A 57,671-nucleotide genomic window follows, 5' to 3' on the forward strand; every position below is an offset into this window, starting at 1 on the left:
ATATTTTCCGTAAACCAGTCAACCCGGTAAGCGTAGCGTCACCGGGCAGATCAAACGGTTAGTGAATCACCTGTGACAAAAATGCCCGGGTACGTTCGGACTTCGGATGCGCAAAGAATTCATCCGGTGGTGCCTGCTCAACAATCTCTCCACGATCCATAAAGATCACCCGGTCGGCCACAGTTCTGGCAAACCCCATTTCATGTGTTACACACAACATGGTCATCCCGGATTGGGCCAACCCAATCATGGTATCCAGCACCTCTTTCACCATTTCTGGATCCAGCGCGGATGTTGGTTCATCGAACAGCATAATTTTGGGTTTCATGCACAGTGAACGGGCGATAGCCACACGCTGTTGTTGACCACCTGATATCTGCCCAGGGAATTTATTGGCGTGCTCTGCAATACGCACGCGTTCCAGATAGTGCATCGCCAGCGCCTCGGCTTCCTTTTTCGGCATCTTTTGCACCCAAATCGGTGCCAGCGTGCAGTTCTGCAAAACGGTCAGGTGGGGGAACAGATTAAAGTGCTGAAACACCATCCCCACTTCCTGACGCACGCGTTCGATGTTGCGGATGTCTTCATTCAGCTCAATGCCATCAACAACAATGCGACCCTGCTGATGTTCCTCAAGGTGATTAATACAGCGAATGGTCGTTGATTTCCCTGAACCTGAAGGGCCGCAAAGTACGATTCGTTCACCCTGCTTTACCTTAAGATTAATGTCTTTCAGGACGTGAAACTGTCCGTACCATTTATTGACGTTTTCCAGCGTAATCATCGCGTCGGCGGGTGTCATAGTAATCTGGCTCATAATTTCCTCAGTGCGGTGTACGCCCGGTGTTAAAGCGCTTTTCCAGATGCTGGCTATAGCGCGACATGCTAAAACAGAAGATCCAGTAGATCAGAGCAGCAAAGACATATCCCTCGGTGGACATGCCCAGCCAGACAGGGTCAACGGTGGCTTGTTGCACACTGCTGAAGAGATCGAAAAGTCCGATGATGATCACCAGACTGGTATCTTTAAAGAGCGCAATGATCGTGTTGACCAGACCAGGAATAACCAGCTTGAGTGCCTGCGGGAGTATCACCAGCCCCTGCGTTTTCCAGTAACCCAATGCCAGTGATTCCGCTGCTTCGTACTGACCCTTAGGTAATGCCTGCAGACCACCGCGTACTACCTCAGCGACATAGGCCGACTGGAACAGAATTACCCCGACGAGAGCCCGGATCAGTTTGTCGATCGTCGTGCCTTCTGCCATAAACAACGGCAACATCACCGAAGACATAAACAGAACGGTGATAAGCGGCACACCACGCCAGAACTCAATGAAAATGACGGAGAGCACACGTACGACCGGCATTTTTGAACGCCGTCCAAGTGCGAGTAAAATTCCCCACGGCAGTGCGCCGGCTATCCCGACGGAGGCGATGATCAACGTTAGCGTCAGGCCGCCCCACTGGCGAGTTTCAACACGATCCAGCCCCAGAACGCTGCCATACAACAGCACCCATACAATAATGGGATAGGCAACTGCCCAGCAGGCAATGTAGCGGCCACGGTGAGGCAGTTTTTTCCAGAACATCACGGCGATAGAGAGCAAACCGATAACAAGCGCCAGGTTAATCCGCCAGCGTTGTTCGTGCGGGTACAATCCATACATGAACTGGCCAAAACGCTCGTGGATAAATACCCAGCATGCGCCTGCTTTCGTGCAGTCAGCGCGAGTTGAACCCACCCAGTTCGCCTGCAAAAAGACCCAGTTCAGCAATGGTGGGATTAATTCCCACATGAGCCACAGGCAGACAACTGTCAGCAGGCTATTGCTCCAGCTGGAAAACAGGTTCTTACGTGCCCAGAGAATAACGCGCCCACCTGTCGAGCGGGCAGGACGCGAGGAGTGCGACAATATTGCTTTAGTCATCAGAATTCCTTAGCGCTCAACCAGGGCGATACGGCGGTTATAAAGGTTCATCAGCAACGAGATCGCCAGGCTGATGATCAGATAGACAGACATGGTAATGGCGATGGTTTCAATGGCTTGCCCGGTCTGGTTAAGTACGGTTCCGGCGAACAGTGACACCATATCGGGGTAGCCAATGGCTGCTGCCAGGGACGAGTTTTTGACAATATTGAGGTACTGGCTGGTCAGTGGCGGGATGATGACCCGTAAAGCCTGCGGAATAATGACCTGACGAAGCGTCACCGTATTCGGTAATCCCAGAGAGCGTGCAGCTTCATGCTGCCCATATGGCACGGCCTGGATCCCCGCGCGAATGATTTCAGCAATAAATGCAGAGGTATAAATCGAAAGCGCCAGCGTCAGGGATGCCAGTTCAGGGATTAATACCATCCCACCCTGGAAGTTAAAACCACGAAGATGTGGAATATCCCAGTGCAACGCGGCACCAAACAGCCAGTGTGTCAGTAACGGCAGACCGATGATAAGGGCAACCGCAGTTGGCCATGTCTTACGAAGCTGACCCGTTTTGATTTGGTGTTTACGGTTATAGCGGAATAGCCCTGCAGAGCTCACAAGAGCAAGCACAATGGCGGCGATAAAAGCATACAACCCTTCCGCAACCTGTGGTGAGGGAATGTAAAGTCCACGGTTACTCAGGAAAAGCAGACCGAATGCATCGACAGCCTGGCGTGGACCTGGAAGGTTACGCAGTACGGCGAAATACCAGAAAAAGATCTGCAACAGTGGCGGGATATTGCGAAACGTCTCAATATAAATTGTCGACAGTTTTCGCAGCAGCCAGTTTTCTGACAATCTGGCCAGGCCAATAAAGAATCCCAGTATGGAGGCGAAAACAATACAGAGTGCTGAAACCAGCAGCGTATTCAGTAAGCCGACCACAAACACGCGTCCGTACGTATCTCCTTCCTGATAATCAATAAGATGCTGAACAATACCAAAACCCGCGCTGCGATCCAGAAATGCAAAGCCGGAGGTGATACCGCGATTATTCAGGTTGGTAACCGTGTTATGAATTAAATAAACGACGATGACCACAACCGCGATGATAGCAATAATCTGGAATAGCCAGGCGCGGACCGCGGGATGAGAAAAGGATAACGATCCTTTTACGATTGGGCGGTGATGGGACATAAAGAAACCTCGGTAACCATGACTCTGGACTGGGCACTGCGTGCGCAGTGCCCGTTACAGCAAATGCTTAACGAACTGGCGGTGCGTACTGAATGCCGCCGTTATTCCAGAGATTGTTCTGGCCACGTTTGATCTTCAGCGGGCTTTCCGATCCCACATTGCGTTCAAAGATCTCAGAGTAGTTACCAACCTGTTTGATGATGTTGTAGGCCCACTTGTTATCCAGCTTCAGGTCTTTGCCGAAATCACCCTCTTTACCCAGCAAATGTGCCATATCCGGGTTGGAAGGGTTGGCTGCTTTTTCATCAACGTTCTTCGAGTTGATGCCCATCTCTTCTGCGTTCAGCATGGCGAACAATGTCCAGCGAACGATAGAGAACCAGTCTTCATCGCCACGGCGGACAACCGGCCCAAGAGGCTCTTTGGAGATAACTTCAGGCAGGACAATCCACTCCGCAGGGTTGCTGAGCTTAATACGCAAGGCATACAGCTGCGATTGATCGGATGCCAGCGTATCGCAACGACCGGACTCCAGTGCTTTGGCTGATTCGTCAGAACGATCGAAGGTCACTGGGGTGTACTTCATGTTATTCGCTTTGAAATAATCAGCGACATTAAGCTCGGTATCGGTACCAGCCTGAATACAAACGGTCGCACCGTCCAGTTCTTTGGCGCTTTTCAGGCCCGCTTTATTATGGGTAAGGAAACCAATGCCGTCGTAATAGGTGACCCCGGTAAATGACATTCCCATTCCCGCGTCACGGGAGGAGGTCCAGGTGGTATTACGGGAGAGCATATCAACTTCGCCAGACTGAAGCGCTGTGAAACGTTCTTTAGCCGTCAGCGGGGTATATTTGACTTTGCTGTCATCGCCGAAAACGGCAGCGGCTACGCCACGGCAGACATCAACATCAATACCCGTAAATTTGCCGTTCGCATCGGCATAAGAGAAGCCAGGCAAACCGTCACTGATACCGCATTGTACAAACCCTTTCTTTTTCACGGCGTCCAGTGTCGTACCCGCATGGGCCTGACCCGCTACAGCAAACAACACGCCCGCGGCGGCCAGGCTGGCTATCATCGTCTTTTTCATAATGCATCCTGTGTGGCGAAATTTATCGTTATAGAGGCGTTTTAAACGCTTTGACCTGTCTGTGGCATTGGCCAACGTTTATAAAGCAAACGTAATGCCAGGTTTTGCGCTCAACAAAATAAGAGACAAGTGAACGCATAATGCTGAGTGTAGACAGGGTTAAATAAATCGAATGCCCCGAAACGGTGCGAAATTACAACCTGCGCCACAAATCAGAGCAAAAGTTTGGTTATCTGTTAGCTAAAAACATCAGGTAGTTTCTGGCGTGAATATTGGCAGGGTATTAAATGTAATTAATATGATGAAAATCATCACGATGGAATATGAAATTTAAATAGATACACAAAAAAGATGTGACTGGCTTCAGGCTAAAATTAATCTGTAGAGAAATGGTGGGGCTATTTTTTTACTTATCTGAAAATGCTGCACTATTTAAAAGCAAAAAGCGCGGACAGAGCCGCGCTTTCAAAGAGTGATGCCCCTGGGGGTTACTTAGTCAGGGCAACGATACCCAGCGTCAAACCAGCCACTGCAGCAGCACCACCAGCGATAGCACCCGCGGTTTCCCAGTTATCCTGGGTCGTACCCTTCATACAGGTATTGGTATGAACCAGTCGGCCCTGATCGTCGTATACCGGCACACATGGTGAGTCGTGCGCGCACCCAGCAAGCAGCGCAGCGAGTAGTGCAACGGAAATGAATCTTTTCATGATGTTACCTCAGTATTATTTCTCATCCGCTATAAAGCCAGGAGGGCTATTAACGAACTGGAGGCTATTTTACCACTGCGATAAGCCCACGTTGCATGGGGAATAATCTCAAATTATGTTGATTGTAAAAATCGTGGAGAAAAATGACATACCCGGATGGATTAATGGCGAAAGTAGGGTGTTGTAAGGGGGGCATTTTTACTTAATGCAAATAACGCTGTGATTATAAGACACCTAATTCACTGTTTCAGTTAAAAATAAAAAAGGCACCGGGGGTGCCTTTCAGGTATTCATTAATCTTTATGGCCTGTAAACCGTCGCCGGACAACAACGAAGAAAACAGGTACGAAGAAGATAGCCAGGAGCGTTGCAGAAAGCATGCCTCCCATGACCCCTGTCCCGACGGCATTTTGTGCGCCACTCCCGGCTCCACGGCTAATCACCAGTGGCAAAACGCCAAGAATAAAGGCAAGCGAAGTCATCAGGATAGGGCGAAGACGCATCCTTGAGGCTTCCAGCGTTGCCTCAATAATGCCTTTACCCTCTTTCTCCATCAGGTCTTTGGCAAACTCAACGATCAAAATGGCATTTTTGGCCGATAAGCCAATCGTTGTCAGGAGGCCAACCTGGAAGTAAACGTCATTGTTCAACCCGCGCAGAGACGCCGCCAGAAGCGCACCAATGACCCCCAGCGGTACAACCAGCATGACGGAAAAAGGAATGGACCAGCTTTCATAAAGGGCAGCCAGGCACAGGAACACCACAATCAGTGATATGGCGTACAGCGCAGGTGCCTGGTTACCTGAAAGCCGTTCCTGATATGACATTCCCGTCCAGTCATAGCCGATACCGGAAGGCAGTTTCGCTGCGAGGCTCTCCATCATGACCATCGCTTCACCGGTACTTTTACCCGGTGCGGATTCGCCGAGGATCTCCATAGACGGCATCCCGTTGTAGCGTTCCAGACGAGGTGAGCCGTACACCCAGTGAGAACTGCTAAAGGCGGAGAAAGGTACCATCTCGCCATTTGCGCTGCGCACATAGAGGTTGTTGATATCCCCTGGCAGCATGCGGAAATGAGCATCGGCCTGCACGTAAACTTTCTTCACGCGTCCATGATCGATAAAGTCATTTACATAGGTTCCCCCTAAGGCCGTCGAGATCGTCTGATTAACGTCAGAGAGACTGACGCCCAGCGCCTGTGCTTTCTCTTGATCGACATCCAGCTTGAACTGAGGGGTATCTTCCAGTCCGTTAGGACGTACGCGTACCAGCAGGTCTGGGTGCTCTTTAACCATGCCAAGCAGCTTATTACGTGCCTGAGTTAGCTGTGTATGGCCCAGGTTTGCCTGATCAATCAGCTCAAAGTCGAAGCCCGTTGCGGTACCAAGCTCGATGATTGCTGGCAGGTTAAATGGAAATACGAGGCCATCTTTTATCTGACTGAATGCTTTCGTTGCACGGCTAACGATCGCTTCAACGCTATTTTCCGCACCAGGCCGATCTTCCCAGGGTTTCAGGCTCACAAAGGCGATACCGGAGTTCTGACCCTGGCCGCTAAAGCTAAAACCGTTAACGGTAAAGACGGATTCAACATTGGCCTTCTCTTTGTTCAGGTAATAATCATTAACCTGATCGAGCACTTGCTGAGTTCGCGTTTGTGTCGCGCCAGCGGGGAGCTGAACCATCGTCATAAACACCCCCTGATCCTCTTCAGGCAGGAATGAGGTGGGTAAGCGCAGGAACAGTACCGCCATGCCGCCAACGATGATCACATACACCACCAGATAGCGCCCGGTCTTACGTAAAATACCGCTCACGCTGTTGCTGTAATGTTCCACACTCTTATCAAAGAGCGCATTGAACCAGCCAAAGAAGCCACCTTTCTTCTCGTGATGTTCACTGGAGACGGGTTTAAGTAATGTTGCACATAGCGCTGGCGTTAAGATCAGCGCGACCAGCACGGACAGCGCCATTGCCGAAACAATCGTTAGCGAGAACTGACGATAGATGGCCCCCGTCGATCCGCCAAAAAAGGCCATTGGAATAAAGACTGCCGAGAGCACCATCGCAATGCCCACCAGTGCGCCCTGGATCTGCTCCATCGACTTCTGCGTTGCCTCTTTTGGCGGCAGCTTGTCCTCAACCATGACACGTTCGACGTTCTCGACTACCACAATGGCGTCATCGACCAACAGACCTATCGCCAGCACCATCCCAAACATCGTCAGGGTGTTGATGGAGAACCCGAACGCCGCCAGAACCGCGAAGGTACCCAGCAGGACGACCGGAACCGCGATCGTGGGGATGAGCGTCGCCCGCAGGTTTTGCAGGAACAGGTACATGACCAGGAAGACGAGAATAATCGCCTCAAACAGTGTCTTCACCACTTCATGGATAGAGATTTTCACAAAAGGCGTGGTGTCATACGGGTAGACCACCTTTAGCCCTTGCGGGAAGAACTGTTGCAGTTGTGCCAGTTTGCTTTTGATGGCTGCAGCTGTATCCAGCGCGTTTGCACCGGTTGCGAGCTTAATCCCCAGACCGGTTGCCGCCTGTCCGTTGATCCTGGTGACCATATTGTAGTTTTCGCCACCCAGTTCAATGCGCGCCACATCCTTCAGATGAACCATAGAACCGTCCTGGTTCACCTTCAGCGTCACGCGGCCAAACTCTTCCGGTGATTTAAGGCGGGTTTGCGCAATGATGGAGGCGTTCAGTTGCTGGCCCGGAACAGACGGGGTTCCGCCTAACTGGCCCGCTGCAATCTGGTCATTCTGTGTTTTCAACTGGTTGATAACATCCAGCGGCGTCAGCTGGTATTTATTCATCGCATTGCTGTCGAGCCAGATGCGCATCGCGTACTGGGCACCAAACAGCTGAACATCACCTACCCCCGTGGTTCGACTAATCGCATCTTTGACGTTAGAAGCGACATAGTCAGAGATATCATCCTGGGTGAGATTTTTATTGTCTGAAACAAAGCCAGCAACCAGCAGGAAGCTGCTACTGGACTTCTCGACGCCAATCCCTTGTTGCTGTACGTCTTGCGGCAGCAACGGCATGGCGAGCTGAAGTTTGTTCTGAACCTGAACCTGCGCAATGTCCGGGTCTGTTCCTGACTCGAAGGTTAGCGTGATAGTGACGCTACCTGCGGAATCGCTGGTGGAGGACATGTACATCAGGTTATCGATACCGTTCATGTTCTGTTCGATAACCTGGGTCACGGTATCCTGCACCGTCTGGGCGTCAGCACCCGGGTAGGTTGCTGTTATGGCAACGGCGGGTGGTGCAATGGTTGGATACTGTGCAACAGGAAGTTTGAGAATAGCCAGCCCGCCCGCAATCATCAGAATGATGGCGAGTACCCAGGCGAAAACCGGCCTTTGTATAAAGAAATTAGCCATGTTGTCGTCCCTTAACTGGCAGGATTATCAGCGGTGTCGGGTGTGGCGACGACGGTGGTGCCTGGTCTGGCTTTTTGTAAGCCGCTGACAATAACACGATCACCGTTTTTCAGCCCTTCCGTCACCAGCCAGCGATCGCCAATCGCCTGTGGGGCAACGACCGTACGTGACTCAACCTGGTTTTTATCGTTAACAACCAGTACGGTTGCGTCACCACGTGGTGTACGTGTCACCCCTTGCTGTGGAATCAGAATGGCATCCGGCTGCGTACCTTCATCAATGCGCGCGCGGACAAACATGCCCGGTAACAGCAGGTGTTGAGGATTTGGGAAAATGGCGCGTAGGGTAATCGAGCCGGTACTTTCATCGACCGTGACATCTGAGAACTGCAGCGTACCTTTCAGCGGATAAGGTTGACCGTTTTCCATCAGCAATTCGACGCTGCTGGTGGTATCCCCTTTTTGCAGGCTCGTCTGCTTGAGTCGCATAAAATCATTGCTGGACTGTGTGACGTCGACATAAATCGGATCAAGCTGTTGTACCGTTGCCAGTGCGGTCGCCTGCCCGTTGGTGACGAGCGCCCCCTCAGTCACGCTGGATTTACCGATACGGCCATTGATAGGGGACGTGACTTTGGTATAGGCAAGATTGATACGCGCACTTTCGACGCCTGCCTGTGCGGCCACAACGCTGGCATCAGCTTGTTGAGCCGTCGCTACCGCCTGGTCGTACTCCTGTTTACTCACGTACTGCGTGCCGACCAGCGGGAGATAACGTTTCACCGTCAGGTGGGCAATATTCGCTGCCGCCTGTGCTTTTACCAGCTCCCCTTTGGCGTTGTCATACGCCGCCTGATACGTTGCGGGATCAATCTGATAAAGCGAGTCGCCCGCTTGCACATCGCTACCTTCCGTAAAGTTGCGACGCAGGATGATGCCGTTAACCTGGGGACGAACCTCCGCGACGCGGAAAGCGTCCGTTCTGCCAGGAAGTTCAGTTGTCACTGCCAGTGGTGCGCTTTTCACAATATGAACGCTGACCTGAGGCGCTTGCGGATGTTGTGGCTGGTTTTCCTGCCCATCACATCCGGTGAGCAGTGCGGCGCAGACAATAAAACCGGATAAAGGTAAGAGTCTGAAGTGATTCGTCATTACTGTTCCTTTAAATACCCATTAACCGATATTCGTTCGTGGATCGGCGATCGGGGCAGGGGAGACAAAACAAAATGTAGCTGTATATAATAATGAGGGTATTTAGTGTTTTTTAATTTATAAGTGCGAATAAATGGGCGGCGATACAAAAATCAGAATCGGACCCGGTAAATTCAACAGTATGTTTCTGATAAGTTTATCGGATAAATGAGATTTTAAGAGTTTAATGCATCTGCATTGTGAATTTAATTGTCGTTATACATTCATATGAATTATAAATTCATTGAATTGACTTTTTTTGTGCAAAACTAAAATGAATTTTAGGGAATACTTTTGCTTACAAAACCCAGCCTGTATTTTCAAACAATGCATCAACCATGTGAGTAATGAGTAGAGGTCTATGGCACGTAAAAAGAAAGAAGAGGCTCAAAAAACCCGACAGCAACTGCTTGAAGCGGCTATCACGCAGTTTGCCACGCGTGGTGTAGCCAACACGACGCTGACGGATATCGCTGATGCTGCAAAGGTTACACGCGGGGCGGTTTACTGGCATTTCACCAGTAAATCAGAAATATTTAATGCTATCTGGGAGCAGCAATTACCGTTTCGTGAAATTATTCACGACCGGTTATCTCTTTCCGAAAATGATGATCCGTTGTTAGTCATTCGTGAAAAATTCATCACTGCATTGCAATATATTGCGCACGAACCCCGCCAGTGTGCACTTTTACAGATCCTGTATCATAAATGTGAATTTAATAGCGATATGATTTCAGAGTGTGAAATCAGAAGACGTATTGGCTTTAACTATGAATCTCTGCGTGTTTCGCTGGAAAAATGCATTTCGCAGAAACTCATTTCACCACAGGTGAATGTTGAACTGACGTTGATCGTTTTTCATGGTTTTTTTAGCGGAATAATTAAAAACTGGTTAATGAATAAAGACAGTTTTAATCTTTATCAACAAGCTCCTGCGCTGGTTGATAACATTCTGGCGACACTGCATGTTACGCGAGTACCGCCTTATGATGATATTTACGGTTCAGCGTCAGGTAACATTTCTCCGTGCTCGCAAAGTGCTTCAATATCCAGCGCACTAACCGGTTTACCTAACAGATAGCCCTGAAGGGTGTTACAGCCCAGCTCCGTCAAAAACGTTTGCTGCTCTTCAGTTTCCACACCTTCAGCCACGACTTTCAGGTTCAGCGTTTTTGCCAGAGCGACTATTGCCGAAACAATTGTCGCATCATCGCTTTCGCCACTTAACTCTTTCACAAAAGCACGATCGATTTTCAACTCACAGGCAGGTAAGCGTTTGAGATACAACAGGCTCGAATACCCTGTACCAAAGTCATCAATCGACGCTTTCACGCCCGCATCTGTTAGCTCTGTCAGCACCCGAACGCTTTCCTCCGGGTTGCTCATTGCCGTTGTTTCAGTGACTTCAAGGATCAGCATTTCCGGCGGCACGTTGTGACGCGCCAGGCAGCCGAGAACCGTCTTAACCAGCGAAGGTTGTTCAAACTGCAGTGTCGACAGATTCACGGCCATCGACCAGCTCTGATGCCCCTGAAGGTGCCATTCACGCAGCTGACGACAAGCTTCGTTGATCACCCAGTTGCCAATAGGAATGATCAGGCCTGTTTTTTCTGCCAGCGGCAGGAACAGCTCTGGCGTCAGTAACCCCTGCTTTGGGTGTTGCCAGCGCAGCAGCGCCTCAAAACCGAGGATTGGGCCTGCCGGGGCATGGAATTTGGGCTGGTAGAGCAGGCGTAACTCAGCACGCTCGACGGCCAGCCACAGATCGTTCATCAGCTGGAGATGGGACTGCGCCAGGGTGTTCATGGAGGGCTGGAAAAAGTGATAACCGTTACGGCCCATATGCTTCGTGTGGTACATCGCCGCATCCGCGTTAAACATCAGTTCACGATCGGTTTTGCCGTCGTGAGGGTAAAGTGCAATACCAATGCTGAGGGTTACCACCAGTTCATAAGGATCCAGATTAAACGGGTTATCAATGGCACGAACCAGTGAACTTGCCAGAGACGCCGCATCATCCGGGCCTTCCGCCTCGGTCAGCAGGACAAACTCATCCCCCCCGATACGTGCCAGAGTGAACTGGCCTTTCAGGGGGAGCTGCAAACGCTGCGTAACGGCGACCAGCAGCTTATCGCCGACATCATGGCCATAGGCATCATTGATGGCTTTGAAACCGTCGAGATCCATGAACATCAAGGCAAAATGTATCCCTTCGCGGTCCGCTTTGCTGATGGCCTGATCGAGACGGTCTTCCAGCAGGATGCGATTAGGCAGACGCGTCAGCGTGTCGTGCAGCGCCAACTGGGCCAGTTCCCGGTTAGCTTCTGCAAGAGAAGAGGCCAGCAAAGAGGTGCGCGCCTGAAGGCGGGCGTCCAGCATGGATACGAGTAATGTGATCCCCAGAATGGAGAGCGCAACCACGCTCACCAGAACCGCCAGCCAGCTGCCGTTAATCCCGTGGTGGTGTGCCATCGTCGACATCGGAAACTGTGCGGCTTTCATACCGGCATAGTGCATACCGGCGATGGCAATCCCCATCGTGATGGCGGCCCCCAGGCGCATCAGGGCAACCTGTGCGGCTTCGTGACGCAGGCGGAAGGTCAGCCACAATGCGGCGAGTGAAGCGGCAAGCGCGATGACGACCGAAATGGCCACCCATGTTTTATCCCAGATAATACCGGGAGTGATCTCCAGCGCTGCCATGCCGGTGTAATGCATGGCGACAATACCTGCGCCCATCACTAGCGCGCCGGGCAACAGGCGGCGCAAACGTAACTTCTCGCAACTGACGAGCCACAGCGCAAACATTGACGAGCCAATGGCGATGACCATCGAGAGCACCGTCAACGTGGCGTTGTAACTCATGCTCATGGAGAGATCCATCGCCAGCATGCCAATAAAGTGCATAGCCCATACGCCAATGCCCATTGCAATACCGCCACCGGCCAGCCAGATACGGGCTGCGGCTCCCTGGCTTCCGGCGACGCGCGCGGCCATATTTAGCGCGGTATAGGCAGCAAGGATAGCGACAACAAAGGAGGTGAAGACGAGGAATTGGTTGTATTGGCTAACCAGCATGGTCTGTTCTACTCGTTGAGAGGCGTTACGCTAGAGTGGTTCGGAAGGGCTGAGACATTATCACCGTCAGATAACGACTAAAAGTGATTTAAAGCCCTTAATTTTATGTGTGATAACAAAGTTATAGGTGATGTCAGGAGGTTAGTCGAGCTCAGAACAGTTGACGAGTTTGAGTGGATTCACGGAATTCATATTACGACACTTATCGGTTTCGGTGCTCATTAGTTCAATCCATTGCATCAGCAACGCATCGAAAATGAAAACGGAGATAGCAAAGACCACGAGCCACCAGTATTTACGAATCATTGTGTCATTCCGGGAGAAGAGAACCTGTAAGGTGGTGGAAATATACACGAAACGCGGCGGTTTAAAAGCGAGAAAAGAGAAGGTTTACAAAGCGTTGACGGTCGTGAATGCGGGCAATAAAAAAGGCGCTTCCCCATGCCGAAGAGCGCCTTTTTAAACAAGCAATTAGCTAATCGAAATTAGTTCATGCCGTATTTTTTCAGTTTCTTACGCAGAGTACCACGGTTGATACCCATCATCAGCGCAGCGCGGGTTTGGTTACCGCGGGTGTATTGCATCACCATGTCCAACAGTGGCTGTTCAACTTCAGCCAGTACCAGCTCATACAGGTCATTAACATCCTGACCATTCAGTTGAGCAAAATAGTTCTTCAGTGCCTGTTTAACCGAGTCACGCAGGGGCTTTTGAGTTACCTGATCCTGAGAGTTAACGGTGGAAACGGTCAGTACGTCAGAATTTACGCGTTGTTCGAACATAGTTCTGTCAGCTCTTTATTTCATTACGCAAGATTTTCGAAGTATGCCTCCAACGCCTCCAGCTGTTCGCTGGCATCCTCTATGGCGTTGAATGTGCGCCGAAACTGGTCATCTGGAGCGTGCTCCTGGAGATACCAGGAGACGTGTTTACGCGCAATTCGGTACCCTTTTGCCTGACCATAAAAGTCATGCAATTCCCGAACATGCGAACAAAGCAAGCGCTTAACCTCTGCCAGCGGCAGTGGAGCAAGCAGCTCCCCAGTGTCCAGATAATGCTGGATTTCCCGAAAGATCCAGGGTCTTCCCTGAGCGGCACGTCCTATCATCAGAGCATCAGCTCCCGTATAGTCGAGCACAGCTCTGGCTTTAAGCGGGTCAGTAATGTCACCATTCGCGATAATCGGAATGGAAACTTTCTGCTTAACTGCCCGAATGCTGTCGTATTCAGCGTCACCATTGAACAAACAGGCGCGGGTGCGTCCATGAATGGTCAGGGCCTGAATGCCACAGTCTTCGGCCAGTTGGGCAATCTCTACACAGTTACGGTGTTCCGGCGACCAACCCGTGCGAATCTTCAACGTAACAGGGACGTCCACTGCGCTGACAACCGCCGTCAGGATTGACTTCACCTGATCGGGGTATTGCAGAAGGGCTGAACCTGCAAGCTTGCGATTCACTTTCTTGGCCGGGCAACCCATATTGATATCAATAATCTGGGCACCACTTTCCACGTTGATACGCGCGGCATCTGCCATTTCTTCAGGTACGCTTCCGGCAATTTGCACGGTGCGAATACCGGGTTCATCAATGTGCACCATCCGAAGGCGGGACTTATCGCTTTCCCACACCTGCGGGTTAGACGACATCATCTCGGATACGGTTAAACCTGCTCCCATCTCATAGCACAGCGTCCTGAACGGCCGGTCGGTAATACCTGCCATAGGGGCTGCGATCAGGCGATTTCTGAGCTGGTGGTGTCCGATGCGCATGAGTTAAGAAATGACCATACTGTGACTGCAAGGCGGCGTATATTACGCATTTTTTGCACGAGATGAAAGGCCAAACTTTGAACAATCCTCTGTTGTAGATCAAGGAATCGCCGCTCAGCCGTTCTGGTGAGAATTATTCATTATTTAAATCATTATGTTATGTTGATTAGGTTATTTTATGGTCGCTTACAATTTCCCGTAACTTCTCATCATTTCTGAATAAATGAATCACTTGATCGGGATAATCTGCTGTTTTTAGCAGCAGATTATCCCGCATCTTTGCGATCTGCATCGCATTTTAGAACATGATCTCAGTGCGAAAAATGTACGTTATTCAACAATGACGCGGCCATGAAGCGGCTGCACCGGGCGGTTGTTGTCATGCTGCATCGTATGGGTGAATTTCGCCAGTTGCTCCGCAGAGAGGGTCAGGAGCGGGGGAAATATACAGGCAGAGGTGGGCGTGGTCAGATGACCACGCCAGAAGAAGATTATTTTTTACGACCAGTAATACGGCACCACTCTTCTTTCTCAACCACCGGGTCGAGCGCGAACAGATCGGCATAGGCTTCGCAAACGCTGTCTGCCTGGCTTGCCAGGATACCAGAAAGCCCCAGCAGACCGCCTTCAACGGGCAGCACGCTGATTAACGGTGCCAGTTCACGCAATGGGCCTGCCAGAATGTTAGCGACCACGACATCGGCTTTCATGGCCTCTGGCTGTGCGTCCGGCAGATAGAGTTCCAGACGGTCGGATACACCATTACGCTCTGCGTTATCGCGGCTGGCCTGAATTGCCTGCGGATCGATATCGATCCCGATGGCTTTCGCCGCACCCAGTTTCAGTGCCGCAATGGCGAGGATCCCGGATCCACAGCCGAAGTCGATCACCGTCTTGCCGTCCAGATCCAGGCCATCCAGCCACTGCAGGCACAGGGACGTTGTTGGGTGAGTGCCGGTACCAAATGCCAGACCTGGATCAAGCATCACGTTGACCGCACTGGCATCGGGAACTTCACGCCAGCTCGGACAGATCCACAGGCGCTTGCCGAACTGCATCGGGTGGAAGTTATCCATCCACTCGCGTTCCCAGTCTTTGTCTTCCAGTTGCTCAATTTTATGCACGAAGCCCACGCCCAGCAGCGGGTGGTTTTCCAGAATGGCGACAACCTCTTTCATATCGGTTTCTGCATCGAACAGGCCAATAACGTCGGTATCGCCCCACAGGCGCGTCTCGCCCGGCAGCGGCTCAAAGACTGGCGTATCATGCGTGTCCTGGAAGGTGATAGAGACCGAACCGGCCTCCATCAGCGCATCGCTCAGCTCTTCGGCGTTAGCACCGGTTGTATTCAGTTTTAGTTGGATCCACGGCATGGCAAAACTCTTTATTTATCAGTAGAAATCATAGCGGGCTGTGGGACGGGTTGACCGAAACGGTTCCCCACCACAAACGCCAGTAAACTTAACAGTAACGCAGGCACAATGGGATGGAAGCCCAGATACTGAATTTTAAACGTTGCGAGGGCGGCATAGAGCACGCCGCCGACAATCATTCCGCTCAGCGCTCCGGCAGCATTTGCGCGCTCCCAGTAGAGGCCAAGCACCAGTGGCCAGAGGAAGACAGCTTCCAGCCCGCCGAAGGCCAGCAGGTTCAGCCAGATAATCATCTCTGGCGGACGCCATGCGGCTAACATCATCAGGATGCCGAGCACTAACGTTGTCCAGGTGGAGATGCGTTTCAGCTTATGCTCATTATGCATTTTAGCCGGACGCGCGCTGAGCCACAGATCTTTGATAATTGTGGCTGAAGCCTGCAACAGATGTGCGTTCACATTGGACATGATTGCCGCCATTGGCGCGGCGAGGAACAGCCCGGCGGCCCACGGTGGAAGAACCTCGACCATCAGCGTTGGGATCACCTGATCCGGCACGCTCAGGTGCGGTAATACAGCACGTCCCAGCGCGCCAGCCAGATGCATCCCCAGCATCAGCAATGCCACGACAATGGTACCAATCACAATGCCACGATGAACGGCTTTGCTGTCTTTATAGGAGATACAGCGTACGGCTGTGTGCGGCAGGCCAATGACACCGAAGCAGACCAGAACCCAGAAGGATGTCATAAAGGCAGGCGTCAGAATATCGTCAGCACCGTGTGGGCTCACCAGTTTAGGGTCAATCTGCTCAAGCGTTTGTACTGCATTGTGTAAACCGCCTGCCGCATAGATCACCCCAACCAGCAGTACCAGGGTACCAATCAGCATGACCATGCCTTGCATCGTGTCGTTTAGCACGCTGGCGCGGAAGCCGCCAAACGCGGTATACAGCGCAATGGTGATCCCGAAGATGAGCAACCCGGTTTCGTACTTAATTCCGGCGGCGGTTTCCAGTAAACGCGCACCACCGATGAACTGGACGGCAATTGCACCCACAAAGGCGACAATCAGGCTGATACTGGCAATCCAGACCACTGCACGGCTCTGGTAACGTGCCTGCAGCATGTCGTTAAGCGTAATGGCGTTGTAGCGGCGGGCGAGAATGGCAAATTTTTTGCCCAGAATCCCCAGCGACAGCCAGATGGTCGGTACCTGAATCATCGCCAACAATACCCAGCCCAGCCCGTACTTGTAAGCGGCACCCGGCCCACCGATAAACGAACTGGCGCTCACATAGGTGGCGGTCAGCGTCATGGCCAGCACGAATCCGCCCATCGAACGGCTGCCGAGGAAATATTCGCTCAGGAACGACCCGGTGCTGCGCTTGCGCATGGCGTAGAAAGAGAGACCAAACACCACAATTAAATAGATAACCAGCACGGTGATGATTTCAGTTTGCATCATTATCCTCCAGCGAAAAATCACGGAAGATAAAGCGCACCATCAGCCAGCTGAGCAGAACAAAAATCAACGGTACCAGCAGACACGCCATTTCAAACCAGTGCGGCAGGCCGGTAATACCAACAGCTGAATCTGGTAAGTAAGCAGTTACTAACCAAGCGGCAAGATAGAGAAGGGTCAGCCACAGCGCCCAGCGCGCTTCTTTATGGGCCTGAACAAAACGCTTGTCCATTTTTTGTCCCTTGTGGATGAAGAAAGCGGGGATTGTACATGATGGGGCTTTGCAATCCCCAGAAATAAAAAAGGCCGGATAATCCGGCCTTTTAGCGTTGCAGCAGTCTTACTTCTCGTACATACCGAGTTTCTTCTCAAGATAGTGGATGTTAGTCCCACCATTCTGGAAGTGCTCATCGCTCATGATGCGCATCTGCAGGTCAATATTGGTTTTGATACCGTCGATGATCAACTCCTGCAGGGCGTTCTTCATGCGGGCAATTGCCACATCACGGTTTTCGCCGTAGCAGATAAGTTTACCGATCATTGAGTCATAGTACGGCGGTACGGTGTAACCGGCGTAGATATGAGACTCCCAACGTACACCAAAGCCACCCGGCGCGTGGAAACGCGTGATTTTACCCGGGCTTGGCAGGAAGGTATTCGGGTCTTCGGCGTTGATACGGCATTCTACCGCATGGCCTTTAACCACAACTTCTTCCTGTTTGATGGACAGAGGCTGACCCGCTGCAATACGCAGCTGTTCCTTGATCAGGTCAACGCCGGTGATCATTTCGGTAACCGGGTGTTCAACCTGAATACGGGTGTTCATCTCAATGAAGTAGAACTCGCCGTTTTCGAACAGGAACTCAAAGGTACCCGCGCCGCGATAGCCGATATCGACACACGCTTTGGAGCAACGCTCGCCGATGTAGCGACGCAGTTCCGGGGTAATGCCCGGTGCTGGTGCTTCTTCGACCACTTTCTGGTGACGACGCTGCATGGAGCAGTCACGTTCTGCCAGATAGATAGCGTTACCCTGACCGTCAGCCAGCACCTGAATTTCGATGTGGCGTGGGTTTTCCAGGTATTTTTCCATGTACACCATGTCATTGCTGAAAGCGGCTTTCGCTTCAGCTTTGGTCATGGAGATGGACTGAGCCAGTTCAGCATCGCTGCGCACAACGCGCATACCGCGACCGCCGCCACCGCCAGACGCTTTGATGATAACCGGGTAGCCAATGCGTTTAGCATGAGCACGGTTAGCATCCATATCGTCGGTCAGAGGGCCGTCAGAGCCGGGTACGGTTGGTACACCGGCTTTCTTCATGGCGGTGATTGCAGACACTTTGTCGCCCATCAGGCGGATAGTGTCAGCTTTCGGGCCGATGAAGATGAAGCCTGAGCGTTCAACCTGCTCAGCAAAGTTGGCGTTCTCAGAGAGGAAGCCATAACCCGGATGGATTGCCACCGCGCCAGTGATTTCAGCGGCGCTGATGATAGCCGGGATATTCAGATAGCTTTTTACGGACGGAGCCGGGCCAATACAGACCGTCTCATCCGCGAGCAATACGTGTTTTAAATCGCGATCCGCGCTTGAGTGCACAGCGACAGTCTTAATACCCAGCTCTTTGCAGGCACGAAGAATACGCAGTGCGATCTCGCCGCGGTTGGCGATAACAATTTTATCCAGCATGTTCGCCTCGTTACTCGATGACGACCAGCGGCTCGTCAAATTCTACCGGCTGACCACTTTCGACCAGAATCGCTTTCACAGTACCTGATTTGTCTGCTTCGATCTGGTTCATCATTTTCATGGCTTCAACGATGCACAGGGTATCGCCTACATTGACTTTCTGACCCACTTCGATGAACGCTTTCGCGTCCGGGCTTGGGGTGCGGTAGAAAGTACCAACCATTGGGGAACGTACGATGTGACCACTGATTTCTGCAGCGGCTGCAGGCGCGGCTTCTGCTGCTGGCGCAACGGCTGCGGAGAGCATAGGCTGCTGCACTGGCGCAGCGTAAGCTTGCTGCATTACCGGGAAGCTAGCGGCTGGCGCTGCACGGCTGATGCGTACAGACTCTTCGCCTTCAGAAATTTCCAGTTCGGAGATACCTGATTCTTCAACCAGCTCGATCAGTTTTTTAATCTTACGAATATCCATGAGTGGGTTCCGTACTCTTGTTTAGTGTGATTGTGACAAACGTTTTACCGCTGTCTGTAAAGCGTATGAATAACCGTCAGCGCCCAGCCCGCAGATAACGCCAGCGGCGATATCCGAAAGGTAGGAATGATGGCGGAACGGCTCTCGGGCGTGCACGTTACTCAGGTGGATCTCGATAAACGGGATACTTACCGCGAGCAGTGCGTCGCGAATAGCAACACTGGTGTGCGTAAACGCGGCCGGATTGATCAGGATATAGTCCACGTTGTCTTTAGCCTGATGAATACGGTCGATGAGTGCGTACTCCGCGTTTGACTGAAAATGGTCCAAATCTACATTCAGTGAGGCTGCTTCCGTGCCAAGACGGTTAACAATTTCACTCAATGTCAGCGTGCCATACTTCTCTGGCTCACGGGTACCGAGCATGTTCAGGTTCGGTCCGTTCAAAACTAAGATCTGGAATTTATCAGCCATTATGCCGCTATCTCCTGTGATTTTCCGGTAAAAAACAAAATATACCTTCAAAGCACGATTGTCATCTTTTCAGAGGCCTAAAACCCCCGTTCGGAAAACCGAAGTCGCACATTATAACGATTTCGTAGCATTTGGCAGCTAAATACTGGTCTTATCAGGGAAGATTATCAACCGCTATCCGAAAAAGATTCGCGGTTGATAAGCAATCTGCGGGAAAACGCACAGTTTCGCGAACTATCGCAACCACTGGCGGAACTTCTTATAACGCCACGCTAAAAGCGCCAGAGCCAGCAGCGCATAGAGGATCGGCTGCGGGGAGAGGATCTTCACCGACCACAGGTAATGGATGGGGGCGAGGATCGCGACAAGATAGACGAAGTTGTGCAGCAGTTGCCAGCGCCTGCCCAGTTTTCGCTGCGCAAACTGCGTTGATGTCAGCGCTAATGCCAGTAAAACCAGCCAGCTGACGATACCTAACGTCAGATAAGGACGCGTCACCAGTTCGCGACCCAGCAGTGCCAGGTTGTTAATCCCTAACTCCAGCAGCGCGTAACTGGTCAGATGCAGCGTGGCCCAGGCAAAGCACCATAGCCCCAAAAGCCGACGGGTTCGTATCAATAATGGCTGCTTAGCGTAGCGCGCTAGCGGTGATACCAGCAAGGTTGCCAGTAAAAATTTCAGAGCCATCCTACCGGTGAAGTGCTGAATATCTTTTGCCGGGTCAGCACTAAAGAGGCCGTGGCTGGTGGCCCAGAATAGCCAGATAAAAGGAAGCAATCCTGCTAAATGTAAGATGACTTTCAGCCAGGTTATCTGCTTTGCGGTTAAACGCACTTAGAAGTTCTCCCGTAAATTCAGTCCACGATAGAGGGAGGCCACTTCATCCGCATAGCCGTTAAACAGCAGCGTGGGCTGACGCGTCACATCCAGCGCGCCGCCCGAGCCGATAAAACGCTCGGTGGCCTGCGACCAGCGTGGGTGATCCACATGCGGGTTGACGTTGGCGAAAAAGCCGTATTCGTCTGGCGCGGCCAGGTTCCAGGTGGTCGGTGGACGTTCGCGGGTCAGCTTAATGCTGACGATGGATTTGATCCCTTTAAAGCCATATTTCCACGGCACGGTTAAGCGGATGGGTGCGCCGTTTTGCGGCGGGAGCGCTTTACCGTAAACACCCACGGTTAGCAGCGTAAGGGGATGCATTGCTTCGTCGAGACGTAATCCCTCTACGTAAGGATACTCAAGCCCGCCCCCGATAAACCTGTCCTTTTGTCCCGGCATCTCGTCCGGGGCGTAGCGCGTCTGGAAGGCGACATATTTCGCGTTGCTGGTGGGTTCAACCAGCGCCAGCAGCTTATGCAGCGGGAAACCTACCCAGGGCACGACCATTGACCATGCCTCCACGCAGCGCATGCGGTAAATACGCTCTTCCAGTGGAAAACGGGTGGTGAGATCGTGATGATCCAGCGTCAGCGGTTTTGCCACTTCGCCATCAATTTTCAGCGTCCACGGATCGGTTTTCATTCCCCCCGCGTTGGCGGCAGGATCGGCCTTATCAAGGCCAAATTCGTAGAAGTTGTTATAGCCGGTGACTTTGTCTTCCGGCGTCAGCGTGAGTGCGTTTTGCCACTGGGCGGGTTTCGTAAAGGTGAGCGGCGCGCCGGAAGGGGCTTTCGGACGATCGTTGCCTTTAAACCAGTCGAGAAGGTCGGCATGCGCTGCAGGGGTAAGCGTCAGGGCGGTGGCGCTAATGCCAAGCATTTTCAGGATCTGGCGGCGCTGTAACATAAAGACAGATTCCGCCGTTACGTCGGCTTCCGTCAGTTTTCGGTTTTTCATGGCATCCTCCGTCATGCGTTTTTCTAAGCATGACGGAGGAGAGGGCTTATCGCGAATATGTCACGAAAATTTGAAGATTAGACAATTTTCACCAGCGCGCGACCGTGGAACTGGTTGTCCATAATCTTACTGGCATACTCAGGAGCCTGGCTGAGGGTGATTTCGGTTGCACTTTGGGCATAGAACGATTCCGGCAGGTCATGCACCAGACGCTCCCAGGCCTCTGCACGGCGCACCGCTGGCGTCATGACGGAGTCCACCCCCTGCAGACGCACATTACGCAGAATAAATGGCATCACTGTCGTTGGCAGGGCAAATCCTCCCGCCAGACCGCAGGCCGCTACGCAACCGCCATAGTTCATCTGCGCCAGCACCTTCGCAAGGACTTTATCGCCAACGGTATCTACCGCACCTGCCCAGATCTGTTTCTCCAGCGGACGGGTTTCGGCAAACTCTTCGCGGCCGAGGATGCGGCTTGCGCCGAGCTGACGCAGATAGTCATGCGTGCTTTCGCGGCCAGATACCGCAGCAACCTGATACCCAAGTTTATGCAGCAGCGCTACCGCAGTGCTGCCGACACCCCCGCTGGCACCGGTCACCACAATCTCACCGGACTCAGGACGGATACCGGCATCTTCCAGCGCCATCACGCACAACATGGCGGTAAAGCCTGCAGTGCCGATGATCATCGCTTTGCGGCCATCCAGACCTTTCGGCATCGGCACCAGCCAGTCGCCCTTAACACACGCCTGCGTTGCCAGACCACCCCAGTGATTCTCGCCTACGCCCCAACCGGTGAGCAGCACCTGTTGCCCTGCATGGAAGCGGGGATCTTCGCTTGTATGCACGCGGCCCGCAAAATCGATGCCTGGCACCATCGGGAAATTGCGGATGATTTTACCTTTGCCTGTGATGGCCAGGGCATCTTTATAGTTCAGACTGGACCAGTCGATGTCGACGGTTACTTCACCTTCCGGCAGGCGGCTCTCCTCAACGGTTTGCACCGAGGCAAGGGTTTTGCCGTCCTGTTGTTCTAAGATCAAAGCCTGCATACAGGATCCTCGTTACTATGGTGACAGGAAAATAATTTCTGAGACTATACTCGCTCATTGAAATGCAATGCCGATGTAACGCAATAAATTGCCAGATACATTTGGTTTGATAGTATGTCGCATCTGAAATGCAAGTTAGTACTTACTCGCTACCACATCAACCCACGGAGTAATCTCAAGGATGCGATTAACGACGAAATTCTCAGCTTTTATCACGCTGCTAACGGGGCTTACCATTTTTGTCACCCTGATTGGCTGCTCCCTGAGCTTTTATAACGCAATTCAGGACAAGCTGGTTGATCGGGTTCAGTCGGTTGCATCGGTTATTGATACTCGCCTGATCACTACCTCATTCCCGGCGCTGTCGCTTGAGTTGGATGAGTTGATGGTGCCTGTTGATATTGTCCAGGTCGACATCACACAGGGAAAGCTGACGGTTTTCAGCCATGCCCGACAGGGAAGCTATCGTCCAGCCGGTACCGTAAGTCAGTATCGGGAAGTAACGGTACATTCGCTTAAACATCCTGGCATGGCTATCCGTATGGTCTATCTGGACCCGATGGCTAATTACTTCCATTCATTAATGACCACCGCACCGCTGACGCTCTCTGTGGCCTTTATTGTGCTGCTGATTTTCCTCGCGGTTCGCTGGCTGCGTCGTCAGCTCTCCGGCCAGGAGTTACTGGAGACCCGTTCAGTGCGGATACTGAACGGTGAACGCGGCCCGCAGGTGCGCGGCTCGGTCTATGAATGGCCGTCACACACCAGCAGTGCGCTGGATGTACTGCTTTCCGAAATCCAGTTTGCCAGCGATCAGCGTAGCCGGATGGATACGCTGATCCGATCCTATGCTGCGCAGGATAATAAAACGGGTCTGAACAACCGCCTGTTCTTTGATAACCAGCTGGCTACATTGCTGGACGATCCGGAAAAAGTGGGGACACACGGGGTGGTCATGATGATCCGTCTGCCCGATTTCGATCTGCTTCGCGATACCTGGGGAAGGAATGTGGCGGAAGAAAATCTCTTTACGCTTATCAACCTGCTCTCCACTTTTATTATGCGCTACCCTGGGTCGCTGCTGGCTCGTTATCACCGCAGCGACTTTGCCGTACTGTTACCTCACCGAACGCTGAAGGAGTCGGAAAGCATTGCCAGCCAACTGCTGAAGGCCGTGGATGCGCTGCCACAGAGCAAAATGCTCGACAGAGACGACATGGTGCATATAGGGATTTGTGCCTGGCGCGGGGGGCAGTCGACAGAACAGGTGATGGAACATGCAGAAGCGGCAACCCGCAACGCCGTGTTGCAGGGGGCGAATGGCTGGGCGGTTTATGACGACTCGCTACCGGAAAAAGGGCGCGGTAATGTGCGCTGGCGAACGCTGATTGAGCAAATGCTGAGTCGCGGTGGGCCACGTATCTACCAAAAACCGGCGGTCATGAAAAACGGCAATGTCCATCACCGCGAATTACTGTGTCGTATATTTGACGGTACGGAAGAGGTTATCTCTGCGGAATACCTGCCCATAGTGCTGCAATTTGGTCTTTCCGAAGAATATGACCGCCAGCAAATTACCCGGCTGATTCCGTTTTTGTCATTCTGGCCTGAAGAGACCCTTGCGCTACAGGTTACCGTGGAGTCGTTAATTCGCCCGCGTTTTCAACGCTGGTTGCGCGATACATTAATGCAATGCGAAAAATCGCAACGCAAACACATTATTTTTGAACTTGCAGAGGCAGATGTAGGTCAACACATCAGCCGGTTACGCCCGGTGGTACGTTTGATCAATGCACTCGGTGCGCGTGTGGCAGTCACGCAGGCGGGTCTGACGCTGGTCAGCACCAACTGGATCAAGGAGCTGGATGTTGAATTATTGAAACTGCATCCAGGGCTGGTAAGGAATATCGAAAAGCGTACAGAAAACCAGCTGCTGGTGCAGAGCCTGGTGGAAGCGTGCAAAGGAACGCAAACGCAGGTATTTGCCACGGGTGTGCGTTCGAGAAGCGAATGGCAGATGTTGACAGAGCGCGGTGTGACGGGAGGTCAGGGGGATTTTTTTGCTACCTCTCAGCCGCTTGACACCAATGTGAAAAAATATTTGCAAAGATACTCTGTTTGACCTGCCGTTTAATTTGTTTTCACGTAGAATATCGCGCCTGTAGCTTTGAGTATGACGAGCAAAAAGCCAGTGAACGACCTTAAAGAGTTACAAATGAAAGTGAGGGACGCACTGTTTACTCAGCCCTGAGGGACTCAGGGGATTAATTTGTAACAAAGGAAACGTACTGCACTAATTTTCACCGTAGCAGATGATTTTTGCGCCTTGTCGCTGCTGCGTGTGGTTGGTAAAGTAAGCGGATTTTGTTTTCCGCCCCAGCTTTCAGGATTATCCCTTAGTATGTTGAAAAAATTTCGTGGCATGTTTTCCAATGACCTGTCCATTGACCTGGGTACCGCGAATACCCTTATCTATGTAAAAGGACAAGGCATCGTATTGAATGAGCCTTCCGTTGTGGCCATTCGTCAGGATCGTGCAGGCTCGCCAAAAAGCGTGGCCGCAGTGGGTCATGACGCGAAGCAGATGCTGGGCCGTACCCCAGGCAACATCGCCGCAATCCGCCCAATGAAAGACGGCGTTATCGCTGACTTCTTCGTGACTGAAAAAATGCTTCAGCACTTCATCAAGCAGGTTCACAGCAACAGCTTCATGCGTCCAAGCCCGCGTGTTCTGGTGTGTGTGCCGGTTGGCGCAACACAGGTAGAACGTCGCGCAATCCGTGAATCCGCTCAGGGTGCGGGTGCGCGTGAAGTGTTCCTGATTGAAGAGCCAATGGCTGCAGCCATTGGTGCGGGTCTGCCCGTCTCTGAAGCGACCGGTTCTATGGTGGTTGATATCGGTGGTGGTACCACTGAAGTGGCCGTTATCTCCCTGAACGGTGTGGTGTACTCCTCTTCCGTGCGTATCGGTGGTGACCGTTTCGACGAAGCCATTATTAATTATGTTCGCCGTAACTACGGCTCTCTGATCGGTGAAGCCACCGCAGAGCGTATCAAGCATGAAATCGGTTCTGCTTATCCTGGCGATGAAGTTCGTGAAATCGAAGTTCGTGGCCGTAACCTGGCTGAAGGTGTTCCACGCGGCTTCACTCTGAACTCCAACGAAATCCTGGAAGCGCTGCAAGAGCCGCTGACCGGTATCGTGAGCGCGGTGATGGTTGCCCTGGAACAGTGCCCACCAGAACTGGCGTCCGATATCTCCGAGCGCGGTATGGTGCTGACCGGTGGTGGTGCGCTGCTGCGTAACCTCGACCGCCTGTTAATGGAAGAGACAGGTATTCCTGTCGTAGTTGCAGAAGATCCACTGACTTGCGTCGCCCGCGGTGGTGGCAAGGCGCTGGAAATGATCGACATGCACGGCGGCGACTTGTTCAGCGAAGAGTAGTCATTGTGAAAGGGTAGCGCATCGCTACCCTTTCTCTCTGACGCGAGAATACGCATAGCCTATGAAGCCAATTTTTAGCCGTGGCCCATCGCTACAGTTTCGCCTCATCCTGGCGGTTCTGGTTGCGCTTGGGGTCATTATTGCCGATAGCCGCCTCGGTACGTTCAGCCAGATCAGAACGTACATGGATACCGCCGTCAGTCCTTTCTACTTTGTATCAAATGGTCCCCGTGAATTACTCGACTCCGTTTCTCAAACGCTGTCTTCGCGTGACCAACTCGAACTCGAAAACCGGGCATTACGCCAGGAACTGCTGCTGAAAAACAGCGAGCTGCTGATGCTGGGGCAATACAAGCAGGAAAACGCGCGTCTGCGTGAACTGCTTGGCTCACCGCTGCGTCAGGATGAGCAGAAAATGGTTACGCAGGTGATCTCCACCGTCAACGATCCTTACAGCGATCAGGTGGTGATCGACAAGGGTAGCGCCAACGGTGTGTATGAAGGTCAGCCTGTTATCAGTGATAAAGGCGTTGTGGGCCAGGTGGTTGCTGTTGCCAAACTAACCAGCCGCGTTCTGCTGATTTGTGATGCCACGCATGCGTTACCGATTCAGGTGCTGCGCAACGACATCCGCGTCATTGCGGCCGGTAACGGCTGTACGGACGATCTGCAGCTGGAACACCTGCCTGCCAACACGGATATCCGTGTGGGTGACGTACTGGTGACCTCCGGTCTGGGTGGTCGTTTCCCTGAAGGGTATCCGGTTGCGGTTGTCTCTTCCGTGAAGCTTGATACACAGCGTGCTTACACCGTGATTCAGGCGCGTCCAACGGCGGGTTTACAGCGTCTGCGCTACCTGCTGCTGCTGTGGGGTGCCGATCGTAACGGGACTAACCCAATGACGCCGGAAGATGTGCATCGTGTAGCGAATGAGCGCCTGATGCAGATGATGCCGCAGGTTCTCCCTCCGGTAGACTCAATGGGGCCTCCAGCACCAGTACCTGCACCTGCGACGGGGTTAACGCAGCCGCCTCTGGATGCGCCGCCACCACCGCAACTCCCTGTGGGAGGGCAGTAGTGGCAAGTTATCGTAGCCAGGGACGCTGGGTTATCTGGCTCTCGTTTCTCATTGCGTTGTTACTGCAAATCATGCCCTGGCCGGACAACATTCTCGTTTTCCGGCCAAACTGGGTTTTGCTCATTTTGCTCTACTGGATCCTTGCCCTGCCGCACCGGGTAAATGTCGGCACGGGTTTTGTGATGGGTGCCATACTGGATCTCATTAGTGGCTCGACGCTGGGCGTACGTGCCTTATCCATGAGCATTATTGCGTATCTCGTCGCACTCAAATTCCAGCTCTTTCGTAACCTCGCGCTCTGGCAACAGGCTCTGGTGGTGATGTTGTTATCGCTTGCTGCGGATATCGTTGTTTTCTGGGCAGAGTTTTTAGTGATAAACGTCTCTTTCCGACCGGAAGTGTTCTGGAGTAGTGTAGTAAACGGTGTGCTCTGGCCGTGGCTGTTTTTGCTGATGCGTAAAATTCGCCAGCAGTTTGCTGTGCAGTAAAAGGTTGCTATGACGTCTATATATCTTGCCTCTGGTTCTCCGCGCCGCCAGGAACTGCTCACTCAACTGGGGGTTTCCTTTGAGCGCATCGTGACTGGCATCGAAGAAAAACGTGCTGAGGGCGAAAGTGCTCAGCAGTACGTTTCTCGTCTGGCACGAGAGAAAGCGCAGGCCGGTGTAGCACAAACACCGCGTGACTTACCGGTCCTGGGGGCAGATACCATCGTTATCCTTAACGGTGAGGTGCTTGAGAAACCGCACGATGCAGAGCATGCGGCGCGCATGCTACGCAAAATGTCCGGGCAAACGCATCAGGTGATGACGGCCGTGGCGCTGGCGGACAGCCAGAACGTGCTGGATTGCCTGGTGGTGACGGACGTCACGTTCAGAGTGCTTACCGACGACGAGATCGCCGCTTATATTGCCAGCGGTGAACCTATGGATAAAGCAGGTGCATACGGTATTCAAGGGCTGGGTGGCTGTTTTGTCAGGAAGATTAATGGCAGCTATCACGCCGTAGTCGGCTTACCGCTGGTGGAAACGTATGAGTTGCTGAGCAATTTTAACTCACTGCGTGAGGGAAGGGATGATTATGACGGCTGAATTGTTGGTAAACGTAACGCCATCGGAAACCCGTGTGGCCTACATTGATGGTGGCATTCTTCAGGAAATTCATATTGAGCGTGAAGCGCGGCGCGGAATAGTAGGCAATATCTACAAAGGTCGTGTCAGTCGTGTACTGCCGGGGATGCAGGCGGCTTTTGTAGATATTGGACTGGATAAGGCGGCATTTTTACATGCCTCCGACATCATGCCGCACACCGAGTGCGTGGCTGGCGAAGAGCAAAAGCAGTTCGCCGTGCGCGACATCTCCGAGCTGGTACGTCAGGGCCAGGATCTGATGGTGCAGGTGGTGAAAGATCCCCTCGGTACCAAAGGTGCCCGTCTGACTACTGACATCACGTTACCTTCCCGTTATCTGGTCTTTATGCCTGGCGCATCGCACGTGGGTGTTTCCCAGCGTATTGAGAGTGAAAGCGAGCGCGAGCGCCTGAAGAAAGTGGTCAGCGCTTACTGCGATGAACAGGGCGGGTTCATCATCCGCACTGCAGCGGAAGGGATCAGCGAAGAAGACCTGGCGTCCGATGCCGCCTATCTGAAGCGCGTCTGGACGAAAGTGATGGAGCGTAAAAAACGCAACCAGACCCGCTATCAGCTGTACGGTGAGCTGGCGCTTGCTCAGCGCGTCCTGCGTGATTTTGCCGATGCACAGCTCGACAGAATTCGCGTGGACTCCCGCCTGACGTATGAAGCGCTGCTGGAATTCACCGCAGAGTACATTCCGGAAATGCCAGGCCTGCTGGAGCATTACTCTGGCCGTCAGCCGATTTTCGATCTCTATGATGTCGAAAATGAGATCCAGCGTGCGCTGGAGCGCAAGGTTGAGCTGAAGTCTGGCGGTTATCTGATTATCGATCAGACCGAGGCGATGACCACCGTGGATATCAACACCGGGGCATTTGTTGGCCATCGCAACCTGGATGACACCATTTTCAATACCAATATTGAAGCGACGCAGGCCATTGCGCGCCAGCTTCGTTTGCGTAATCTGGGCGGCATTATCATCATCGACTTTATCGATATGAATAATGAAGACCACCGTCGCCGTGTGCTGCATTCGCTGGAGCAAGCGCTGAGTAAAGATCGCGTAAAAACCAGTATCAATGGCTTCTCGCAGCTGGGTCTGGTGGAAATGACGCGTAAGCGCACCCGCGAAAGTGTGGAGCATGTGCTGTGTAATGAATGCCCGACCTGTCACGGCCGTGGCACGGTAAAGACGGTGGAGACCGTTTGTTACGAAATCATGCGTGAAATCGTCCGCGTTCATCACGCCTACGACTCAGACCGTTTTCTGGTCTATGCTTCCCCTGCGGTGGCCGAGGCGCTGAAAGGCGAAGAGTCACACGCGCTGGCGGAAGTGGAAATCTTTGTCGGCAAGCAGGTAAAAGTGCAAATCGAGCCACTCTATAACCAGGAACAGTTTGACGTGGTGATGATGTAAAACGCAGTGCGCTGCGAGATCAAAGGCTGACAAGGAGAGATGCGTGAGGCGATTGCCGGGGATTTTACTGCTTACAGGGGCAACGCTTGTCGTGATTGTCGCGTTGCTCGTGAGCGGGCTGCGCCTCGTTTTGCCGCATCTGAACAGCTGGCGTCCGCAGGTGCTGGCGAAAATCGAATCGTCCACTGGTATACCGGTGGACGTGAGCCAGGTCAGTGCGAACTGGCAGAACTTTGGCCCGACGCTTGATGTCCGGGATATCAATGCCAGCCTGAAAGACGGTGGCTACCTGAAAATCAAACGCGTGACCCTGGCGCTGGATGTCTGGCAAAGTTTGCTGCATCTGCGCTGGCAGTTTCGCGATCTCACCTTTTATCAACTCCAGTTACTGACCAATACGCCGCTGAGCAGTGGCGACAGCGATCAGGGCCTTGAAACCAACCACATCAGCGATCTCTTCCTGCGTCAGTTCGATCATTTCGATCTGCGCGACAGCGAAGTGAGCTTTATTACCCTTTCGGGCCAGCGTGCTGAGCTGACGATCCCACAGCTGACCTGGCTCAACGGCAAAGATCGCCACCGTGCTGAAGGGCAGCTCAATCTCTCCAGTCTGAATGGTCAACATGGTGTCATGCAGGTGCGTATGGATCTGCGTGACGACAACGGTTTGCTGAACAACGGCAAGGTGTGGCTGCAGGCCGACGACGTAGATGTAAAGCCGTGGCTGGGAGACTGGTTACAGCAAAACATGCAGCTGGAAACGGCTCGCTTTAGCCTTGAAGGCTGGATGACCCTGACGAAAGGGGCGTTTGCCAGTGGTGATATCTGGCTAAAGCAGGGAGGGGCGAGCTGGAAAGGTGAAAACCAACAGCATCAGCTTTCCGTAGATAACCTCACCGCACACGTCACGCAGGAGAAAGGGGGCTGGCAGTTCGCTATCCCGGACACGCGTATCACGATGGACAGCAAGCCCTGGCCGCGCGGTGCGCTGACGCTGGCCTGGATGCCGGAACAGGATGTTGGCGGCGCGAACAGTAAACGCAGCGATGAGCTGCGCATCCGTGCCAGCAACCTGGATCTGGCGGCGGTAGAAGGGCTTCGCTCAATGGCAACAAAGCTCTCTCCGGATCTGGGGGCTATCTGGCTGGCGACACAGCCGAGCGGGAAAATAGACACCCTGGCGCTGGATATCCCGTTACAGGCAACGGAGAAAACCCGTTTTCAGTCCACGTGGAAAGATCTGGCCTGGAAGCAGTGGAAATTACTGCCGGGAGCAGAGCACTTTAGCGGCAAGCTGGAAGGGAGCGTTGAGAACGGCAGGCTGACGGCCGATATGCATGACGCCAAAATGCCTTACGAAACGGTTTTCCGCGCCCCGCTGGAAATTGAAAAAGGTAGCGCTATTCTCAACTGGCAGAATAATGATAAAGGTTTTCAGCTGGATGGCCGCCATATTGATGTGAAAGCCAAAGGCGTACACGCGCGTGGTGATTTCCGCTATCTTCAGCCAACAGGTGAAGAGCCGTGGCTGGGTATTCTGGCGGGGATCAGTACGAACGACGGTTCACAGGCCTGGCGTTACTTCCCGGAAAACCTGATGGGTAAAGCGCTGGTGGATTACCTGAGTGGCGCGATCCAGGGGGGACAGGCGGATAACGCCACGCTGGTCTACGGCGGCAACCCGCATCTGTTCCCGTACAAACATAACGAAGGTCAGTTCCAGGTGCTGGTGCCTTTGCACAAGGCGACCTTTGCCTTCCAGCCGGACTGGCCTGCGCTTAAAAACCTCGATATTGAACTCAACTTTCTCAATGACGGGTTGTGGATGAAGTCGGACAACGTTGCGCTGGGCGGCGTGACGGCCAGCAATCTGACGGCAAATATCCCGGATTACTCAAAAGAGAAACTGCTCATTGATGCCGATATCAACGGCCCGGGTAAAGCGGTTGGCCCTTACTTTGAGGAGACTCCGCTAAAAGAGTCGCTGGGTGCCACGCTTCAACAGCTGCAGCTTGATGGCGATGTGAATGCTCGCTTACATCTCGATATCCCGCTGGATGGCAAGATGACCACGGCGAAAGGCGACGTCCGTCTCAATAACAACAGCCTGTATATCAAACCGCTTGAAAGTACCCTGAAAAACCTTAGCGGACAGTTCAGCTTTGTGAACGGTAACCTGAAAAGTGAGCCGCTTAAAGCCACCTGGTTTAACCAGCCGATCAATATTGATTTTTCGACCACTGAGGGTGAAAAAGCCTATCAGGTGGCCATCAACATGGATGCTCACTGGCAGCCGTCGCGTATGGATGTACTGCCACAAGCGATAGGTGAATCGCTTGATGGTGCGGCCTCCTGGAATGGCAAAGTGGCGATTGATCTGCCTTATCACGCTGGTGCGCATTATAAAGTCGACATCACGGGCGATCTGAAAAACCTGAGTAGCCAGTTACCTGTACCGCTGGATAAAAAAGCCGGACAGTCGTTACCGGTGAAGCTTAACGTTGATGGCAACCTGAACAGCTTCGAACTGACCGGCAGCGCGGGGGGGGCAAACCACTTCAACAGCCGCTGGCTACTTAACCGGAAACTCACGCTCGACAGAGCCATCTGGACGACGGACAGCCGAAGCACACCGCCATTGCCAGAACAGACGGGTGTTGAGCTGAATCTCCCACCGATGGATGGCGCACAATGGCTGGCACTGTTCCGGCAAGGGGTTGGGCAAAACGTGGGTGATTCCGCCCAGTTCCCACAGGCCATCACTATACGCACCCCTTCACTGACGCTGGGTGGGCAGCAGTGGAATAACCTGAGCATTGTCTCCAGGCCGACGGATAACGGCTCGAAAGTGGAGGCACAAGGCAGGGAAATTAACGCCACGCTGGCGATGCGTAAGAACGCGCCGTGGCAGGCGGCGATCCGCTATCTCTACTACAACCCGGCTACTGAGAACGGTAAAGACCCACTGGCAAATACGTCGCCTCTGAGTAACACGTCCCGCGTGGATTTCAGCGGCTGGCCCGATGTGCAATTGCGCTGTGCCGAGTGCTGGCTATGGGGGCAAAAGTATGGCCGTATCGACGGGGATTTTGCCGTCCGGGGCAATACCATGAGCCTCTCCGGTGGGCTGGTGGATACCGGCTTTGGCCGTCTGACGGCCGAGGGCGAATGGGTGAATACTCCGGGCGAACAGCGTACCTCACTGAAAGGTAACATTAAAGGCAACAAGCTGGATGCGGCGACGGGTTTCTTTGGTGTCAGTACCCCGCTTCGCGGTTCGTCATTCGATATGGATTACGACCTGCACTGGCGTGCGGCACCGTGGAAGCCTGACGAAGCTTCGCTTAACGGTATCCTGAAAACCCACATCGGTAAGGGCGAAATTGCTGACGTAAGTACCGGTCATGCCGGACAGATCCTGCGTCTGCTGAGCTTTGATGCGTTGTTGCGTAAGCTGCGTTTTGACTTTAGCGATACCTTCAGCGAAGGCTTTTATTATGACTCCATCCGCAGTACGGCGTGGATCAAGGACGGCGTGCTGCACACAGACGACACCCTGGTGGATGGCCTGGAAGCGGATATCGCGATGAAAGGGTCGGTGGATCTCGTGCGTCGCGAGCTGGATATGGAAGCTGTGGTGGCACCGGAAATTTCCGCCACCGTGGGTGTTGCGACGGCCTTTGTGGTGAACCCGATAATCGGGGCGGCAGTGTTCGCCGCCAGCAAGGTGCTGGGGCCGCTGTGGAGCAAAGTGTCTATTCTGCGCTACCGCATTACGGGGCCAGTGGATAAACCGCAGATTAATGAAGTGCTGCGCCAGCCGCGCAAAGATGCACAGCAATGATTTGACGTGGGCAGGTAATTGCCTCACTCTCAATAAATATGATCTTTATACCGCCCCGGGCGGCAACGAACGAGTAGCAATACGATGAGTCTGAACCTGGTAAGTGAACATTTGCTCGCAGCGAACGGCCTGAGCCATCAGAACCTGTTCTCCATTCTCGGTCAACTGACCGAACGCCGTCTCGACTACGGCGATCTCTATTTCCAGTCGAGCTATCACGAATCCTGGGTTTTAGAAGACAGCATCATCAAAGATGGCTCTTATAACATCGATCAGGGCGTCGGCGTGCGCGCCGTCAGCGGCGAGAAAACGGGTTTTGCCTATGCCGACCAGATTAGCCTGAACGCACTGGAGCAGAGTGCGCAGGCCGCGCGTACCATCGTGCGTGAAACCGGCGATGGTCGCGTGAAAACGCTGGGTGAAGTGCAGCACTCTGCACTCTATACCAGCATCGACCCGCTGCAGAGCATGAGCCGCGAGGAGAAGCTGGATATCCTGCGTCGCGTGGACAACGTCGCGCGCGCTACGGATAAACGCGTGCAGGAAGTGTCTGCCAGCCTGAGCGGTGTATATGAACTGATTCTGGTAGCCGCAACCGACGGTACGCTGGCAGCAGATGTGCGCCCGCTGGTACGTCTTTCCATCAGTGTACAGGTGGAAGATGACGGCAAGCGTGAGCGCGGCTCAAGCGGCGGCGGCGGTCGTTTTGGTTATGACTGGTTCCTGGGCGATGTCGACGGTGAAGTGCGCGCGGACGCGTGGGCGAAAGAGGCCGTGCGTATGGCGCTGGTCAATCTCTCTGCGGTCGCCGCTCCGGCGGGCACATTGCCGGTGGTTCTGGGCGCGGGCTGGCCGGGGGTGCTGCTGCACGAAGCGGTGGGGCATGGCCTGGAAGGTGATTTTAACCGTCGCGGCACTTCTGTATTCAGCGGGCAGATGGGTCAGCTTGTCTCTTCTGAACTCTGTACCATCGTGGATGACGGTACGATGCGTGACCGTCGTGGCTCTGTGGCAATTGATGATGAAGGTACGCCTGGCCAGTACAACGTGCTGATCGAAAACGGTGTGCTGAAAGGCTACATGCAGGACAAACTCAACGCACGCCTGATGGGCGTTGCGCCAACGGGCAACGGTCGTCGCGAATCTTACGCGCACCTGCCGATGCCGCGTATGACCAACACCTACATGCTGCCGGGCAAATCCACGCCGCAGGAGATTATCGAGTCCGTGGATTACGGTATCTTCGCGCCAAACTTTGGCGGCGGTCAGGTGGATATCACCTCCGGTAAGTTTGTCTTCTCCACTTCAGAGGCCTATCTGATTGAGAAGGGTAAAGTGACCAAAGCGGTAAAAGGCGCAACCCTGATTGGCTCCGGTATTGAAGCCATGCAGCAAATCTCTATGGTCGGTAACGACCTGAAGCTGGATAACGGTGTGGGCGTCTGCGGTAAAGAGGGCCAGAGCCTGCCAGTGGGCGTCGGTCAGCCAACGCTGAAAGTGGATAATCTGACGGTGGGCGGTACCGCCTGATCGGAAGCAGTATGAAAAAAAGGCGCTACTCAAAAAGTAGCGCCTTTTTTTTAACGTAAATGCTCTAACGGGATTTCAGGATCCGGCTCGTGAGTGATGCGGTTGCGCAGATCACGACGAATAATTTCAATTGACCAGAACCAGACCAGATGACCTACGATTTCTGAAACGTGTTCGTACCACGGAAGATCAAAGAGCGGTGGGGTAAGCCCCATCAGCGGGAATGAGATCATGTGGACAAACAGCTGAGCTAATGCACCGGCCAGCAGGCCTTGCCAGAGTTTTATTTTCGGGAAGACTTCTGCAACTATGCAATAACCTACGGCAAAGACGATTGAGAAAATAATATGCGTCACGCCAACCCAGTTAAATATATGTCCGGCAAATGTATAAACGGCCGCGTTAGGATCAATAATCCCCAGCCAGTCGCGCAGAAATACATATGGTGGGTTTAAAAAATTGCGTGAGCAATCGATCTGACCTGCTGCTCTTATTAGTTGTTCTGGCCCGCATGCACCGGTGAATAAATCGATGGGACTACGTGGTGGAAGCGGGACTTCAGCCCCCCATTTTACAAATGCGGAGACAATCCCTGCAATCAGGCCAATGAACGCGGCGAGTCCGTAGCGCCTCCGTGAAGGCGGTGTCATTTCAAATAGATTCATTGTTATTCCTTGTTTAAAGTGATCCTGAGAAATATATTTTTATTGTTTATATGTATAACAAAAATATAACAGTCTGAATTTCAGACGACTACAAGATAAATGACGGGTGGCAAAAGTGTCAATTAACTATTCCTGATAGTCGGGAAGGGGAATTCCTGAATGACTGCTATAGTCATTCAGAGAATATTCATGCCAGATATTCGTTCAGGCGCTGTTGAATTACTCCTTCCTTCTCCCCCGCATTTCCTGGAACAGTTCCGCCACTTTCACAAAATACTCAGTCAGATAGTTGATGCAGACCTGTACTTTGAGCGGCAGCTTGTCTTTCTCTGTATACAGAGCGTAGACCGGGCGCGGATCGGACTGATAGCGCGGGAACAGGATCTCCAGCTCACCGCTGTTGATCTCGTTGATCACCCACATCAACGGTACGTAGGCGATCCCGGCACCGGCAACCAGCCAGCGGGAGAGGGTCATTGGATCGTTGGTCACGAACCGGCCTTCAGGGAGCAGTCTGGTAGAAAGTCCTTCCGGAGCAATCAGCTCAAATTCATTATCCGGACGCACGCTGTATCCCAGCCAGGAGTGGTTACTGAGGTCGGCGGGTTTTTCTGGTATGCCGTACTGCGCCAGATAGCTTTTCGAGGCGCAAACCACCATTGGCATACTGCCCAGCCGACGAGAGAAGAGGCTGGAGTCCTGCAATGCGCCTACGCGGATCACCACATCCAGACCATCGGCAATCAGATCCGGGGCCGGAATGCCCGTCACCAGATTGACGGTTAACCCCGGATACTCTTTAAGCATTTCTGCGGTCATGGCAGCGAGAACATTTTGTGCCATAGTTGAAGAACAACCAATGCGCAGGGTGCCGATAGGCGTGTTGTTAAAGGCGTAGAGCTGCTCGTGAACATCCTGCACTTCATGCAGCATGCGGCGACAGCCCTGATAGTAAATTTTACCCGCCTCCGTCAGTCCAATGCTGCGGGTACTGCGGTTGAGCAGCTTGACCTGAAGCTCATCTTCCAGTTTTGACACCGTCTGGCTGATGGAAGAGACGCTCATCTGAAGTTGCCGTGCTGCGGCGGTAAAAGAGCCAAGTTCAACCACTTTGGCAAAGACCGACATGCGTTTTAAACGTTCCATTATTCACTCTGGCTTAAAAGTGATTTAGATCACATATTATAGATAACAGCATAACAGTTACGTTAATATATTATTAATTACATAACGACTGCGCCACTCTCGCCCGGCGTTTCTTGCTCTTCTGCGGTGGCGTGCGCTAAAAAAATCTGTCGCCTGCACTCTCTCTTATCAAGGTCAACATGAGTCTGTTTCCCGTTATCGTGGTGTTCGGTTTGTCGTTCCCACCGATATTCTTTGAGCTTCTTTTATCACTGGCGATTTTCTGGCTGGTGCGCAGGGTGCTGGTCCCTACCGGGATCTACGATTTCGTCTGGCATCCTGCATTGTTCAATACCGCGCTGTATTGCTGCCTGTTTTACCTGATATCGCGCCTGTTTGTCTGAGGTTGATGTGAAAACGCTAACAAGAAAAATCTCCCGTACCGCCATCACAATGGCATTGGTTACCCTCGCGTTCATCGCTATCTTTCGCGCCTGGGTTTATTACACCGAATCACCGTGGACGCGCGATGCGCGTTTCAGCGCCGATGTGGTGGCGATTGCCCCTGATGTGGCCGGGCTTATCACCGCGGTGAACGTACACGACAACCAGCTGGTGAAAAAAGACCAGGTGCTGTTCACTATCGACCAGCCTCGTTATCAGAAAGCGCTGGAAGAATCAGAAGCAGACGTGGCCTATTACCAGGCGCTGGCCGCTGAAAAACGTCGTGAGGCCGGTCGTCGCAACCAGCTGGGTGTCCAGGCGATGTCCCGCGAAGAGATTGATCAGTCCAACAACGTGCTGCAAACCGTACTGCATCAGTTAGCGAAAGCCGAAGCGATGCGCGATCTGGCAAGGCTGGATCTGGAGCGTACGGTTATTCGCGCACCTTCGGATGGCTGGATAACCAACCTCAACGTCTATACCGGTGAATTTATTACCCGCGGCTCGACTGCCGTGGCGCTGGTGAAACAGAACTCCTTCTACGTGCTTGCCTATATGGAAGAAACCAAGCTTGAAGGGGTGCGTCCGGGCTATCGCGCGGAGATCACGCCGCTCGGCAGCAACCGCGTATTTAAAGGTACTGTGGATAGCGTTGCTGCCGGTGTCACGAACGCCAGCAGTACCAACGACAAGAAAGGGATGGCGACGGTAGATTCCAATCTGGAATGGGTACGTCTGGCACAGCGTGTGCCGGTGCGTATCCATCTGGATGAACAGCAGGGCAACCTGTGGCCTGCGGGTACTACGGCAACTGTGGTCATTACTGGTGCAAAGGATCGCGATGCCAGCCAGGATTCCATCTTCCGTAAAATAGCGCATCGCCTGCGTGAGTTTGGTTAATCGTTATGGGTATCTTTTCCATCGCCAGCCAGCACATCCGCTTCGCCGTGAAGCTGGCGTGTGCCATCGTGCTGGCGCTGTTTGTCGGCTTTCACTTCCAGCTGGAAACGCCACGCTGGGCGGTGCTGACGGCAGCGATTGTCGCGGCAGGCCCTGCATTTGCGGCGGGGGGAGAACCCTACTCCGGCGCGATTCGCTACCGTGGGATGTTGCGTATCGTCGGGACGTTTATCGGTTGTATTGCGGCACTCGCCATTATTATTCTGATGATCCGCACGCCGCTGTTGATGCTGATGGTGTGCTGTATCTGGGCGGGCTTCTGCACCTGGATCTCCTCCCTGGTAAAAGTGGAAAACTCCTATGCCTGGGGGCTCTCCGGCTATACCGCACTGATTATCATCATTACCATCCAGGCCAACCCGCTGCTCGCGCCACAGTTTGCCGTGGAGCGTTGTAGCGAAATTGTCATTGGCATCGTCTGCGCCATCGTGGCTGACCTGCTTTTCTCACCGCGCTCCATCAAGCAGGAAGTGGATCGCGAGCTGGATGCGTTAATTGTTTCCCAGTACCAACTGATGCAGCTGTGCATTGCGCATGGTGACAAAATTGAGGTCGATAAAGCCTGGGGTGGGCTGGTGCGCCGCACAACGGCCCTGGATGGGATGCGCAGTAACCTGAACATGGAGTCCTCTCGCTGGGCGCGTGCTAACCGCCGCCTTAAAGCGATCAATACCGTCGCCTTAACGCTGATTACACAGGCGTGTGAAACGTATCTGATTCAAAACACCCGCCCTGAAGCGATAACCGATACTTTCCGTGAGCTGTTTGCCGAGCCGGTAGAGACGGTGCAGGACGTGCATAAACAGCTCAAGCGTATGCGACGGGTGATCGCCTGGACCGGGGAGCGCGACACCCCGGTGACGATTTACACCTGGGTCGGCGCGGCGACGCGCTATCTGTTGCTTAAACGTGGCGTGATCGGCAATGCCAAAATCAGTGCCGCTGAAGAGGAAGTGTTACAGGGAGAAGTGGTGATCAAAGCAGAGTCGGCCGAGCGTCACCACGCAATGGTCAATTTCTGGCGCACCACGCTTGCCTGTATGCTCGGCACGTTGTTCTGGCTGTGGACGGGCTGGACGTCCGGTAGTGGGGCTATGGTGATGATTGCCGTTGTCACGTCGCTGGCAATGCGTCTGCCCAACCCGCGTATGGTTGCTATCGACTTTCTGTACGGCACAATCGCTGCGCTGCCGATAGGTGCGTTCTATTTCCTGGTGATTATCCCGTCGACTCAGCAAAGCATGTTGTTGCTCTGTATTAGCCTTGCGGTGCTGGCGTTCTTCATTGGTATCGAGGTTCAGAAACGCCGTATTGGCTCGCTGGGGGCGCTGGCAAGCACCATCAACATCATTGTGCTGGATAACCCGATGACGTTCCATTTCAGCCAGTTCCTTGACAGTGCACTAGGACAGCTGGTGGGGTGTTTTCTGGCAATGATGGTGATCCTGCTGGTGCGGGATAACTCTCAGGCGCGAACCGGCCGTGTGCTGTTGAATCAGTTCGTGTCGGCTGCCGTATCGTCTCTGACGACAAACACTGCGCGCCGAAAAGAGAACCACCTGCCCGCGCTTTATCAGCAACTGTTCTTATTGTTGAATAAATTCCCGGACGATATTGGCAAGTTCCGCCTGGCGTTAACGATGATCATCGCACATCAGCGCTTGCGTAATGCCCCCGTGCCGATCAACGACGATCTGTCTGCCTTTCACCGTCAGCTGCGCCGCACTGCCGACCACGTGCTCTCCGCATCCAGTGATGACAAACGCCGTCGCTACTTTAAGCAACTGCTTGAAGAGCTGGATATCTACCAGGAGAAACTGAAGGTCTGGGAAGCGCCACCTCAGGTGACGGAGCCGGTAGGGCGGCTGGTGTTTATGCTGCACCGTTACGAAAATGCGCTGACCGATAGCTGATTAAAGAAAAAACCGACGCCAAAAGCGTCGGTTTTTTTGTAGCTATACTTAGTTCTGCAGGCTCTTACATTCAGAAAGGGAGGACACATGACTACCCTGGCTCTTCAGGACAACATCCTTTTTCAGACCGGCTATCTGGTCAACGGCATCTGGAAAACGCTGGACACGACCTTTGATGTGCTCAACCCGGCCACCGGTGAAGTGATCGCAAAAGTGGCGAAAGCCGGTAAAACCGAAACCGAAGAGGCGATTGCCGCCGCAACTAAAGCTTTCCCTTCATGGCGCGCCAGAACCGCGAAAGAGCGTTCAACCATCCTCTATCGCTGGTATGAACTGATTATTGAGAATAAAAGCTGGCTCGGGCGGTTAATGACCACCGAACAGGGTAAGCCCCTGAAAGAAGCAGAAGGTGAAGTCGAGTATGCTGCCAGCTTTATCCAGTGGTTTGCCGAGCAGGCCAAACGCGCGAATGGTGAAATTATTCCACCCGTCAAACCCGGCTCCCGCATTCTGGCAACCCGCGAACCTGTCGGCGTGGTGGCGGCGATTACGCCGTGGAACTTCCCGATGGCAATGCTTACCCGCAAGTTAGGCCCGGCGCTGGCAGCAGGGTGTACGGGGGTGATCAAACCGGCAAACAACACTCCGCTCAGCGCCTTTGCATTACTCGCGCTGGCAAAACAGGCGGGTGTGCCGGATGGCGTGCTTAACGCGGTAGCGGGAAACACGCATGAAATCAGCGATGCGATCATGGCCAGCCACGACGTGCGTAAAATCACGTTTACCGGGTCGACCTCTGTGGGCAAAACGCTGGTGCGAAACGCCGCAGAGACAATGAAAAAAGTCTCAATGGAGCTGGGAGGAAATGCTCCCTATATCGTCTTTGAGGATGCGGACATTGATGCAGCTGTGAAAGGGGCGATTACCAACAAATTCCGTAATGCCGGGCAGGTCTGCGTCAGCGTTAACCGCTTCTATATTCAGGAAACCGTTTACGACAAGTTTGTTAATCAGCTTGCTGATGCGGTGAACGCGCTGAAGGTCGGAAATGGTCTGGAAGAAGGGGTCGTCGTCGGGCCGCTGATTGAACCTTCGGCGGTCAACAAAGTGCGGGAACACGTTGAAGATGCGATTGCCAACGGCGCGACCGTACTGGCAGGCGGCAAGGCACACCCACTTGGCGGTAATTTCTGGATGCCAACCGTGCTCGGAGACTGCCATGAAGGCATGAAGCTGGCAGGGGAAGAGACGTTTGGCCCTGTCGCGGCCTGCTTCCGTTTCACCTCAGAAGATGAAGTGATCCAGCGCGCCAATAACACACCATATGGCCTGGCGGCTTACTTCTATACCCAGAACCTGTCGCGGGTGTTCCGCGTCTCACAGGCCATCGAAAGCGGGATGATTGGCATCAACGAATGTGCCGTATCCACAGAGCTGGGACCTTTTGGTGGCGTAAAAGAGTCAGGTCTGGGGCGTGAGGGGTCTGTGTTGGGGCTGGAAGAGTATCTGGAAGTCAAAACCCTGCATATCGGGGGATTATAATAGACAGGGCGGCATTTGCCGCTCGCCTGGACTGGGTGGCTGGTAATGAAAATCTATACGTTTGATTTTGACGAGATTGACAGTCAGGAAGACTTCTATCGTGAATTTATCCAGGTGTTTGACCTTGAACAGGAAAGCGTCACGAATCTGGATACGCTGTGGGAAGTGGTCATCGACAGCCAGTTGCCGTTACCGCTGGAGATAGAGTTTATCCATCTGCCTGATAAGCTGCGCAGACGTTTTGGCGCGCTGGTTTTATTGTTTGATGAAGCAGAAGAAGAGCTGGAAGGACAGTTACGTTTTAACGTGCGCCACTGATTTAAGCGTTAAAAAAAGCCCCTGACCTTCTGGTCAGGGGCAAGTCGTATGATGAGATACGACGAGGGTTTATTTATACAGTTCCGCTGTAGCATGCCAGTGGTCACCCTGGTTCAGTTCGGTGACGCGATAGCTGCTGGCACCCGCTTTTTCAGCTTTTGCTGCCAGCTCCTGACGGATATCCATCGGAGAGCCGGTTACGGATGTGACAGAGATACTCCCCATCGACTGTAGAGTCTGTGCCTGGTCGGCATTGACCTGGTGAACGGCTGCGCTCGCGCCGAAAGAAAGTACAGATGCCAGGCCGAGGGTTGCGATGATTAATTGGGTTTTCATAGTCTTTACTCCTGAGCAGGGTGTACTCAACGGCGAGAAGGGTTGAACTGCTATTTTTATGCCAGGTGCCGTTGAGTGGAGAATGATGTTTTCGGGTATGACTAAAACTTATTTGTACAGCTCAGCGGTTGCGTGCCAGTGGTCGCCTGTACGCGCTTCAATGATGCGATAGGATGACGCACCCTGTTCTTCCGCTTTTTTGTTCAGCATGTCATGCATGTCCATCGGAGACGCACTGACCGCACCAACAGACACTGTGCCAATTGCCTGACGGGATTGCGCCTGATCGGCGTTGATGGAGTCAGCCGCAAAAGCACCGAATGACAGAACAGACAGGACGCTCAGCATCGCTACAGTAGTTTTGATTTTCATGATTCTTTACCTCGTCGAATTTTTTACTGGGGTCTTTTTTTCGTGACCCTCATCACAAAATCAAGTATACACTAATAACGATAAAAATTAATACCAGACTAATTGTTTCAATGGTTATTAAGAGTTAATAAACGTGATTTTTATAACCAAAATGCATAGTGATGGTCATTTTTTCGTCACATCTTCTTGCTATGTCTAACTAAATCAGAGGGATACTGGCTTTTGATTTTTTGTGCGATTTATTGAGGTGATATTCACTGCGTGAATGTTGGTGGGTGGTAAAAAGCACTATTTGGCAAAGCAGGGAGGGGAGAAAACAGGGGGAAACGCAGCGGGAGCAGAACAATCCCCGCAGCCGTGCTACGGGGAGAGAGGATTACAGTTCCTGTTCGAACAGAACCAGAATCGCTTCGTAGAGATCTTTGACGGAGAAATTATTTGCCGGAGTGGTAAAGATGGTGTCGTCACCGGCGATGGTGCCGAGGATACCTTCTGCTTTACCTAAGGAGTCCAGCAGGCGGGCAATCAGCTGTGCGGCACCCGGGCTGGTGTGGATCACGACAACGGCATCGTTATAGTCGATATCCAGAACCAGATTCTTCAGTGGGCTGGAGGTTGTCGGCACGCCAAGTTCGGCAGGCAGACAATAGACCATTTCCATTTTGGCATTACGCGTACGCACCGCGCCAAATTTGGTCAGCATACGGGAGACTTTCGACTGATTGATATTATCGAAGCCTTGTTCCTGCAACGCCTGAACAATTTCTCCCTGAGAACTGAATTTCTCTTCTTTGAGTAGCGCTTTAAACGCCTTTACTAATTCTTCTTGCTTAGACGAGCTTCGCATAAGTCACCCGGAATATAACGGTATAAACAACATTATTATGCATGTGGATGAATTTTTATGCAAACAATCTGCCTGAACCCAGGCTGAAATAATGTTATGAAAGGGAGTGATTTTATCAGATTTCGTTATCAGAAAACATGCCTGGGTCACGCCACGCAAATAAGCTTAAAAGTAAATTAAATGTTATCAAATTGATGTTGTTTTGGTGGCGGGGCAGGGTGTATTGTAACCACCTCTTAAATCGTTGCCGTCTGTTGTCAGATAGCATTCTGACGATAGAGAAAGTCGAGTGACCTCAAATTCTTTAGCTACGAAAATTGTAATTATTTACCTGCTGAATTATGGTCGCCGCAACGGAGTTACAGATACTTAAGTTAACCATAATAAGGAGTTTAGGATGAAAGTCGCAGTCCTCGGCGCTGCTGGTGGTATCGGCCAGGCGCTTGCCCTACTACTGAAAACCCAACTGCCTTCAGGCTCAGAACTCTCCCTGTACGATATTGCTCCGGTAACCCCAGGTGTGGCGGTTGACCTGAGCCACATCCCGACAGCTGTGAAAATCAAAGGCTTTTCCGGTGAAGATGCACGTCCTGCGCTGCAGGGTGCTGATGTTGTGCTGATCTCCGCGGGTGTGGCACGTAAGCCCGGTATGGATCGCTCTGACCTGTTCAACGTCAATGCGGGTATCGTGAAAAACCTGGTACAGCAGATCGCTGAAATCTGCCCGAAAGCCTGTATCGGTATCATTACTAACCCAGTGAACACCACCGTTGCTATCGCGGCAGAAGTGCTGAAGAAAGCCGGTGTTTACGACAAGAACAAACTGTTTGGCGTGACCACGCTGGACATCATCCGTTCCAACACCTTCGTGGCTGAGCTGAAAGGCAAGCAGCCAACCGACGTTGAAGTACCGGTTATCGGTGGTCACTCTGGTGTGACTATTCTGCCTCTGCTGTCGCAGATCCCTGGCGTAAGCTTCACCGAGCAGGAAGTGGCTGACCTGACCAAACGTATCCAGAACGCGGGCACCGAAGTGGTGGAAGCGAAGGCGGGTGGCGGTTCTGCAACTCTGTCTATGGGCCAGGCGGCTGCACGTTTCGGCCTGTCACTGGTTCGCGCCCTGCAGGGTGAGAAAGGTGTTGTTGAATGTGCTTATGTTGAAGGTGACGGCGCACACGCACGCTTCTTCTCTCAGCCACTGCTGCTGGGTAAAAACGGTATCGAAGAACATCAGTCAATTGGCAAGCTGAGCGCGTTCGAACAAAACGCGATGACAGGCATGCTGGACACGCTGAAGAAAGATATCACTCTGGGTGAAGAGTTCGTTAACAAGTAAAACGGACTTTCCCTTACAGGCCGGGTAAGCGTTCGCGCTACCCGGCAAAAAAAACGGAGCCAGGTGCTCCGTTTTTTTATGTCTGTCAGTTGGTGGCCGGGTATTCCTGAATCGTTACCTGAATCGTCAGCTTCTTATCGTTGCGCATGACTTCGACCGGAATGATAGAGCCAGGACGTATTTCTGCGACCTGATCCATCGTCTCCAGCGCCGATACCGCCGGACTGCCATTCACCGATATAATGACGTCATTGACCTGAATACCTGCGTTAGCCGCCGGACCGCCAGGGGAGACTTCGTTGACCACAATGCCCTGGATCTGATCGATACCGCCACCTTGCGAGTGCATTGGCGCAATCTCACGCCCACCAATACCGATGTAGCCGCGGATCACCCGACCATCGCGGATGAGCTTATCCATAATTTTGGTGGCCAGCTGGAACGGAATGGCAAAGCCGATACCTTCCGGCGTCTCGCCATCGTTACTCTTATCGAACGAGAGGGTGTTGATGCCCATCAGCTCGCCCAGCGAGTTGACCAGCGCGCCGCCAGAGTTACCGTGGTTGATTGACGCATCGGTCTGCAGGAAGTTCTGCCGCCCGGAGGGGTTCAGGCCAATTCGACCGGTGGCGCTGATAATCCCCTGAGTGATGGTCTGACCCAGGTTGTACGGGTTACCAATCGCCAGCACTACGTCGCCAATGTGCGGCGTACGTTTGCGGTTAATCGGGATGACCGGCAGGCCACCCGTGGCGTTGATTTTCAGTACCGCCAGGTCGGTCAGGCTGTCAGAGCCGACGAGCAGAGCCTCAAACACGCGGCCATCCTGCAATGCGACGATAATCTGGTCGGCATCGTTGATCACGTGTTTGTTGGTAATGATGTAACCACGCTCGTCCATAATCACACCGGAACCGAGCGTGCGGATCTCCAGCTGATTATGGCTTGAGCTGTTAAGGCCACGGTTATAGACGTTAACCACGGCAGGTGCCGCACGGCGAACGGCCTGGTTGTAGGTGGCCGGTGTTTCATCCGTACTGTCAAACTGGGGGGCCGTCAGCTTGTTGAACTGACGTAAAGACGGCATAGCCACTAACAGCAGGCCAGCAACGATCAAACCGATGGCAATGGAACGAAAGAGCTTTAAAAGCATGATGCGCGTGTCGTTAAAAAAGGAACGATTTGCAGCATAACATGAGTTATCCGGACATCACACGAGGCCAGATGCCCGGAATCACACATGATTAGCGCAACAGAATATAGATAGACTCATTGCCACGCATAATCTGCAGGGCAATGACCGCTGGCTTACTCTCCAGCACCTTGCGCATCTCCGCGATAGATTGCACGCGGTTGCGGTTTACACCGATGATGACATCATCCTGGTGCAACCCCGCCTGTGCGGCTGGGCTGCTCTTCTCGACGGTATCAACGGTAATGCCTTTTGTGCCGTCTTTAAGCTGCCCGTCGCTTAGCGTTGCCCCTTGCAGTGCCGGGGCGATAAGCTCAGCACTGGCGGAAGAGGACGTACTCTTATCCAGCGTCACTTCAACGTCCAGCGGCTTGCCATCACGAATCAGACCTAACTTCACTTTGGCACCGGGTTCAGTCGTTGCAATGCGCGAACGCAGCTCAGCGAAACTGTTCAGCGGTTTATCATTGAGGCTGACGATCACATCCCCGGATTTCACGCCTGCTTTTGCCGAGCCGGAGTTTGGCAGCACTTCACTGACAAATGCCCCGCGCTGAACGTTGATGTTGAACGCTTTAGCGATATCCGCGCTCATCTCCATCCCCTTAATGCCCAGCAAACCGCGTTTGACTTCGCCAAACTGAATCAGCTGTTGTGACAGGGTTTTGGCCATATTGCTGGGAATGGCGAAACCAATCCCGATGCTGCCGCCGCCCGGCGCAAGGATGGCGGTGTTGATGCCAATCAACTCACCGTTGAGGTTAAGCAGTGCTCCGCCGGAGTTGCCGCGGTTAATCGAGGCATCGGTCTGAATAAAGTTTTCCAGCCCTTCCAGATTCAGTCCGCTACGTCCCAGCGCGGAAACGATACCCGAAGTGACGGTTTGTCCTAAACCGAACGGGTTACCGACGGCGACGGCAAAATCACCAACACGCAGCTTATCGGAGTCCGCTATCGTAATTTGTGTCAGGTTACCCGGGTTTTGCATCTGCAATAGCGCAATGTCGCTCTGGTCATCGCCGCCGATCAGTTTGGCGTCAAATTCTCGCCCGTCATTCAGCTGAACGCTGATTTTATCCGCCTGGCTGATAACGTGGTTATTGGTCAGAATATAGCCTTTAGCCGCATCAATGATGACCCCAGAGCCAAGACCTTCAAAAGGCTGGGCTGACTGGTCGGGAGACTCATCACCGAAATACTTCTTCAGTTCTTCAGGTACGCGCTGGTTTTGCCGCGCTGTTCCTTCGACTCGCACGCTGACTACCGCAGGTAGCACTTTTTCCAGCATCGGCGCGAGGCTGGGAATGGCAGTTTGTCCCGGAACCTGCGCAGGCAGCGTGGCCGAAGCAGGGAAGGATGCCGAGAGAGATAACCCGACACTTAACGCTAAAGCGCTCAACAGCTGGTTTTTTTTGTTCATCGACGCTGACTCTCGTATCCTGGAATGAAAGAAGAACGGCCCCAAAAACATCCTGATGTTATTGAATTTTAAACCGCTGAACAATGAGGTAATTGACTAAATAATAGCTGGGGTCAGGGAGAAAGGACGGGCGCAATCGCTGCGCCCGTAAAATAAATTCAGGTTGTGCGATTAATCGCGTTTTGCGCCACCGCGCAGCAGGCCGGACGCGCCATCAGAATAATCGCGTGGCATCTGAACCGGTGCCTGGTCGTTACCAGCTTCAGAGTCAGCCAGACGGTTGCGGAACGGGTTCGTCTCCGCCGTCATCTCTGGCAGCAGGCTGCTGGAGCTTTTCGCCATATGTTGATACAGCTGACGATAGTCGGTTGCCATGTTATCCAGCAGCTCGGCGCTACGGGCAAAGTGGCTGACCAGCTCTTCGCGATACTCTTCCAGTTCAGCTTTGTTCTTTTCCAGTTCGTACTGCAGTGACTGTTGTTGACGCAATTTGCGATTACCGAAACGCATGGCCACAGCACCGATAATGATGCCGACGACTAAACCGATTAGCGCATATTCCCAGGTCATGAACTTCTCCCGTTGTCTTGTGGTTCCGTAGGGTGTTGGCTCGGCTCCTGCCTGTGCCTGATAACGCCACTATAACCGCTATTTCTGCAGAAGTGGAATCCTGACGTATCATCGCGTAGTGTAGAACGGCCTTTTTTTCATCAGCCATGCCTGCTGGTGAGGTTTAACCGAAGGAATAACAACAAGATTATGCAAAGTCTGTCCCCCTCATCGCGTTACCTTCATGCCCTGAATGAGGGCTCACATCAGCCGGACGATGTTCAGCGTGAAGCGGTCAACCGTCTGGATGTGATCTATCAGGAGCTCACGGCCAAACCCGCTGAAATCGTACAACACGGCGGGCTGAAGGCGGCATTCGGTCGGTTTCTTGGGAAAAAAGAGCCGCAGGCTAACGCCCCGGTGCGCGGCTTATATATGTGGGGAGGCGTCGGGCGCGGTAAAACCTGGCTGATGGATATGTTCTACCAGAGCCTGCCGGGGGGGCGTAAACAACGTCTGCACTTTCACCGTTTTATGCTGCGGGTTCACGAAGAGCTGACGGCGCTGCAGGGCAAAAGTGACCCACTGGAGATTATTGCCGATCGCTTCAAGGCTGAAACGGATGTGCTCTGCTTTGACGAATTTTTTGTTTCTGATATCACCGACGCCATGTTGTTAGGTGGCCTGATGAAAGCGCTGTTTGCGCGCGGGATTACGCTGGTTGCCACCTCGAATATCCCGCCGGATGAGCTATACCGCAACGGCCTGCAGCGGGCGCGTTTCCTGCCTGCCATTGATGCCATTAAGCAGCATTGCGATATCATGAACGTCGATGCCGGAGTGGATTACCGCCTGCGCACGCTGACGCAGGCGCATCTGTGGCTTTCCCCTTTAAACGATGAAACCACCAGTCAGATGAATAAACTGTGGCTGGCACTGGCGGGAGCGGCACGTGATAACGCCCCTGCGCTGGAGATTAACCATCGTCCGCTGCAAACGCAGGGGGTAGAGAACCAAACCCTGGCGGTCTCTTTTGCGACGCTTTGTGTGGATGCCCGCAGCCAACACGATTACATTGCGCTTTCGCGCCTGTTCCACACCGTGATGCTGCTGGATGTCCCGGTAATGACGCCGTTGATGGAGAATGAAGCGCGGCGCTTCATTGCACTGGTGGATGAGTTTTACGAACGTCACGTCAAGCTGGTGGTGAGTGCAGAGGTTCCTTTATATGAGGTATATCAGGGCGAGCGGTTGAAATTTGAATTCCAGCGCTGCCTGTCGCGCCTGCAGGAGATGCAGAGCGAGGAATACCTGAAGCTGGAGCATATGCCGTAATCCATGTTTCCCTCTCCCGGTGGGAGAGGAGCCGGGGGTGAGAGCACCAGAGCGCACAACATCCACCCCCCGAAAAACCCGTTTTGAATCACATTTAGGGGTCGATCTTTGACCTCAACTTCTCTATAATCTTGCGACCCCACGTTACGAGAAGGTTTTTTTCCCGAAACTTTCTATGTGTCGGCATTAGCTATTCGAAGGGGTAGGTTTGCCGGACTTTGTCGTGTGAACCTCAACTGACTAAACGTTTGGGTGTTCACCAACGTGTAACTTATTATTTGGGTAAGCTTTTAATGAAAACTTTTACAGCTAAACCAGAAACCGTACAGCGCGACTGGTATGTTGTTGACGCGACCGGTAAAACTCTGGGCCGTCTGGCTTCCGAACTGGCTCGTCGCCTGCGCGGTAAGCATAAAGCGGAATATACTCCGCACGTTGATACCGGTGATTACATCATCGTTCTGAACGCAGAAAAAGTTGCTGTAACCGGCAACAAGCGCGAAGACAAAATGTATTACCACCACACCGGCCACATCGGTGGTATCAAAGAAGCGACCTTTGAAGAGATGATTGCTCGCCGTCCTGAGCGTGTGATTGAAATCGCGGTTAAAGGCATGCTGCCAAAGGGCCCACTGGGTCGTGCTATGTTCCGTAAACTGAAAGTTTATGCAGGCAACGAGCACAACCACGCGGCACAGCAACCGCAAGTTCTTGACATCTAATCGGGATTATAGGCAATGGCTGAAAATCAATACTACGGCACTGGTCGCCGCAAAAGCTCCGCCGCTCGCGTGTTTATCAAACCGGGCAACGGTAAAATCGTAATCAACCAGCGTTCTCTGGAACAATACTTCGGTCGCGAAACTGCCCGCATGGTAGTTCGCCAGCCGCTGGAACTGGTTGACATGGTAGAAAAACTGGATCTGTACATCACCGTTAAAGGTGGTGGTATCTCCGGTCAGGCAGGTGCGATCCGTCACGGTATCACCCGCGCTCTGATGGAGTACGACGAATCCCTGCGTTCTGAACTGCGTAAAGCTGGCTTCGTTACTCGTGACGCTCGTCAGGTTGAACGTAAGAAAGTGGGTCTGCGTAAAGCACGTCGTCGTCCACAGTTCTCCAAACGTTAATCTGCTTTCTGCTTACGCAGAACGATTGGCGAAAAACCCGCTTCGGCGGGTTTTTTTATGGATAATGCTTAGGTTATCCACAAAATCAATGCATATATCTCCTCTTTTTCCGTATTTCCAGAATCCCCTCACCACAAAGGTCATAAAATCTGGTAAACTATCATCCAATTTTCTGCCCAAATATCGGTGAATACTCGATTTTTGTTCGATTCTTGAACAATGTGTTTTCCCTGGGATGGGCGATACAACATCTGGCTGGCCCTGTTGGGGCTGGTAGCAGTAAAAATTCTGAATATACCTGGAGGTTTTCATGGCTGTCGCTGCCAACAAACGTTCGGTAATGACGCTGTTTTCTGGTCCTACTGACATTTATAGCCATCAGGTTCGTATCGTGCTGGCCGAGAAGGGTGTCAGTTTTGAGATCGAGCATGTGGAAAAGGATAACCCACCTCAGGATCTGATCGATCTCAACCCGAGCCAAAGCGTACCGACGCTGGTAGATCGTGAGCTGACCCTGTGGGAATCCCGCATCATTATGGAATATCTTGATGAGCGTTTCCCGCATCCGCCACTGATGCCTGTTTACCCGGTTGCGCGTGGTGAAAGCCGCCTGTACATGCAACGTATCGAGAAAGACTGGTACTCGCTGATGAACGTTATCGTCAACGGTTCCTCCTCTGAAGCGGATGCTGCACGTAAACAACTGCGTGAAGAGCTGCTGGCGATTGCGCCCGTGTTTGGTCAGAAGCCTTTCTTCCTGAGCGATGAGTTCAGCCTGGTGGATTGCTACCTGGCTCCTCTGCTGTGGCGTCTGCCAACGCTGGGCGTTGAGTTCAGCGGCCCGGGTGCGAAAGAGCTGAAAGGCTATATGACTCGCGTATTTGAACGCGACTCTTTCCTGGCATCTTTAACTGAACCGGAACGTGAAATGCGTCTCGGCCGAGGCTAATGACTGTGGAAATGTCACAACTTTCTCCACGCCGTCCGTATCTGCTGCGCGCCTTCTATGAATGGCTGCTGGATAACCAGCTCACGCCGCACCTGGTGGTGGATGTGACGTTGCCGGGCGTGCAGGTTCCAATGGAATACGCGCGTGACGGACAGATCGTGCTGAACATTGCGCCACGTGCGGTGGGTAACCTGGAGCTGGCAAATGACGAAGTGCGCTTTAATGCACGCTTTGGCGGCGTGCCACGCCAGGTTTCTGTCCCGCTGGCTGCTGTGCTGGCTATTTACGCACGTGAAAACGGCGCAGGTACCATGTTCGAGCCGGAAGCGGCATACGACGAGGATGTTGCCAGCCTGAATGACGACAGCGCTGAAGGTGAACCCGTGATGTCTGTCATTGATGGCAATAAGCCGGGAAGTGACGATGGCGATGATGGCGATGATACGCCTCCGTCGCCACCTCGTGGTGGACGCCCCGCGTTGCGAGTGGTGAAATAGATTACTTAAAAAGGCCCGAAAGGGCCTTTTTTATGGGTGGCATTCCAAAATCCCCCAAACGGCATAAACGTTGTAACAGAGGTAACATTGCTATTATTTAGATAAAACCATTTATTTGGTGAATGCATTTTGCTTTGTTTTATTCTGTTTTATTTTTTGTTTTGAAAATAACATTGATAAGTTTTCTATTCCGGTCATCTTTATAAATTCTGAAAATCGTTATTATGCTCTTATTTCTCAATAATAGATATTATTTCCCGATTATACTGGCAGCGGGCTCACCAAGGGATAATCATCATCCGTGAGCCAGGGGATATATGCAAACGAAACCACGGCTCGTGTAGACAGTTACGACGAGAGGGCAACTGGCATCAAACCGCTTGCCAGTGGCACCGGCAACGATCGGTTCGGTGTGAACCGTGAACTATAGCGGGTAACGTCAGCAGGCTAATATAGCTATTTTTTTACCGTAACCTATAACGCTTTCAGTATTCAATCCTCGTCGGTCTGATGAGCTATTAATTATCATTGCAAGGTGAATCATCATCCTGCAGTTAATATCAATGTTAATGGATGTAACATATGAATAAAATCTACAGTATTGTCTGGAGTGCCGTGCGGAATATGTACGTTGTTACTTCAGAGCTGGCGTGTGGCGACAGTAAACTTAAAACGCAGGCAGGCGTCAACAATATAAAAACCTCCCCGGATACACAACCTGAAGCACAGCCGGCGCTGAAAGCAAAACGCACTTTGCTGGCTCAGGCGCTGATCGCCGCGCTCGGTGTTTCCAGCCCGTTTGCCATGGCCGGGAATACGGAAGAGTATACCTCCGTGGGCGAGAACGCCATCACCAGCACCACCATTGACTACTCATCAAAGGATCACGGCAGCGCGCTGTATGTTTCGGGCCTCGGCGTTTCCGCCAGTAACGAAGAAGGGAGTGCTATTACCATTACAACACACGGTGGTGGTAATTACCTGCCGGATTCTGGTGGTCACGCAGTTTCACCCGCAATTGAAGTGAATAACGGTGCCCAGCTTACTCTTTACGACGCCACCGTGGAGGCTGACGGGGAATATACTTCAGCGCTCAACCTGGAAATGGGCGGTCAGGCAGAACTTCATGGTGGCGAAGTGTCTGGTAACGGCGACTATCTATTGATTGGGCTGCAGAATCAGTCAAAGCTGACGCTGGACAGCGTCGACGTGACAGCAACAGCAGGCACCTACTCCGGGTACATGCCCAACGCACAATCTATCTATGTGCAGGAGGGTAGTCACCTGATTATAGAGAACGGTAGCAACCTCCAGCTGGGGGCGAATCAGATAAGCGTGAGCCAGGGAGCCACTCTGGATATGTCCGGCAGCACAGTCACCACCGCTTCCGCAGCCACCGACAGTCCCACCATATTTGCTGGCGCGAGTACGGTCAATATTACCGATTCCAGCGTAACGAACGACTATGTCGCCGATCCCATGAACAGTGGCTATGGTTCGGCGATTCAGGCGTACAGCGGCTCGACGCTAACGCTTACGGGCACCACCGTAACATCTAACGGCATTGGCATTGTTGTTAAGGGATCAACGGCTAACATTACCGGTTCCGCCACGTCGAACATCACTGCCGATAATGATGCAATCCAGGTCACCGGGCAAAATAACACACTGAAAGTCCATGGTGCGACGGTCAACTCCAGTGCCGCCGCAGCGCTGCATGTTGTCAGCGGTGCCACCCTGACCAATAACGACGCCATCATAATAGACGGCAACAGTACGTTTACCGCGCCGACCGCCCTTCAACTGGACAGTGACGTGGCTATCAATGCTTCCGACTCTACATTTGATGGCAACATTGTCGCAGGCAAAACGGCATCCACCCTGGACTTCAACGGTTCCACGATAAAAAACGGCAGCGTCACGGCGTCGGGCAGTCGCCTCTCGCTTGATGACAGCAGTACGTGGACCATGGCTGACGACACCATCGCCGACACTCTCGGCTCGCTGGATAACGCTGGCACCATTACTATGGGTGGCAATACGCTGGCCATCACCAACGGTTTGACGTTGCAAAGCACCAGTGTGCTCAACATCGCCCAGACAGATGCCACCACTCCGCTGATCACCACCAAAGATGCCGCGCTTGACGGCACGCTGTATATCCATTCGACCCCGTCACCGCAGACCTACACCTCTGATACCGAACTGGGTGCGATGGCGATTATTATCGACGCGCAGAATGCGATTGTCGGTGATTTTGATAGCGTCACAATCGACGCCGCGGCAACCACGCCGGACTATCTCACCTACAGCACAGGTATCAACCCCACTGACAACACCCAATATACGCTGAACATGGGCCTGACATGGTATGCAGACGGTACGCATAGCGCCTCCGGGGCCTCCGGCAACTTCACGCTGGATGCGGGCGACACCTTTACGGTCACGGGGACGCTGGCTAACCAGACGGGTAACGCAAACTGGGACGGTAAAACCCTGACCAAAGAGGGCGACGGCGCGCTGACCCTCTCCGGCAATAACACCTACACCGGCGGCACGACAATCAATGGCGGTACGCTGACGGCAGCCAGCGCCAATGCGCTGGGGACGGGGGCGGTGGCAAACCACGCTACCCTGGTGCTGGGCGCGGGCGATACTGTCAATGTCACTGGCGGTATCACCACCTATACCGGTGCGACGACGACGCTGGCAGCGGGGACAACGCTGGATCTTGGCAGCAGCGCGTTCACACAGCAGGACGGTAGCACGCTCAATATCGACCTGGGTGCCAGCGCCAGCAGCCCGATCATCACCGCTGGCAGCGCTAACCTGGACGGCTCACTGAACATCACCGGCATTGGTAATGTCACTGACCCGCTGCAAAATAACCCGAATACGTTCACCCTGATTGATGCTAACAGCGCCATCAGCGGCGATTTCGATAACCTGACCATTGCCGGAATTGACGCAAAAGAGGTCGACTTCCTGACCGTGGATGGTCGCATCAATGCCAGCGACAGCTCGCAGTATCAGCTGGCGGCTTCCCTCTCCTGGTACGCCGATCGTGACGGTGCGGCCACCGATGCCAACGGTACCTTTACGTTAAGCAACCCGGACGGCAGCTTTAACGTCGCCGCCGACCTGGCAGACGTTGACAGCTCACTTGACCCCAGCAGCACCACCGGTTGGGATGGCAAAACGCTCACCAAAGAGGGCGGCGGAGAATTAATCCTCTCAGGCAATAACAGCTATAGCGGCGGTACCGACATCAACGACGGCACGCTGACGGCAGCCAGCGTCAATGCGTTGGGGACGGGCGAGGTGGCAAACCACGCCAGTCTGGTGCTGGACGCGGGCGATACGATCAACGCCACTGGCGGCATCACCACCGATACCGGTGCCACGACGACGCTGGCGGCGGGCACCTCGCTGGATCTTGGCAGCGGCACGCTGACACAGCAGAGCGGCAGTACGCTGGACGTCGAGCTTGGTAGCACATCGGCACAGCAGCCATTGATCATCGGTGATAGCGCCACACTGGATGGCACGCTACAGGTGGGTGGTGCTGGCATGAAGGACATCAGTTCCGATGCGCATCTGGAAACCATCACCCTGATGGATATGGACAACGCGATCGGCGGCGACTTTACCAGCCTGTCGATGGATCTTACGAACTCACCGGATTACCTGACCGTCAGTGGCATGATTAACCCTGACGATGATTCGCAATACCTGCTGACGCAAGCGTTAAGCTGGAATGCGACCACCACCTCGGCGACCCCGGCGCACGGCACTTTTACCCTGGATGCCGGCAAAACCTTTGAAGTGACCAGCGTACTGTCTGACCAGACGGGTAATGCAAACTGGGACGGCAAAACCCTGACCAAAGCAGGCAAGGGCACCCTCGTTCTGAGTGCGGAAAACACCTATAACGGCGATACCCATGTCAATGACGGCACGTTGTGGCTTACCGATACCGGCGTGATTGGTGCGACGAGCAGCACCCAGAACGTGAATGTTGCCTCCGGCGCGACGTTCGGTGGCACGGGCACGGTCAACGGTAACGTCAATAACAGTGGCAGCATCGCCATGAGCCAGAACGGTGAAACGGGGCACACCCTGACCATCAACGGCGACTACAGGAGTACCGGCGGTAGCCTGTACATGAACACCTATATGGGTGATGACAATTCTACGACGGACAAACTCGTGATTTCCGGCGATGTTTCCGGTACCACGGCGGTGACATTTACCCCCACCAATTCCGGTGACACGGGTATGGCGACCACTAACGGCATTGAAGTGATTGACGTTGGCGGTACCAGCGTTGGCGGCAGCGGCAATGACGCCAGTTTCCAGATGCAGGGGCGCGTGATGATGAGTGCGTATGAATACCGCCTGTACCAGCATGACGACGGTAACTGGTATCTGAACTCGACAACGTTAACACCGACCCCATCGGATGACGGTGGTGATGGTGGCGACGTCACGCCACAGTACCGTGCCGACATTGGTGCTTACCTTGGCAACCAGTGGATGGTGCGTAACCTGCAAATGCAGACGCTCTACGACCGCGAAGGCAGCCAGTACCACAACGAAGACGGTAGCGTCTGGATGCGCTTTAAGGCCGGTACCTCGGACTCGCAGGCGGCGGACGGTAATGTTGATATCAACAATAACTACTCCCAGTTCCAGCTTGGCGGTGACGTCCTGACCTGGCGCAACGGTGAGCAGAGCCTGGCCGTTGGGGGGATGGGCAGCTATGTCAACGCCGACACCGACAGCACCGGTAACAAAGGCGCGGACGGCAGCCAGTTCTCCGCTAAAGGCCATACCGATGGCTATAACCTGGGTGTTTATGCCACCTGGTTTGCGGATGCGAAAAATCATAGCGGGATGTATGTGGATAGCTGGTATCAGTACGGCTTCTACAACAACAGTGTTGATAACGACGGTATTGGTTCGGAGGATTACGACTCCAGCGCCAGTGCCATCTCGCTGGAAACCGGCTACCGCTACGATACCGCGCTACAAAACGGCAACACCGTCAGCCTGACGCCACAAGCACAGGCAACGTGGCAACATTACAGCGCCGACAGCCTCACTGACCACAGCGGTACGCGCATCGACGACCAGGACAGCAACAGCTGGAACACGCGCCTCGGCCTGCGTGTCGACGGTAAACTGCACAACAGTAAAGGGTCAGTCATTCAGCCATTTATGGAAGCCAACTGGTTGTACACCAGCGATGACACCAGCGTGTCGTTCAACGACATGAGCGTGGATCAGGATATTCCAGCTAACCGCGCTGAGCTGAAAGTGGGCATTAAAGCCAACCTGAACAGCCAGTGGAGCGTGACAGGGCAGGTGATGGGTCAGAAAGGGAATAATGACTACAGCGATCTAAACGGCAGTCTAAACGTGCGCTATAACTGGTAACGCAAGTCGTGTAATACAGGTCGCCGGTGGGACAGGCGGCCTGGCTATCCAGACTTTCGGACCATCCTGCCGTGACAGAGGCGATATGAAAAGCGGGGGAGTAGAACAGACTCCCCATCCCTGAATG

At 53.1% G+C, this 57,671-nt stretch carries 49 protein-coding genes and 1 pseudogene; 21 read left to right on the plus strand and 29 right to left on the minus strand.

The window, feature by feature from the left end:
* Nucleotides 1-58: 58 nt before the first annotated feature.
* From ACJ9N4_RS18295 to ACJ9N4_RS18325, 7 genes are all read right to left on the minus strand, one after another.
* Nucleotides 59-817 (minus strand): amino acid ABC transporter ATP-binding protein, encoded by a 759-nt coding sequence (locus tag ACJ9N4_RS18295; RefSeq protein ID WP_014072042.1) that lies wholly within the window; start codon nt 815-817, stop codon nt 59-61.
* A 7-nt stretch (nt 818-824) separates the two neighbouring features.
* Nucleotides 825-1,928, minus strand: coding sequence for an amino acid ABC transporter permease (locus ACJ9N4_RS18300; RefSeq protein ID WP_182272844.1), 1,104 nt, complete (start codon nt 1,926-1,928; stop codon nt 825-827).
* Between the two features lie 9 nt (nt 1,929-1,937).
* Nucleotides 1,938-3,119, minus strand: coding sequence for an amino acid ABC transporter permease (locus ACJ9N4_RS18305; protein ID WP_411500699.1), 1,182 nt, complete (start codon nt 3,117-3,119; stop codon nt 1,938-1,940).
* A gap of 67 nt (nt 3,120-3,186) precedes the next feature.
* Nucleotides 3,187-4,212, minus strand: a complete 1,026-nt coding sequence (locus ACJ9N4_RS18310; protein ID WP_182272842.1) for an amino acid ABC transporter substrate-binding protein — start codon at nt 4,210-4,212, stop codon at nt 3,187-3,189.
* 488 nt (nt 4,213-4,700) lie between these two features.
* Complete coding sequence (locus tag ACJ9N4_RS18315) at nt 4,701-4,922, minus strand: lipoprotein (RefSeq protein ID WP_008502867.1); 222 nt, start codon at nt 4,920-4,922, stop codon at nt 4,701-4,703.
* Nucleotides 4,923-5,215: 293 nt separating this feature from the next.
* On the minus strand, nt 5,216-8,329 hold the full coding sequence (locus ACJ9N4_RS18320; protein ID WP_182919036.1) for an efflux RND transporter permease subunit: 3,114 nt from the start codon (nt 8,327-8,329) through the stop codon (nt 5,216-5,218).
* An 11-nt stretch (nt 8,330-8,340) separates the two neighbouring features.
* Nucleotides 8,341-9,480 carry an efflux RND transporter periplasmic adaptor subunit gene (locus ACJ9N4_RS18325; protein ID WP_182919035.1) on the minus strand — a complete coding sequence of 380 codons (1,140 nt, stop codon included), beginning with the start codon at nt 9,478-9,480 and terminating at the stop codon, nt 8,341-8,343.
* Nucleotides 9,481-9,880: 400 nt separating this feature from the next.
* Here ACJ9N4_RS18325 and envR point away from each other — a divergent pair, with 400 nt between their 5' ends.
* Nucleotides 9,881-10,600: an acrEF/envCD operon transcriptional regulator gene (gene envR / locus ACJ9N4_RS18330; protein ID WP_182272839.1), complete on the plus strand. Its 720-nt coding sequence runs from the start codon at nt 9,881-9,883 to the stop codon at nt 10,598-10,600.
* On the opposite strand, the gene ACJ9N4_RS18335 is transcribed toward envR, so the two are convergent.
* From ACJ9N4_RS18335 to ACJ9N4_RS18400, 14 genes and pseudogenes are all read right to left on the minus strand, one after another.
* Nucleotides 10,516-12,597 (minus strand): putative bifunctional diguanylate cyclase/phosphodiesterase, encoded by a 2,082-nt coding sequence (locus ACJ9N4_RS18335; RefSeq protein ID WP_411500700.1) that lies wholly within the window; start codon nt 12,595-12,597, stop codon nt 10,516-10,518. The genes envR and ACJ9N4_RS18335 overlap by 85 nt on opposite strands.
* Nucleotides 12,598-12,738: 141 nt before the next feature.
* Entirely contained in the window at nt 12,739-12,903 is a 165-nt protein-coding gene (locus ACJ9N4_RS18340) for a DUF2556 family protein (RefSeq protein ID WP_114978886.1), read from the minus strand.
* A gap of 179 nt (nt 12,904-13,082) precedes the next feature.
* Nucleotides 13,083-13,379 carry a DNA-binding transcriptional regulator Fis gene (gene fis / locus ACJ9N4_RS18345; RefSeq protein WP_000462905.1) on the minus strand — a complete coding sequence of 99 codons (297 nt, stop codon included), beginning with the start codon at nt 13,377-13,379 and terminating at the stop codon, nt 13,083-13,085.
* Between the two features lie 23 nt (nt 13,380-13,402).
* Entirely contained in the window at nt 13,403-14,368 is a 966-nt protein-coding gene (gene dusB / locus ACJ9N4_RS18350; RefSeq protein WP_182919033.1) for a tRNA dihydrouridine synthase DusB, read from the minus strand.
* Between the two features lie 330 nt (nt 14,369-14,698).
* A pseudogene (locus ACJ9N4_RS18355) lies at nt 14,699-14,854 on the minus strand (carbonic anhydrase); the annotation flags it as partial.
* Nucleotides 14,855-14,859: 5 nt separating this feature from the next.
* Entirely contained in the window at nt 14,860-15,741 is an 882-nt protein-coding gene (prmA, locus tag ACJ9N4_RS18360; protein WP_182272836.1) for a 50S ribosomal protein L11 methyltransferase, read from the minus strand.
* A gap of 11 nt (nt 15,742-15,752) precedes the next feature.
* Nucleotides 15,753-17,204: a sodium/pantothenate symporter gene (gene panF, locus ACJ9N4_RS18365; protein ID WP_182920074.1), complete on the minus strand. Its 1,452-nt coding sequence runs from the start codon at nt 17,202-17,204 to the stop codon at nt 15,753-15,755.
* Nucleotides 17,194-17,436: a YhdT family protein gene (locus tag ACJ9N4_RS18370; RefSeq protein ID WP_182272835.1), complete on the minus strand. Its 243-nt coding sequence runs from the start codon at nt 17,434-17,436 to the stop codon at nt 17,194-17,196. The genes panF and ACJ9N4_RS18370 overlap by 11 nt, the downstream gene beginning before the upstream one ends.
* Nucleotides 17,437-17,544: 108 nt before the next feature.
* Entirely contained in the window at nt 17,545-18,894 is a 1,350-nt protein-coding gene (gene accC, locus ACJ9N4_RS18375) for an acetyl-CoA carboxylase biotin carboxylase subunit (RefSeq protein WP_182272834.1), read from the minus strand.
* Between the two features lie 10 nt (nt 18,895-18,904).
* A complete protein-coding gene (accB, locus tag ACJ9N4_RS18380) occupies nt 18,905-19,366 on the minus strand; it encodes an acetyl-CoA carboxylase biotin carboxyl carrier protein (RefSeq protein ID WP_182919032.1) in 462 nt (153 codons plus the stop codon).
* A 21-nt stretch (nt 19,367-19,387) separates the two neighbouring features.
* Nucleotides 19,388-19,840, minus strand: a complete 453-nt coding sequence (gene aroQ, locus ACJ9N4_RS18385) for a type II 3-dehydroquinate dehydratase (RefSeq protein WP_025756653.1) — start codon at nt 19,838-19,840, stop codon at nt 19,388-19,390.
* 234 nt (nt 19,841-20,074) lie between these two features.
* Nucleotides 20,075-20,674: a protein-methionine-sulfoxide reductase heme-binding subunit MsrQ gene (gene msrQ / locus ACJ9N4_RS18390; RefSeq protein ID WP_182272832.1), complete on the minus strand. Its 600-nt coding sequence runs from the start codon at nt 20,672-20,674 to the stop codon at nt 20,075-20,077.
* Nucleotides 20,675-21,676: a protein-methionine-sulfoxide reductase catalytic subunit MsrP gene (gene msrP, locus ACJ9N4_RS18395; RefSeq protein ID WP_395121899.1), complete on the minus strand. Its 1,002-nt coding sequence runs from the start codon at nt 21,674-21,676 to the stop codon at nt 20,675-20,677.
* A 77-nt stretch (nt 21,677-21,753) separates the two neighbouring features.
* The gene (locus ACJ9N4_RS18400) at nt 21,754-22,728 is read right to left on the minus strand and encodes an MDR family oxidoreductase (protein WP_182919030.1); all 975 of its coding nucleotides are present in this window, start codon (nt 22,726-22,728) and stop codon (nt 21,754-21,756) included.
* A 181-nt stretch (nt 22,729-22,909) separates the two neighbouring features.
* Here ACJ9N4_RS18400 and csrD point away from each other — a divergent pair, with 181 nt between their 5' ends.
* From csrD to tldD, 8 genes are all read left to right on the plus strand, one after another.
* Nucleotides 22,910-24,850 (plus strand): RNase E specificity factor CsrD, encoded by a 1,941-nt coding sequence (gene csrD / locus ACJ9N4_RS18405; RefSeq protein WP_182919029.1) that lies wholly within the window; start codon nt 22,910-22,912, stop codon nt 24,848-24,850.
* Between the two features lie 279 nt (nt 24,851-25,129).
* Nucleotides 25,130-26,173, plus strand: a complete 1,044-nt coding sequence (gene mreB, locus ACJ9N4_RS18410; protein WP_000913396.1) for a rod shape-determining protein MreB — start codon at nt 25,130-25,132, stop codon at nt 26,171-26,173.
* Between the two features lie 61 nt (nt 26,174-26,234).
* Entirely contained in the window at nt 26,235-27,251 is a 1,017-nt protein-coding gene (gene mreC / locus ACJ9N4_RS18415; RefSeq protein WP_182272828.1) for a rod shape-determining protein MreC, read from the plus strand.
* Nucleotides 27,251-27,739, plus strand: coding sequence for a rod shape-determining protein MreD (mreD, locus tag ACJ9N4_RS18420; RefSeq protein ID WP_182272827.1), 489 nt, complete (start codon nt 27,251-27,253; stop codon nt 27,737-27,739). The genes mreC and mreD overlap by 1 nt, the downstream gene beginning before the upstream one ends.
* Nucleotides 27,740-27,748: 9 nt before the next feature.
* The gene (locus tag ACJ9N4_RS18425) at nt 27,749-28,342 is read left to right on the plus strand and encodes a Maf family protein (RefSeq protein WP_182272826.1); all 594 of its coding nucleotides are present in this window, start codon (nt 27,749-27,751) and stop codon (nt 28,340-28,342) included.
* The gene (gene rng / locus ACJ9N4_RS18430; RefSeq protein ID WP_112013115.1) at nt 28,332-29,801 is read left to right on the plus strand and encodes a ribonuclease G; all 1,470 of its coding nucleotides are present in this window, start codon (nt 28,332-28,334) and stop codon (nt 29,799-29,801) included. The genes ACJ9N4_RS18425 and rng overlap by 11 nt, the downstream gene beginning before the upstream one ends.
* A 43-nt stretch (nt 29,802-29,844) precedes the next feature.
* Nucleotides 29,845-33,645 carry an AsmA2 domain-containing protein YhdP gene (gene yhdP, locus ACJ9N4_RS18435; RefSeq protein ID WP_411500701.1) on the plus strand — a complete coding sequence of 1,267 codons (3,801 nt, stop codon included), beginning with the start codon at nt 29,845-29,847 and terminating at the stop codon, nt 33,643-33,645.
* Between the two features lie 84 nt (nt 33,646-33,729).
* Entirely contained in the window at nt 33,730-35,175 is a 1,446-nt protein-coding gene (gene tldD, locus ACJ9N4_RS18440; RefSeq protein WP_182919027.1) for a metalloprotease TldD, read from the plus strand.
* A 50-nt stretch (nt 35,176-35,225) separates the two neighbouring features.
* Here the strand turns inward: tldD and ACJ9N4_RS18445 are convergent, their stop codons facing one another.
* Both ACJ9N4_RS18445 and aaeR read right to left on the minus strand, forming a co-directional pair.
* Nucleotides 35,226-35,840: a YagU family protein gene (locus ACJ9N4_RS18445; RefSeq protein WP_182919026.1), complete on the minus strand. Its 615-nt coding sequence runs from the start codon at nt 35,838-35,840 to the stop codon at nt 35,226-35,228.
* A 219-nt stretch (nt 35,841-36,059) separates the two neighbouring features.
* Nucleotides 36,060-36,986: an HTH-type transcriptional activator AaeR gene (gene aaeR / locus ACJ9N4_RS18450; protein ID WP_182272823.1), complete on the minus strand. Its 927-nt coding sequence runs from the start codon at nt 36,984-36,986 to the stop codon at nt 36,060-36,062.
* Between the two features lie 179 nt (nt 36,987-37,165).
* Here aaeR and aaeX point away from each other — a divergent pair, with 179 nt between their 5' ends.
* The 5 genes from aaeX to ACJ9N4_RS18475 all read left to right on the plus strand — a co-directional run bounded on the left by aaeX (nt 37,166) and on the right by ACJ9N4_RS18475 (nt 42,142).
* Nucleotides 37,166-37,369: a p-hydroxybenzoic acid efflux pump operon protein AaeX gene (aaeX, locus tag ACJ9N4_RS18455; RefSeq protein WP_000051841.1), complete on the plus strand. Its 204-nt coding sequence runs from the start codon at nt 37,166-37,168 to the stop codon at nt 37,367-37,369.
* A 7-nt stretch (nt 37,370-37,376) separates the two neighbouring features.
* Nucleotides 37,377-38,309 carry a p-hydroxybenzoic acid efflux pump subunit AaeA gene (gene aaeA, locus ACJ9N4_RS18460; RefSeq protein WP_182919025.1) on the plus strand — a complete coding sequence of 311 codons (933 nt, stop codon included), beginning with the start codon at nt 37,377-37,379 and terminating at the stop codon, nt 38,307-38,309.
* A gap of 5 nt (nt 38,310-38,314) precedes the next feature.
* The gene (gene aaeB / locus ACJ9N4_RS18465; protein WP_182272821.1) at nt 38,315-40,282 is read left to right on the plus strand and encodes a p-hydroxybenzoic acid efflux pump subunit AaeB; all 1,968 of its coding nucleotides are present in this window, start codon (nt 38,315-38,317) and stop codon (nt 40,280-40,282) included.
* Nucleotides 40,283-40,369: 87 nt separating this feature from the next.
* The gene (locus ACJ9N4_RS18470) at nt 40,370-41,824 is read left to right on the plus strand and encodes an NAD-dependent succinate-semialdehyde dehydrogenase (RefSeq protein WP_182272820.1); all 1,455 of its coding nucleotides are present in this window, start codon (nt 40,370-40,372) and stop codon (nt 41,822-41,824) included.
* 45 nt (nt 41,825-41,869) lie between these two features.
* On the plus strand, nt 41,870-42,142 hold the full coding sequence (locus ACJ9N4_RS18475) for a barstar family protein (RefSeq protein WP_182272819.1): 273 nt from the start codon (nt 41,870-41,872) through the stop codon (nt 42,140-42,142).
* A 69-nt stretch (nt 42,143-42,211) separates the two neighbouring features.
* Here ACJ9N4_RS18475 and yhcN (ACJ9N4_RS18480) read toward each other — a convergent pair whose 3' ends face one another.
* The 3 genes from yhcN (ACJ9N4_RS18480) to argR form a co-directional block, all read right to left on the minus strand.
* Entirely contained in the window at nt 42,212-42,478 is a 267-nt protein-coding gene (gene yhcN / locus ACJ9N4_RS18480) for a peroxide/acid stress response protein YhcN (RefSeq protein ID WP_182272818.1), read from the minus strand.
* Between the two features lie 108 nt (nt 42,479-42,586).
* Nucleotides 42,587-42,850 (minus strand): peroxide/acid stress response protein YhcN, encoded by a 264-nt coding sequence (gene yhcN / locus ACJ9N4_RS18485; RefSeq protein ID WP_182272817.1) that lies wholly within the window; start codon nt 42,848-42,850, stop codon nt 42,587-42,589.
* Nucleotides 42,851-43,226: 376 nt separating this feature from the next.
* On the minus strand, nt 43,227-43,697 hold the full coding sequence (gene argR / locus ACJ9N4_RS18490) for a transcriptional regulator ArgR (protein ID WP_182919024.1): 471 nt from the start codon (nt 43,695-43,697) through the stop codon (nt 43,227-43,229).
* A 397-nt stretch (nt 43,698-44,094) separates the two neighbouring features.
* On the opposite strand from argR, the gene mdh reads away from it, so the two are divergent.
* Complete coding sequence (gene mdh, locus ACJ9N4_RS18495; protein ID WP_182272815.1) at nt 44,095-45,033, plus strand: malate dehydrogenase; 939 nt, start codon at nt 44,095-44,097, stop codon at nt 45,031-45,033.
* A gap of 85 nt (nt 45,034-45,118) precedes the next feature.
* Here mdh and degS read toward each other — a convergent pair whose 3' ends face one another.
* From degS to zapG, 3 genes are all read right to left on the minus strand, one after another.
* Nucleotides 45,119-46,186 carry an outer membrane-stress sensor serine endopeptidase DegS gene (gene degS, locus ACJ9N4_RS18500; RefSeq protein ID WP_182919023.1) on the minus strand — a complete coding sequence of 356 codons (1,068 nt, stop codon included), beginning with the start codon at nt 46,184-46,186 and terminating at the stop codon, nt 45,119-45,121.
* A 91-nt stretch (nt 46,187-46,277) separates the two neighbouring features.
* On the minus strand, nt 46,278-47,645 hold the full coding sequence (gene degQ, locus ACJ9N4_RS18505; protein WP_182272813.1) for a serine endoprotease DegQ: 1,368 nt from the start codon (nt 47,643-47,645) through the stop codon (nt 46,278-46,280).
* Between the two features lie 171 nt (nt 47,646-47,816).
* Nucleotides 47,817-48,215, minus strand: coding sequence for a Z-ring associated protein ZapG (gene zapG, locus ACJ9N4_RS18510; protein WP_006178827.1), 399 nt, complete (start codon nt 48,213-48,215; stop codon nt 47,817-47,819).
* A gap of 189 nt (nt 48,216-48,404) precedes the next feature.
* Between zapG and zapE the strand changes: the two genes are divergently transcribed.
* From zapE to ACJ9N4_RS18540, 6 genes are all read left to right on the plus strand, one after another.
* The gene (gene zapE / locus ACJ9N4_RS18515; protein WP_182272812.1) at nt 48,405-49,529 is read left to right on the plus strand and encodes a cell division protein ZapE; all 1,125 of its coding nucleotides are present in this window, start codon (nt 48,405-48,407) and stop codon (nt 49,527-49,529) included.
* A 293-nt stretch (nt 49,530-49,822) separates the two neighbouring features.
* Complete coding sequence (gene rplM, locus ACJ9N4_RS18520; protein ID WP_131635278.1) at nt 49,823-50,251, plus strand: 50S ribosomal protein L13; 429 nt, start codon at nt 49,823-49,825, stop codon at nt 50,249-50,251.
* Between the two features lie 15 nt (nt 50,252-50,266).
* The gene (gene rpsI, locus ACJ9N4_RS18525) at nt 50,267-50,659 is read left to right on the plus strand and encodes a 30S ribosomal protein S9 (RefSeq protein ID WP_000829818.1); all 393 of its coding nucleotides are present in this window, start codon (nt 50,267-50,269) and stop codon (nt 50,657-50,659) included.
* Between the two features lie 310 nt (nt 50,660-50,969).
* A complete protein-coding gene (gene sspA / locus ACJ9N4_RS18530) occupies nt 50,970-51,608 on the plus strand; it encodes a stringent starvation protein SspA (RefSeq protein WP_003860438.1) in 639 nt (212 codons plus the stop codon).
* 5 nt (nt 51,609-51,613) lie between these two features.
* Entirely contained in the window at nt 51,614-52,105 is a 492-nt protein-coding gene (gene sspB / locus ACJ9N4_RS18535) for a ClpXP protease specificity-enhancing factor (RefSeq protein WP_182272811.1), read from the plus strand.
* A 582-nt stretch (nt 52,106-52,687) separates the two neighbouring features.
* A complete protein-coding gene (locus tag ACJ9N4_RS18540) occupies nt 52,688-57,544 on the plus strand; it encodes an autotransporter outer membrane beta-barrel domain-containing protein (RefSeq protein ID WP_411500702.1) in 4,857 nt (1,618 codons plus the stop codon).
* The last annotated feature ends 127 nt before the right edge of the window (nt 57,545-57,671 follow it).

The sequence above is a fragment of the Enterobacter sp. LM3 genome, from assembly GCF_046622475.1.
GTDB classification, from domain to species: domain Bacteria; phylum Pseudomonadota; class Gammaproteobacteria; order Enterobacterales; family Enterobacteriaceae; genus Enterobacter; species Enterobacter cloacae_P.

Bases quoted from the DNA above. Each gene is read 5' to 3' on its own strand.
- ACJ9N4_RS18295 (WP_014072042.1), bottom strand. From the start codon at position 817: ATGAGCCAGATTACTATGACACCCGCCGACGCGATGATTACGCTGGAA.
- ACJ9N4_RS18300 (WP_182272844.1), bottom strand. From the start codon at position 1,928: ATGACTAAAGCAATATTGTCGCACTCCTCGCGTCCTGCCCGCTCGACA.
- ACJ9N4_RS18305 (WP_411500699.1), bottom strand. From the start codon at position 3,119: ATGTCCCATCACCGCCCAATCGTAAAAGGATCGTTATCCTTTTCTCAT.
- ACJ9N4_RS18310 (WP_182272842.1), bottom strand. From the start codon at position 4,212: ATGAAAAAGACGATGATAGCCAGCCTGGCCGCCGCGGGCGTGTTGTTT.
- ACJ9N4_RS18315 (WP_008502867.1), bottom strand. From the start codon at position 4,922: ATGAAAAGATTCATTTCCGTTGCACTACTCGCTGCGCTGCTTGCTGGG.
- ACJ9N4_RS18320 (WP_182919036.1), bottom strand. From the start codon at position 8,329: ATGGCTAATTTCTTTATACAAAGGCCGGTTTTCGCCTGGGTACTCGCC.
- ACJ9N4_RS18325 (WP_182919035.1), bottom strand. From the start codon at position 9,480: ATGACGAATCACTTCAGACTCTTACCTTTATCCGGTTTTATTGTCTGC.
- envR (WP_182272839.1), top strand. From the start codon at position 9,881: ATGGCACGTAAAAAGAAAGAAGAGGCTCAAAAAACCCGACAGCAACTG.
- ACJ9N4_RS18335 (WP_411500700.1), bottom strand. From the start codon at position 12,597: ATGCTGGTTAGCCAATACAACCAATTCCTCGTCTTCACCTCCTTTGTT.
- ACJ9N4_RS18340 (WP_114978886.1), bottom strand. From the start codon at position 12,903: ATGATTCGTAAATACTGGTGGCTCGTGGTCTTTGCTATCTCCGTTTTC.
- fis (WP_000462905.1), bottom strand. From the start codon at position 13,379: ATGTTCGAACAACGCGTAAATTCTGACGTACTGACCGTTTCCACCGTT.
- dusB (WP_182919033.1), bottom strand. From the start codon at position 14,368: ATGCGCATCGGACACCACCAGCTCAGAAATCGCCTGATCGCAGCCCCT.
- prmA (WP_182272836.1), bottom strand. From the start codon at position 15,741: ATGCCGTGGATCCAACTAAAACTGAATACAACCGGTGCTAACGCCGAA.
- panF (WP_182920074.1), bottom strand. From the start codon at position 17,204: ATGCAAACTGAAATCATCACCGTGCTGGTTATCTATTTAATTGTGGTG.
- ACJ9N4_RS18370 (WP_182272835.1), bottom strand. From the start codon at position 17,436: ATGGACAAGCGTTTTGTTCAGGCCCATAAAGAAGCGCGCTGGGCGCTG.
- accC (WP_182272834.1), bottom strand. From the start codon at position 18,894: ATGCTGGATAAAATTGTTATCGCCAACCGCGGCGAGATCGCACTGCGT.
- accB (WP_182919032.1), bottom strand. From the start codon at position 19,366: ATGGATATTCGTAAGATTAAAAAACTGATCGAGCTGGTTGAAGAATCA.
- aroQ (WP_025756653.1), bottom strand. From the start codon at position 19,840: ATGGCTGATAAATTCCAGATCTTAGTTTTGAACGGACCGAACCTGAAC.
- msrP (WP_395121899.1), bottom strand. From the start codon at position 21,676: ATGAAAAACCGAAAACTGACGGAAGCCGACGTAACGGCGGAATCTGTC.
- ACJ9N4_RS18400 (WP_182919030.1), bottom strand. From the start codon at position 22,728: ATGCAGGCTTTGATCTTAGAACAACAGGACGGCAAAACCCTTGCCTCG.
- csrD (WP_182919029.1), top strand. From the start codon at position 22,910: ATGCGATTAACGACGAAATTCTCAGCTTTTATCACGCTGCTAACGGGG.
- mreB (WP_000913396.1), top strand. From the start codon at position 25,130: ATGTTGAAAAAATTTCGTGGCATGTTTTCCAATGACCTGTCCATTGAC.
- mreC (WP_182272828.1), top strand. From the start codon at position 26,235: ATGAAGCCAATTTTTAGCCGTGGCCCATCGCTACAGTTTCGCCTCATC.
- ACJ9N4_RS18425 (WP_182272826.1), top strand. From the start codon at position 27,749: ATGACGTCTATATATCTTGCCTCTGGTTCTCCGCGCCGCCAGGAACTG.
- rng (WP_112013115.1), top strand. From the start codon at position 28,332: ATGACGGCTGAATTGTTGGTAAACGTAACGCCATCGGAAACCCGTGTG.
- tldD (WP_182919027.1), top strand. From the start codon at position 33,730: ATGAGTCTGAACCTGGTAAGTGAACATTTGCTCGCAGCGAACGGCCTG.
- ACJ9N4_RS18445 (WP_182919026.1), bottom strand. From the start codon at position 35,840: ATGAATCTATTTGAAATGACACCGCCTTCACGGAGGCGCTACGGACTC.
- aaeR (WP_182272823.1), bottom strand. From the start codon at position 36,986: ATGGAACGTTTAAAACGCATGTCGGTCTTTGCCAAAGTGGTTGAACTT.
- aaeX (WP_000051841.1), top strand. From the start codon at position 37,166: ATGAGTCTGTTTCCCGTTATCGTGGTGTTCGGTTTGTCGTTCCCACCG.
- aaeB (WP_182272821.1), top strand. From the start codon at position 38,315: ATGGGTATCTTTTCCATCGCCAGCCAGCACATCCGCTTCGCCGTGAAG.
- ACJ9N4_RS18470 (WP_182272820.1), top strand. From the start codon at position 40,370: ATGACTACCCTGGCTCTTCAGGACAACATCCTTTTTCAGACCGGCTAT.
- ACJ9N4_RS18475 (WP_182272819.1), top strand. From the start codon at position 41,870: ATGAAAATCTATACGTTTGATTTTGACGAGATTGACAGTCAGGAAGAC.
- yhcN (WP_182272818.1), bottom strand. From the start codon at position 42,478: ATGAAAACCCAATTAATCATCGCAACCCTCGGCCTGGCATCTGTACTT.
- yhcN (WP_182272817.1), bottom strand. From the start codon at position 42,850: ATGAAAATCAAAACTACTGTAGCGATGCTGAGCGTCCTGTCTGTTCTG.
- argR (WP_182919024.1), bottom strand. From the start codon at position 43,697: ATGCGAAGCTCGTCTAAGCAAGAAGAATTAGTAAAGGCGTTTAAAGCG.
- mdh (WP_182272815.1), top strand. From the start codon at position 44,095: ATGAAAGTCGCAGTCCTCGGCGCTGCTGGTGGTATCGGCCAGGCGCTT.
- degS (WP_182919023.1), bottom strand. From the start codon at position 46,186: ATGCTTTTAAAGCTCTTTCGTTCCATTGCCATCGGTTTGATCGTTGCT.
- degQ (WP_182272813.1), bottom strand. From the start codon at position 47,645: ATGAACAAAAAAAACCAGCTGTTGAGCGCTTTAGCGTTAAGTGTCGGG.
- zapG (WP_006178827.1), bottom strand. From the start codon at position 48,215: ATGACCTGGGAATATGCGCTAATCGGTTTAGTCGTCGGCATCATTATC.
- zapE (WP_182272812.1), top strand. From the start codon at position 48,405: ATGCAAAGTCTGTCCCCCTCATCGCGTTACCTTCATGCCCTGAATGAG.
- rplM (WP_131635278.1), top strand. From the start codon at position 49,823: ATGAAAACTTTTACAGCTAAACCAGAAACCGTACAGCGCGACTGGTAT.
- rpsI (WP_000829818.1), top strand. From the start codon at position 50,267: ATGGCTGAAAATCAATACTACGGCACTGGTCGCCGCAAAAGCTCCGCC.
- sspA (WP_003860438.1), top strand. From the start codon at position 50,970: ATGGCTGTCGCTGCCAACAAACGTTCGGTAATGACGCTGTTTTCTGGT.
- ACJ9N4_RS18540 (WP_411500702.1), top strand. From the start codon at position 52,688: ATGAATAAAATCTACAGTATTGTCTGGAGTGCCGTGCGGAATATGTAC.